Consider the following 56290-nt stretch of genomic DNA (forward strand, 5'->3'; position numbering starts at 1 on the left):
TGGCGGTAGATCGTGGCCGTACCGACGCCGGCCCTGGCCGCGATGTCGCGCACGGGTGCCTCCACACCCGACGTGGCGAAGATCGCGGCGGCCGCGTCCAGCAAGGTCTCCTGGTTGCGCCGGGCGTCGGCCCGCCTGGGCCGGGCCGACGCCTTCCCCGTGGTGTCTTCGCTGTCGTTCATCGCGCCCTTCCCTGTACGGCCGGACAGTCAAACGGAACGGTGTTCCGTATCGCCTTGCTAAGCGGGACAGTGTTCCGTATCGTCAAGTGGGACAGTGTTCCGTTTGTCCATGATGGCAGACCGGGGACCCGGCGACCAATCTCGCCGCCGTCCTCACGCTCACCCGTATCGAAGGAGGCAGGTCATGCAGTACCGCACCTTGGGCCGCACCGGAGTGCAGATCAGCTCGCTCGCGCTCGGCGCGATGAACTTCGGCAGAATCGGGCGCACCAGCCAGGACGAGGCCACCGCCATCGTCGACGCCGCTCTCGACGGCGGGATCAACCTCATCGACACCGCCGACATGTACGGCGACGGTGAGTCGGAGGAGATGGTCGGCAAGGCCATCGCCGGCCGCCGCGACGACATCGTGCTGGCCACGAAGGCGGGCATGCCCATGGGTGACGAGCGCAACCACCGGGGCGCCTCGCGCCGCTGGCTGGTCACCGAGCTGGACAACAGTCTGCGCAGACTCGGTGTCGACCACGTCGATCTCTACCAGATCCACCGGTGGGACCCGAGTACCGGCGACGAGGAGACGCTGTCGGCGCTGACCGACCTGCAACGTGCGGGAAAGATACGCTACTTCGGCTCCTCGACCTTCCCCGCCCATCGCATCGTGCAGGCTCAATGGGCGGCCCGTGAGCATCACTTGAGGCCCTACGTCACCGAACAGCCCAGCTACTCCATCCTGCAACGGGGGATCGAGGCGCATGTCCTGCCCGTGACCGAGGAGTACGGCCTCGGTGTGCTGGTCTGGAGCCCGCTGGCCTCGGGCTGGCTGTCCGGCGCGGTCAGGGAGGGCAGGGAGATCACCACCAGCCGCTCGGCGTTCCTGCCGCAGCGCTTCGACCTCTCCGTCCCCTCCAACCAGGCCCGGCTGGATGCCGTGGAGCGTCTGGCGGTCATCGCCGAGGAGGCCGGACTGACGCTGATCCAGCTCGCACTCGGCTTCGTCACCGCGCATCCCGCCGTGACCAGCGCGCTGATCGGCCCCCGGACACTGGAGCACCTGCGCGGCCAGCTCGCCGCCGCGGACACCGTGCTCTCCGCGGATGTACTCGACGCGATCGACGCCGTCGTGTCCCCGGGGACCGACCTCGCCGCGCACGAGAAGTTCGACACCCCGCCCGCCCTGCTCGACCCGGCACTGCGACGCCGCTGACGGCTTGGGCGACGGGCCTGACGGCCCCGCCCCGGGTCAGAGTTCCGGAGCGGGGCCGCCAGGAGTCCGTGGGCCGAACGCCGGCTGTCAGCCTGTGTAGGCCTCGAACTCGGACAACTGCCCGGCGGGCCAGCCGGTGTTGCCCGTGATGAGGACGCGCAGATAGCGGGTGGGGGTGCCGGACAGGGTGAGGGTCGCGGTGTTGCCGCTCGACGGGTCGAAGGCGTATCCGGCCGACGCCTTGAGGGTGGTGAACGTGGTGTTGTCGGTGCTGCCCTGGATGCTCAGGGTCTGGGTGCGCGTGGCCCACGCGGTTGCCGGAGGAAGTCTGAGGACGACGCGCTTGACCGCTTTGGCGGCGCCCAGGTCGACGGTCAGGGACTGCGGGAAGGCGTTGTTGGCGCTTTCCCAATAGCTGTTCGCGTTGCCGTCCACCGCGTTGGCCCCGGGGTAGACGTCCGTGTGGCTCGACTCGGTGACCGGCCGGTTCTTGGCGAGGTTCACGGTGGGGTCGGTGGGCGGGTCGGTCGGAGGATCGGTGGGCGGGTCGGTCGGCGGAGGGGTGCCGCCGCCGGGTACTCCGCCATTGGTCCACTTCGGGGTCGGCCAGTTCCCCGTGCAGGCCGGCGGGTCGGCGTACCAGCCGCTGTTGCCCGTACCCCGGGTGATCTGGAAGCCGGAGCCGACGCAGTTGTGGATCGGGTTGGACTGGCCGATGTTCGTGGCCGTGACGTTGCTGAAGGAGGCCGTCCCCGGGGCCTGGATCTGGAGTGCGTAGGTACCGGCTCCGTCGATCCGCACGTGGTCGAAGCGCAGACCGTTCGTGGCTCCCTCGATGTTCATGATCGCGGCGTAGGAGCTGTCGAGGATCTCGCTGTCGGTGATGTCGACGGTCGCGTTCAGGGGCTCGTTGAGTCCGCTGAACCAGACCGCGCCGACCCCGAACTGCCAGTTGTAGTCGTTGTTCCCGGCCCGTATCAGGGTGTTGCGGGCGGCCGTGATGGTGCCGGAGACGGCCGTGCCCTGGCCGGAGTTGACCCCGGGATAGCGGTTCGCGACATGCAGGCCGCCACCGTTGGTGACGGTGTCCGCCATGACGTTGTCGGAGAGGGTGATGTCCTTGCCGCCGTAGGTGACGATGTTGTTCGCGAGGATCGGCAGGACCACCGTGTCGAAGGTGAACTTGTTCTTGACGTTCGGGACGCTCTCCGCCCACATCGCGAGGCCGTCGTCACCGGTGTTCCGTACGAACGTGTTGGTGACGGTGGAGTTGGTGACGCCCATGTGGAAGTTCACGCCGTCCGCGGTCTGATCGAGGATGCGGCTGTTCTTGATGGTGAAGTTGTTCATCGGCCCGTCCATCCAGGCCCCGCATTTGGTGTGCTGCATCCACACGTTGTCGACCGTGGAGTCGGACAGCGCACCGCCGACGGCGTTGACCTGGTCGTTGTCCACGCGTTCGCGGATGTCGCCGATGATGGCGAAGTCCTTGAGCGTGACGTTCTTGCTGCCGCCCTGACCGGCGTACTTGCCGTAGACGCCGACGCCTTTCGACCGGTCCACCGGGTCGCGGCCGGTGAGGACGCTGTACCAGGGGCCCGCCCCGGCCAGTGTCACCTGGTCGACGACGATGTGATCGCGGACCTGGAAGGTGCCCTGCGGGATGTACACGGTCCTGCCCTGTGCCTTGCCCGCGTCGACGGCCGCCTGGATCTTCGCGGTGGAATCGGATGCGCCGGTCGGATCCGCGCCGAAGTCGCCGACGACGTCGAGGGCTCCGGACGGTTTGCCGATCGGCGCGCCCACCTGCTCGAAGTCGGCGAGGTCGATGGTGAACGAGGGTGACTCGCTCGTGGAGGAGACCTGGAGGCGCACCTTGCTGCCGGCCGGCAGCGTCGAGCCGAACATGGTGCGGGTCTCGTCGTAGAAGTGATGCGGGTTGGTGTCGCCGGGGTTGTTGTTGAACGGATAACCGCCGTAGTACCAGCCGTACTTGGAGGTCACCGGGACACTCTTGAGCCGGCTGCCGTTCACCTTGAGGTCGAGGCTCGCGTCACGGCCGCTGCCGGCGGCGTTGTCCGGCAGCGAGTAGCGGAACGACATGGCGTCGGCGGGTGCGGTCAGCGTGAACTCGACGTACTCGCCCGTCGCGTCCAGCGTCACGGCCTGGCGTCCGGACGCCTCGGAGGGGAGATGGCCGTAGAGCCGGTCCGGGCCGATGAGGGTGCCGTTCGTGGCGGCGTACTCGGCTTCCTGTTCCTTGAACGGAACGGCCGCGCCCCGGCCGGAGATCCCGACGGGGGAAGGGGCGGGTACCCCTGCGGCGGACGCGTGGGGGGCCAGGGCCACCGTGACGACGGTGCCGGCCGCGGCGAGTGCCAGCGACATGGACACCGCCGTGCCGCGGCGCAGGGGTCTGCGTTGGGGAGAGGGAGTCACAGGTGTGCGTCCTTAGGGCTCGTGGGGTGAGCGGACGCAAGAAGGCTAGGAGCGACGGCAAGAGAAGTCCATGAACGTGCGCAAGATTGATACAGAGGATCGCAATTAATCGACGATCACGCGATGCCGGGGGCTGCGTGTATCGCGGGGATATCGAAAACCGCATACGTCACCGCAACCGGCCTTCCCCTTCACTTGCACCATGAGCAACGACGCACCCTTGTCAGCACCGCCCCGCCGCACCCGCGGGATCGTGTTCGCCGGCCTGGCGGTCCTCGCCCTGGCGAGCGCCCTGTTCGTCATACGGGGGCCGCTCATGATGTCCGCCCCGAGATGCATGGCCGGGCGCTGGCACGGCTGCTACGACACGTTCAACGGTGTGGTGCTCATGACGCTGGTCGCGGTGCCGATGGCCGTGCTGGTGTCGTGGGCACTCGCCTACCGGCGGCATGCCGTCGGCCTCGGTTCGACGTGGGCGTGGCGCAAGTCGCTGGCCGAGGTGGGCATGGTCCACGGGACGGTGCCGTTCCTGTGGCTGACCATGATGCCGGGCCTCGCGCCGGGCGTCGCCCCCCGTCGGGTGAGCCTGGTGCCGCTGCGGGACATGGTCGCGATGGGGACGCTCGGGATCATCGGCAACCTGCTGGTCTTCGCGGCGCTGGGATTCTTCGCCCCCATGCGGTTCGCGGCGCTGGCGTCCGTGCCGCGGATCCTGGCGCTCGGGGCGGGCTGCTCGGTCCTGGTCGAGGTCGCCCAGTACGTCCTGTGGCTGGACCGGGTGTCCTCCGTGGACGACGTCCTGGTCAACGCCACCGGCGCCCTGCTCGCCGGGCTGGCCTCGCGCCGCTGGTGGCGCACCCCGGCGGAAGCGCCGTCGGACCGGCCTCGCCCCACGCCGGCGCCGGTGGGCTGAGCCGTGGCTCCGGTACGCACCCGTCGTCGCGATACGTCGGCGATACGGCGTACTGCTTAGGCTTCGGACATGCGTGTACTGATCGTGGAGGACGAGCCCTACCTGGCCGAGGCCGTCCGTGACGGTCTGCGGCTGGAGGCGATCGCCGCCGACATCGCCGCCGACGGCGACTCCGCCCTGGAACTGCTCGGCGTCAACTCCTACGATCTCGCGGTCCTCGACCGTGACATCCCCGGCCCCTCCGGCGACGAGGTCGCCCGGCGTATCGTCGCCTCCGGCAGCGGCATCCCGATCCTCATGCTCACCGCCGCCGACCGGATCGAGGACAAGGCTTCCGGGTTCGAACTCGGCGCCGACGACTACCTCACCAAACCGTTCGAGCTACGGGAACTTGTGATGCGGCTGAGGGCGCTCGACCGCAGGCGCGCGTACGCCCGGCCGCCGGTCCGCGAGATCGCGGGCCTGCGGCTGGACCCCTTCCGCCGGGAGGTCTTCCGCGACGGACGCCATGTCGCGCTCACCCGGAAGCAGTTCGCCGTGCTGGAAGTCCTCGTCGCCGCCGAGGGCGGTGTCATCAGCGCCGAAGAGCTGTTGCAGCGGGCCTGGGACGAGAACGCCAACCCTTTCACCAACGCCGTCCGCATCACCGTGTCCGCCCTGCGCAAACGGCTCGGCGAACCATGGATCATCGCCACCGTGCCCGGCGTCGGCTACCGGATCGACACCGCGACGGACACCCACACGGGCACGGGCACCGACACCGACACGGGGACGGCCATGGGGACGGACGCCATCCACCCCGGCGGTACTCATGGATAGACACCCAGGGCACAGCGCCCGGCTGAAACTCACCCTCAGCTACGCCGGATTCCTCTTCGTCGCCGGCACGCTCCTGCTGGTCGTCATGTGGGTGTTCGTGCTGCGCTGGCTTCCGACGAACGACCCCCGGCTCATCCAGAAGACATACGGCGCCGTGATCATCGTCGGGCCCAGCCGCTCCGACCTGCTGCGCGGCTTCGCCCCCGCCGCGGGCGTCGCGCTGGCCTTCCTCCTGGTGTTCGGCCTCCTCGGGGGATGGATCCTCGCCGGCCGGATGCTCTCACCCCTCACACGGATCACGGACGCGGTACGGACGGCCGGGAGCGGGTCGCTGTCGCACCGGATCCGTATGAAGGGCCGCCAGGACGAGTTCCGCGAACTCTCCGACGCCTTCGACTCGATGCTCGAACAACTCGAGTCCCAGGTCGCCGAGCAGCAGCGCTTCGCCGCGAACGCCTCCCACGAACTGCGCACCCCGCTGGCGATCTCACGGACACTCTTGGACGTCGCCCGCACGGACCCCACGCAGGACCGGGAGAAACTCATCGAACGCCTGCACGCCGTCAATACGCGGGCGATCGACCTCACCGAGGCCCTCCTGCTGCTCAGCCGCAGCGACCGCGGAAACCTTCCCCGCGAGAGCGTCGACCTCTCCCTCATCGCCGAGGAGGCCGCCGAAACGCTGCTCCCCTTCGCCGAAGAGCGCCGGATCACGCTCGACGTCACCGGCGGGGCGGCCCGGACCAGCGGCTCCGCGGAGCTTCTGCTGCGGATGGCGACGAACCTCGTCCAGAACGCCGTCGTCCACAACCTCCCCGATGGCGGCACCGTGACGGTCCACACCGGGACGGACGGCCGCGCGAGCGTGCTGCGGGTCGAGAACACAGGCCCTCGGCTCCCGCCGGAACTGGTGCCCACCCTCACCGAACCGTTCCGGCGCGGAACGGAACGCGTACGCACCGACGAGCACGCGGGCGTCGGCCTGGGCCTGGCCATCGTGGCCGGCATCGTCCGTGCCCACGACGGGACCCTCGAACTCGCCCCCCGCCCCGACGGTGGTCTCCTGGTCACGGTCCGGCTGCCCGGCACGCCGTAGGCGGCGTCCCCGGGCGGGGCCGCACCGCCGGGTGACGCCGTTCAGCCGGCGGTTCCGTAGGCGGCCATGAACATGTCCACGAGTCCGTCGACCGCGTCCGCGTCGATCGGGCGGGTGGACATCAGGCTGCGGTAGTACAGGGCACCGCACAACACCTCGGCGGCGAACTCCAGGTTCGCGTCCGCGGTCAGTTCGCCGGCGCGCTGGGCGCGTGTGATCCGGTCGAGGGTGCTCTGCTCGACGGTGGCCAGGAAGCGTTCGTGCAGTGTCGCCCGGAGCGCGGGATCCCCTTGTGCCTCGGCGATGACCGCGCGGTAGACGGGGCCGATCGGCGGGCTGGACAGGGCCGCGCCGGAACGGAGGAACTGCTCGCGCAGATCCTCGCGGACGTTCCCCGTGTCGCGGTAGTCCAGGTCGCTGGTCCACACACGGCTGAGCGCGTCGAGCAGCAGCGCCGCCTTGGAGGGCCAGCGCCGGTAGATCGTGTGCTTTCCGACTCCGGCCCGGCGGCCGACGGCCTCGATGCTCAGGCCCGTGTACCCGACCTCCGCGGCCAGATCGAGGGTCGCCTGCAACAACTCCTCGGTGCGCTCGGCACCTCGACGCCGAGGCGCGGCGGGCGGTTCGGTCATGAGTCCATGTTATCGGCACGTGCCGTGCCGTTGACAATGCCAGGTCCGCGCGGAATATTCGGGCGCTATCGGCACGGTGCGTGTCGATGGTGGACGGGTGGCGTGCCGTCACCCGCGTGCCCCGAGAGTGGGGGCAACGGATCCTCAAGGGGGAGTTCTGTCATGAGCAGCAAGGAAAGCGGTCGGCACGAGGGGTTCACGGCCGAAGAGCGGGCCGCGATGAAGGACCATGCCAAGGAACTGAAGAAGGAGGCCCGCCGCGGTTCGCGCGCGGACAAGGCGGCCGAGGCGGAACGGGACGTACTCGCGAAGATCGGCGAGATGGGGGAGTCCGACCGGATCATGGCCGAGCGCGTCCACGCCGTCGTCAGTGCCTGCGCCCCGGTCCTCGCGCCGAAGCTCTGGTACGGCATGCCCGCCTACGCGCTGGACGGCAAGGTCGTGTGTTTCTTCCAGAGCGCGGAGAAGTTCAAGGCGCGGTACGCGACGCTCGGGTTCAGTGACCAGGCGAACCTGGACGAGGGCACGATGTGGGCCACCGCGTTCGCCCTGACCGAGCTCACGGCCGAGGTCGAGGCGAAGATCGGCGCGCTCGTGAAGCAGGCGGTGAGCTGAGACACCGCGCGACGGTGACCTGGCGGCGCCCGGACGGCGCCCGGACGCGTGTGCCTCGCGGACCGGACGGTGCCCAGAAGCGTGTGCCTCGCGGACCGGACGGTGCCCAGACGCGTGTGCCTCGCCCGGACAGCACCGGGCGAGGCGCGCGAGGCCGGCCGGGCACCCGGGGCGCGAGTGGGTCAGGGCGGTTGAGCCCGGCCTCAGCGACCCTTGCGTACCCGGGCGGCCGCGCGGGCTTCCGCGGCCTTGCGGGCGTCCGCGGTCTTGCGTGACTCCTTGGCCTTTCCGGGACGCGTGCCGATGCCCCGGAAGGGCGCGTTGCCGGTGCTCGTCGTCGGCCCGGTGGGCGGGCGCTTGGCCCCGGTGATGGCGGTGAGCGACGCCTCGCCCGAACGTACCTGGGTGACGGTCGGCCGGATGCCGGCATCGGACATCAGACGGTTCACATCGCGCCGCTGGTTGGGGGTGACCAGGGTGACCACCTTCCCGGACTCCCCTGCGCGCGCGGTGCGCCCGCCACGGTGCAGGTAGTCCTTGGCGTCCGCGGGCGGGTCGACGTTGACGACGAGGTCGAGCGAGTCGATGTGGATGCCCCGGGCGGCGACGTTGGTGGCCACCAGCACGTTGATCTCCCCGTTCTTGAACTGGGCGAGCGTGTGCGTGCGCTGCGGCTGCGACTTCCCGCTGTGCAGGGCGGAGGCGCGGATGCCACTGGCCCGCAGATGACGGGTGAACTGGTCCACGGCCGCCTTCGTGTCCAGGAACATCAGAACCCGGCCGTCCCGAGCGGCGATCTCGGTCGCCGTCGCGTACCGGTCGGCGCCGTGGATGTTCAACTGGTGGTGTTCCATCGTGGTGACCGAGCCCGCCACCCGGTCGACCGAGGCGTGAATCGGGTCGTGGAGGTACTTCTGTACGAGCTCATCGACGTTGCGGTCGAGCGTGGCCGAGAACAGCAGCCGCTGACCGTCGGCGCGCACCTGTTCCATGAGGTCCGAGACCTGCGGCAGGAAGCCCAGGTCGCACATCTGGTCCGCCTCGTCCAGCACCGTGATCCGCACCTGGTTCAGGAGACAGTCCCGGCGTGACACCAGGTCGGTCAGCCGCCCCGGCGTCGCGATGAGCACCTCGACGCCGCTCCGCAGCTGAGCCTGCTGCCGGTTGATCGACAGCCCGCCCACCACCGTCCCCAGTCGTACGTCCAGGGTCTGCGCGTACGGTTCCAGCGCGTCGCTCACCTGCTGCGCGAGCTCCCGGGTCGGCACCAGGACCAGCGCCAGCGGCCGCTTCGCCTCCGCGCGGCGGCCCGCGGTCCGGGCGAGCAGGGCCAGCCCGAAGGCCAGCGTCTTGCCGGAGCCGGTCCGTGCCCGGCCGAGGACATCGTGTCCGGCCAGGGCGTTCGGCAGCGTCGCGGCCTGGATCGGGAAGGGCTCCGTCACTCCGAGCCCGGTCATCCGGGCCACCAGTGCCGCCGGCAGGCCGAGGGCGTCGAACGACGCGGCGGCAGGCAGGCCTGTGGAGCGGGACGGCGGTGCCGTGACGTCGTCCCGCGGCGCCGGCTGGTGCTCGCCAGCGTCGGAGAGTCCAGGGGCCGGCGGCTTCGCGTTCATGGGGAACCTTCCTCAGTCTGACGCCCGGAACGCCCCGGGGCCCGTGCCACTCGGCACGGGCCCCGGCGACTTCGAAGCGTGTTCCCCATTTTACCAGCGGGCCGCCGGGCGCCGGCCGGGCCGGTGACAGGTGACAGGTGAGGGGCGACGGGTGTCAGGTGACCGGGGTCCTGGTCACACGGTCGTGTGCGACCTCGTGGTGGTCCGGTCGTCCGCGGAATCTCTCCGTCCTTCGATGTGACCTTCTTCCCTCTTCCTTGCCATCGGTGCCCCGGTGTGGGAAGCATCTGCGCAACGAGTGTCCGAAGAACTGTTATTCGAGGTTCCGTGGGCGGTCTCCCAGGCAACGGCAGCATCGTTCGGAGTCGAGGACAGGAAAGCTTTCATGAGGAGACAGCACGCGGTGGAGCCGGCGGCACTGGTGACTGCCGCCCGGGCGGGCGACTCGGCGGCTCAGGACGCCCTGGTCAGCGCCTATCTCCCCTTGGTCTACAACATCGTCGGGCGCGCGCTGAACGGTTCCGTCGACGTCGACGACGTCGTGCAGAACACCATGCTCCGCGCCCTGGACGGCCTGGACGGCCTGCGTACGCCGGAGAGCTTCCGCTCCTGGCTCGTGGCGATCGCGATGAACCAGGTCCGGGCCCACTGGCGGGACCGGCAGCTCGCCCCGGACGGTGTGGAGGAGGCGGAGGAACTCGCCGACCCCGGCGCCGACTTCGTGGACCTGACCCTGATGCGGCTCCAGCTCTCCGGTCAGCGGCGGGAGACCGCGCTGGCGACCCGCTGGCTCGAACCCGACGACCGAGGCGTGCTCTCGCTGTGGTGGCTGGAATGCGCCGGTGAGGTGACCCGGACCGAGGTGGCCGAGGCACTGGAGGTGTCGCCGCAGCACGCGGCGGTCCAAGTGCAGCGTATGAAGGCGCAGTTGGAAACCGCTCGTGTGGTGGTACGGGCCCTCGGCGCCCGCCCGCCGTGCGAGGAGCTGCGGGGTGTCCTCGCCTCCTGGGACGGCCGGCCCTCGGCGCTGTGGCGCAAGCGCATCGCCCGGCACGCCCGCGACTGTGTCCGCTGCTCCGGTCTGTGGAGCGGACTGATGCCCGCGGAGGGGCTGCTGGCCGGTCTGGCGCTGATCGCGGTGTCGCCGGGGCTGACGGCCGCGCTGTTCGACGCTTCCGGCGGGATGGCCGCCACGGGCTCGGTGTCACGGGCCCCGGCCGCCGCGGGGCACGGGGAGGAGGGCTCGTCGGGGGCCGCCGGGCACCGGGCTTCCGGCGGGAGGGCGGCCTCGCGCGGTGAGGCTCGCCGGCGCCGACGCGTACGGCGCCGGGCGCTGGGCGGCGCACTCGTGGCGGTCTGCGTGGCGGGCGGCGGTTTCTGGTACGTGGAGACAGGACCCGGAGCGCGAACCGACGGGGCGGCTCCCTCGCGGACCGCGGGCGACCCCGTCATGGACCTCTCCGCGCCGGACGCCTCGGCCGCCTCCGCCTCGCCGTCGGCAAGCGCCACGGCGTCGGCCTCGCCGTCGGCGTCCGCGTCGAAGAAGGCGAAGGCGAAGGCGAAGGCGAAAGCCTCCAGCACACCCCGTCCCGCCGAGCCGAGCAAGTCGGCCGCCGCCTCCTCGGCCGCGCCGACCCGGAGAGCGTCCGGCGTGGCGCAGGCGCAGTCGGCACCGACGACCACCGTGGCCCAGGTGGTCGCGCTGGTGAACAAGGAGCGGGCGGCCGCCGGCTGCGGACCGCTCACCGAGGACCCGCAGCTGGAGGACGCGGCCCAGGCCCACTCCGAGGACATGGCCGCACGCGACTTCTTCGAACACACCAACCCCGACGGCGCCGACCCCGGCGAGCGCATCACCGCCGCGGGCTACCGCTGGTCCACGTACGGCGAGAACATAGCCGCGGGTCAGCAGACCCCTTCGGCGGTGATGGACTCGTGGATGAACAGCCCGGGGCATCGCGCGAACATTCTCAACTGTTCGTTCAAGAACATCGGGGTGGGCGTACACAAGGGGTCGGGCGGTCCCTGGTGGACACAGGACTTCGGGGCGAAGCTGTGATGGCCGGCGCTCCTTCCCGGGCGCGAGGTTCCCAGGTCATGGCCCTGCCGGACCCACCTCGGGACCGAACGCGCCTCAGCTGACGTGCCAGCCGGGTTCGAGGCGGTCGAGGAGCGCGCGGAAGGCCGCGTCCGCCGGCTCCCGGCCGCCCTCCGCCTGGGCGGCGACGACCAGGCCGAAGGTCGCGTCGACCAGCAGGGCGGCCTCCGTCCGGGCTCGGACCTGCGGCATGCCGAGGTCCCGGAAGACGGAGGTGAGCAGCTCCGTCCACTCGGTCAGCACGTCACTCAGGACGGGCCCGTACCGGTCGGGGTCGATCAGGCTGGCGGTCATGATCTCGAGGTAGAGGGGGACGGCGGGGCGCAGGTCGGGGGCGCCGAACCGCCGCCAGATCTCCTCCATGAAACGGCGGAGGCCCGCCGGGTCCCGCGGGGACTCCGCGGAGGCGAGCATCTCCCGGGCCCGCAGGAGCGGTCGCCTCTCGTCCAGGGCGAGCGCTTCGGCGACCATGCCCTCCTTGGTCCCGAAGTAGTACAGGAGCATGCGGTCGCTGGTGCCCAGGGTTCGGGCGAGCGGGCGCAGGGAGAGTCCTGCGAGGCCGTTGCGCACCAGGTACGCGCGGACCCGGTCGGTCAGCTCGCGTCGTTTGGCCTGGTCGGAGGGTCGTGGCATGAGGGCTCCCGGCGGCCGCGGTGTCTCTGCGTGGTCGTGTGACACCAGACACATTCCATATGTGCCGGTCAGTACTCTTGGAAAGGATTCTTGCCGTAGCGAGCGCTACATGCATATTTGTTATCGTGACGGGCGTTACGTGAACGCGTGACCTGACAATGTCCGGACCGGTCGTCGACGGGTCCGTGCCGCTCGGGCGGTGTGGTCGCCGGCAGTGCAGAAGGGACTGATTCCCATGGCCCCTGGGGCCATCGATCTCCTGGCGACACCTCGCCGGGGGCGCTTTGCCCGGCTCTACCGCCGGCCCGAGGGATCGAAGCGTCGGGACGCCACGACACGTGATCAGCAGAAGGAGGCATCCGCGGAAGCCGCACCCACCTCGTGGCTGGCCCGGAACCGGGCTCTTTGGTCGCGTGCGCTGCAACCCATCCGTCCGTTCGACGCGCCCCGCGCCCGGGTCACCCCCTGGGAGTCCTCCTGGCCGCTGTCGCGGGAACTGACCTCGGCCCGCCGGGCCCGCCGTCTGGTGACGGCACAGCTGGACGAGTGGAATCTGGAGGACGTGGCCGACACCGCGGAGCTCCTGGTCAGCGAGCTGGTCACCAACGCTCTGTGCCATACGCGCGGCCCACTGCGGCTCAACCTGTGCCTGCGCGGCGACCGCCTGCTGTGCGAGGTCGAGGACACGGAGCCCGAATGTCCCGTACGGCGCGAGGTCGACGCCGACGCGGAGGGCGGTCGCGGTACCGAACTGCTCGACCTGCTCGCCGAGAGCTGGGGCAGCACCTGCACTCCCACCGGCAAGACCATGTGGTTCGAAGTGCCCACACAGACCCCGTCGTAGCACCCGCCGAGCCCCCTCGGCGGTGATCGCGCCCGCCCCGTCGGCCAAGCGGCGGACAGCGACCGTCCAGCCCCGGTGTTTTTGCCCCCGGGGAAGTGCGCTGGAAGCCGCCGGCCTCACCGGCCGGATCGCTCAGGCGACGGTGATCACTTGCGTGGCCAGGAAGTCGAGGAGCGCGGCGTTGAACCGTCCGGGCTGTTCCGCGCCGGGAAGGTGGCCGGCGCCCTCGACGACGGTCAGGACCGCGTGCGGGACGAGCGCGTGGATGGCCTCGGCGTCGCTGACCGGTGTGTAGACGTCGTCGGCGCCGACGACGATCAGTACGGGGGACTGTACGGCGGCGAGTGTGTCCCGGTAGTCGGGGCGCTCGGCCCGGCCGCGCAGGGCTGCCGCGGCACCACGGGGATCGGTGGCGCGCATCATGCTCAGGACGTGCTCGGCGACGTCGGGCAGCGCGGTGACGTTGTAGTCGGCGAGCATCTTGCCGATGACCTCGTCCGCGTAGCCGTTCATCCCCTCCGCCAGGAGGCGGTCGGCCAGCCGGTTGCGGAAGGCCTTGCCCTCGTCCGTCTCGGCCGGGGCGGAGGTGTCCGACAGGACGAGCGCGCGGACGCGGTGGGTGTGGGCGCGTTGAATTTCCAGGGCGATCTGCCCGCCCATCGAGACACCGCCCACCACCGCCCGGTCGATGTCCAGGTGGTCCAGGAGCGCGGCGAGGTCGTCGGCGAAGTCGGAGAGATACACGGGGCCGGTCTCCACCCCGCTGGCGCCGTAGCCGCGCAGATCCGGGGTGATGACCCGGTGCCCGGCCGCGACGAGCGCTTCGGCCTGCGGGGCCCACAGGGTCCGGTCGAAGGGATGCCCGTGGATCAGCAGGACGGGCAGCCCGGCCGAGGAGCCGGTGTCGTCGTAGTGGATCGTCGTACCGCGCAAGGCTATGGAGGTCATGCCAGGCACCCTAGGGCCTGTCCGGCCACAAGATCATCGCGATGGTCGAAGCGGGTCACTGCCTGCCACCGTGCGTACCGGGTACGGACGTCGCTCTTGCCCGGTGCTTCCGGGCGCTTCCCGGGTACGGATGTTGCTCTTGCCCGGCAGGTCCGGGCGCCTCCCGGGTACGGATGCCGCTCTCACTCCACGCGGCTGCGCGCGTCCCGTGTCGAAGCCGTCCGGCCCGGACGACGATGGCCCGGCACGAGCGCGAGGTTGATCGCGTCGGCCGGGCCATCGACATGCACAGGAGGGGCTACTCCGCCTCGTGCCGGGTTCCGTAGGGGTCACCGGCGCCCGTGCCGCCGTACTGGGCGTGCTCCTCGGCGGGCCACTGGGGCGGTGCGGACGACCAGTGGCCGGCCTGCGGGGCGCTGTGGGCCATCGGCGCCGGAGCGTCCTGGATGCCCGACACCTGCACCGGCATGGCCTTTCCGCGTGCGACGACCTTGGAGCGCTTCTTGGCCGGCTTGTCCCAACCGCCGTCGCCGAGGATCAGGACCGGGTCGAACATGACGATGGCCGCGGCGAGGATGAGGAAGATGATCGGGCCCAGGAGCATCGGCAGCAGGAGCGAGGTGCTCTCCTGGCCGGTCACGGACGACTCGATGCCGTTGTGGAGATGGACGTTCACGGCGGCCATGCCCGTGTAGTGCATGCCGGTGACGGCCAGGCCCATGACGAGGCTGGCGCCGAGCGTGCGGATGAAGCCCTGTACGGAGACGGCGGCCCACAGCGCGGCGGTCGCCGCCACGAGGGCGATGATCACGGACAGGGTCACCGTGAACGCGTTGTAGCTGAGCTCTCCGTTGAGCTGCATCGCGAACATGCCGAGGTAGTGCATGGTCGCGACGCCGAGACCGGTGATGGAGCCGCCCACGGTGAGGGCCGCTCGCGTGGCACCGCGATGCCCGACGATGAAGACGCCCGCGGAGACCACCACGATCGCCACGGCGAGACTGAGCACGGTCAGCGGGACGTCGTAGGTGACGGGTGTCTCCGCCACGGAGAAGCCCGTCATGGCGATGAAGTGCATCGTCCAGATGCCGCAGCCCAGGGCGCTGGCCCCGAGGGCGAGCCAGCCGAGCCTCCATCCGGGCTCGTGGTGCACCGTGCGCACCACACAGCGCAGCCCCAACGCCGAGCCCACACAGGCCATGACGTAGGCGGCCACCGGTGTGACCAGCCCGTAGCTGAAGCCGTCGATCGTGCCGTTCATCCGCTCCCTAACTAACTCTGTACCGCTGACATGCGAAGGACATTGAGCCCTTTTTCTGGTAGCGATAGCAAATTCTCGAGCCGATGTTGATTGAAGCTTGCAGGATCGTTATCGATCTCCCGCGTTCACTCGCACGCGCGGGCCCCGAGGTGCCCGAACCTTTGTGGCGTCCCAGGTGCCCGGCCGGGAATTTCGACCGGCCCTTTCGGCCTTGTGCAGTGCGATGCCACGTCGTTGTGAGGGCGGGGCGGACGGACGGCGGGCGGCGCGTGAGACCGCGCCTGTGCGAGTCCGACGAGGACTAGGAAGAAGGGGTGCGTGCGATGAGCCGGAACGAGGAGAAGGCGCTGCTTGCCGGTGGCTGTTTCTGGGGCATGCAGGATCTGATCAGGACGTTCCCGGGTGTTCTGGACACGCGGGTGGGATACAGCGGCGGCGACGTGGCCGACGCGACGTATCGCAACCATGGAACGCATGCCGAGGCGATCGAGATCACCTTCGATCCCACGAAGACCGACTACCGGACGATCCTGGAGTACTTCTTCCAGATCCACGACCCGTCGACGAAGAACCGGCAGGGCAACGACATCGGTCTCAGCTACCGGTCCGCCATCTTCTACGTCGACGACGAGCAGAAGCGGGTCGCCGAGGACACCATCGCGGATGTCGACGCCTCCGGACTGTGGCCGGGGAAGGTCGTGACCGAGGTAGCGCCGGCCGGTCCGTTCTGGAAGGCGGAGCCGGAGCACCAGGACTACCTCCAGCGCTACCCGGACGGCTACACCTGCCACTTCGTCCGTCCGAACTGGCGGCTGCCGAGGCGCGCGGAAGCCTGAGCGGTGCCTGACAGCCCGCGCAGCCCCGAGCGGGGCCTGTGACGGCCCGCGCGGCCTGCGCGGGCCCCGGGCCGGTGCCACGAGGCCGCGCGGGCCTCGGGCGGTCCCGGCAGGCTGCGCCGGCCGCAGGTGGTCCGACGAGGCTGCGCGAGCCGCGGGTGGTCGCACGGGGGTGCCTGGGCTGTGGGCCGGTGTCCTGGCCCGGGCCGTTGCGGATGCGATCCTGCGATCCTGCCGGTCGCGGCGGCTGCCCTCGGGCCCTCGGGCCCGCGGGGTCGGCGGTGAGCCGGGGGCGGCCGGTGGTCAGGGGGTGGCGCGGCGTGTGGTCATGACCGTGGCCGCCACCGCCGTGGCGGCCAGGACCACCGAGGCGGCGCCCAGCGCGTGCTGGGCCGCCGTGCGGGCGTCGCCCGCCGCACCCAGGTAGATGCCGCCGACGACTGCGACCCCTGGCGTGCCGCCGAGTATCTGGGAGGTCCGACGGCGTGGCGCGGACGGGTCGATGCCCTGGACGCGGACCAGGAGGCGCGGCTGCGCGCCGCGTCTCCCGCCTCGGACACGCGGGACCCCGCAGGCGCGGCGGACTCCGCCCACCTCCTCACGGACGCGGACCGTCTGCTGCTGTCCGCGCTGCGTGAGGACGCACGCCTCAGCTACGCGGAACTGGCCGCCGTCACCGGCACCACCGCGAGCACCGTGGCCCGCCGGCTGACCGAACTGCGGGCGCGCGGCGCGCTGTTCTTCGACGTCGACATCGATCCGGCGCTGCTGGGCGTGACGGTGTCCGCGCTGCTCTGGATGCAGGTGGCCCCCGCGCACCTGGACACGGTGGCGACAGCGCTGGCCGGACATGACGAGCTCGCGTTGGTCGCGGCGACGACCGGTCCGACGAATCTCGTGGCCCACGCGTTGTGCCGCGACGCGGAGGCCCTGCATCACTACCTGACACGGCGGGTGGCCTGGGACGCCGTCACGCGGATCGAGACGGCGCCCGTGCTGCGTACGTACAAGGCGGCAGCGACGTTCCGCGCGGGCTGAACGCGAACCGCCCCAGCCGGTGCGGGCCGAGCGCGAACCGCCCCGGCGGTGCGGGCCGGCCCCGAACCGCCCCTGCCGTTCAGACGTATTCGTTGCGTTTGAGCTCGATCACCCAAGCGCGGCGTTCACAGATCTTCCCGTCGCGCATGCGGAACACCTCGGCCATCGACATGCGCATCGGCTCTCCCGTTTCCCGCATCACCGTTCCGGTGAGCTCGGCCATGATCACGTCGTCCTCCTCGACCATGCGGACGACCTCCAGCCGGGGAGGCGCGACGAAGCCGGGACCCTCGATCGCGGCGTCGTACGCCTCCTTGCCGGTCAGATGGAAACCGCCGAAAACCGTCCACTCGATGTCATCGGTGAGACAACTCAGAATCTGTGCGTGATCGTTCTTCCGGAAACCGTTCAAGTAGGTCTCGACGGTCCGCTTGTTCTCGGACATGACTCCTGCTTTCCATCGCGAGGAAGGGCGAAAGACGGCTGTACCGCTCCGGAGGCGCTGATCCGGACCGTGAACCGTCGAGGCACCTCCATAGCGCCCATGCGAGCGGGAGGCAAGCTGGGCTCACTCGAAGGTGTGGTGACGTACGGCAGATAGAGTTGCGGCCTTCGAAAGGCGTAGTGTCATATGCCTGTTGCCCAGGGCAGTCGGGCAACTTGCAGGCGGGGGCCAGGGGAGAGGACGGCATCACGAGATGACGAGCACCGACTGGAGCGATCGAGGATTGTGCCGTACGGCCGATCCTGACGACCTGTTCGTCGAGGGCGCGGCGCAGAACCGGGCCAAAATGCTGTGCATCGGCTGCCCCGTGCTCACCGAATGCCTCGCCTATGCGCTGGACCAGCGCATCGAGCACGGTGTCTGGGGCGGCATGACCGAGCGGGAGCGACGTGCCCTGTTGCGCCGCCGGCCCACGGTCACTTCCTGGCTGAATCTCCTGGAGACGGCCCGAGTGGAGCACGAACGCTCGCAGGACACCACGGCTGTCGCACAAACGGCGAGCTGATCACGGCCTTACCCTCGGGAGCATGTATCGGTTCCGAGGGCGCGCCCGGCGCCCTGCTCGTCGCGGGGGAACAGGGTCCGCCGGGCGCCGGGTCGTGCCCGTGGGCGTGACGGGCGCCGATGTCGTGCTCGTCGGCCAATTCTCAGCCAAGGAGAAGAGCTTCGTCGCGCTCATGGACGCCGCGGCGGCGGAACTGACGGCGCGCGGTGCCCGGGTCGTCGGGCGGATCACGCAACGGCGTGGTGTCTCGGACGGTGGGGTCCGGAAGATGAACCTGCCGTATTCCTCGCGCACGCTGCTGAGTTCCGGGAAAGTTCTTGAAGTCGCCGCGCTCTGTGAAGAAACCGATGCGGACGTGGTCGTCTTCGTCGCTTCTCTGACAGATCGACAGCAAAACGTGCTGGCGGGGATATTCGACCGCCCCGCGATGAGTCTCGCCGAGATCATCGACGCCGGCTGAGCGGGAATTGCGCATGCCGTTCGGTTCACCGCTCGTATGGCGGTCGGCTGCGGACGGTGAGCGAACTCGTAGCGGCGCGGCGAAGTCCCGAATTGCCCACCCGCCGGAATCCACTGGCTCCGGGCCGGAGACATCCGTAGCATCTGATCATGATCGAGGGTACGGGGACCACGGACGACGAGCACGACGCCGAGCCGGAGAGGCAACTCGCCTGGCGCGCCGCGTCTGTCGGGCTCGCGGTGGTCGAGGTGGACGACGCCGAGCTTCTGCACCGCTGGCGATCCGACCCGGTGAACGCCCATGAGTTCTGCACCTGGCCGCGCTCCCTCGCGGCGCTGCGTGAGCGCATCGAGCGTGACGGTGACGACGACGATCGCGACAACTTCCTCGTCCTGCTCCCGGACGGCACCCCCATCGGCCAGATCGCACTCGGCTGCCAGAACATGGCCGACGGCACCGCGGAGGTCGAGCTGATGCTGGACCCGCGGTATCGAGGCCACGGGCACGGCGTGGACGCCCTCGACGCCCTGGTGGACCTCGCGTTCGGTGAACTCCCGCTGTACCGGCTCACGGCGGAGACTCACACCGGGAACGCCCCCGCCCTGGCGGTCCTCGCCAAGTCAGGCTTCGTCCAGGAGGGCGTCAGCCGTGCCGCCTGCTTCCACCGTGGCCGACGCCACGACCTCGCGGTGTTCTCGCTTCTCCGCCCCGAATGGGAAGCGCTGAGCCGCCCTCGCGCCTGGGACGCCTGACCGGAACCGGAACCGGAACCGGAACGCGGGATCAAGCGGGCCTCTCTGCGAAACTGACACGGGACCCATTCCCGCTGTCCCTCCCACCCGTGTACCCTCGCCGCCTTCCGTGCCGCGTGCCCTCGCCGTCCCCTGTGCCGCGATCCTGGCCGTCTCCCACGCCGCGATCCTCACCCGCACACGCCGCGATCGTCACCTTTCGCTTGGCACGCACAAAATGAGGCGGGAAACGCCGCAACGAGACAGACCGCTGAAAAGGGCCAAATATTCAAAGGCCGTCACGCATGCATTTTTTCCGGCCACTCAGGTCGGTTAAATCAAGCCAGTTGTGCGACCTGACATTGTGCGGAGCGGTGTGAACTGTCACCGTCGTGCGCGGAATGACAGCCCGATCATGACTTTCGAGAACCTCAACTCCGGTGCCACGTAGGGACGTTGGTCCACAAGCGTGCCGACCCGGTAAAAATGCCAATTTCTCCTCCCTTTACCGGCTGCAGCCCCGAGGTGAGCGTCTGCCGGGCGGGCGACCCCTTCCATGAACGACACATCACGACAGTGTGCGGTTTCGGCTCGGACGATCTCCGACGGCAATCCGCATATCCAGCGAAGGAGACGTTTCGCAGTCATGAAGACGAGTCCCTTGCGTGCGCACGACGGCCGAACATCCATCCGGCACCGGGATGCCACGAGCGCGAGACCTGGCTGGCGAGTCAGGACCGGGGTGTTCGCCGCCACGACGGCGCTCCTGTCGGCCGGCACCCTGCTCGGCGCCGGTCCAGCCTCGGCGGCACCCGCGGCGGTCAAGCTGACTTCCTCGTCCTGCCCCGGCGTGATCCAGAAGGGCCAGACGAGCGGCTGCGTCACGGAGTTGCAGAACCTGCTCAACGCCCACGGGGCCGGGCTGCTGGTGGACGGCGTCTTCGGGGCCAACACCCTCTACGCGGTGCGCGAGTACCAGGCCTCCACCGCGATCGCCGTGGACGGACAGGTCGGCCCCCAGACCAAGTCCAAGCTGTATGCGACCGGCGGCTCGGCCCCGGCGCCGATCCATCTCACGTCCTCCTCGTGCCCGGCGAACATCGTCCAGGGCAACAAGGGGGGCTGCGTCTCCGAACTGCAGCGGCTGCTCCGCCACTTCGGCTACGCGATCGACGTGGACGGCGATTTCGGGCCGGCGACGGACAGCGCGGTCCGCAGCTTCCAGTCCGCGCACGGTCTTTCCGTCGACGGTCAGGTCGGCACGAACACCAAGCGCGAGCTCTACGACACCGACGAGTCGCCGTCCACCGCGCTGGACCTGCGATCGGGATCCTGTCCCTCGAACATCGTGGAGGGGCAGAGCGGCGGTTGTGTCGCGACGCTTCAGGCCCTGCTCAACGGCAAGGGGCAACACCTGGACGTGGACGGTGAGTTCGGGCCCCTGACCTTGGCTGCCGTGAAGTCGTACCAGTCCTCGGCGAGCCTCTCCGCCGACGGGGAAGTCGGTCCGAACACCAAGGCCGCTCTGTACGCGAACATCAGCACGGGCGGCGGCAGCGGCGCACCGGCCCCGGTCAACCTGAACTCCGGCTCGTGCCCGGGCAACATCGTGAAGGGCCAACGCAGCGGCTGTGTGACCGAGTTGCAGAGCCTGCTCAACCACCACGGAGCCGATCTCGCCGTCGACGGCGACTTCGGACCGTTGACCGACAGTGCGGTGCGGGACTTCCAGGCCGAGAAGGGGCTGTCGGTCGACGGACAGGTCGGTCCGAACACCAAGGCCGCTCTGTACGGTGCTGTCACCCCGCCCTCCTCGCCCCCGTCCGGCGGCGGATACAGCAAGATCCTCGGTGTGGCCGCCGCCGAGGTGGGGACGGTCGAGGGCAGCGCTCGGGCGAACAGCTACGGATCGGCCGTGGGTCTGTCGCTGTCCACCAGCAACTACGCCTGGTGCGCGACCTTCGTGAGCTGGGTGGCCAAGCAGACCGGGGCCAGTTCCTACCGCAACAGCTACGTCTCGGGCTGGGTCAAGCAGGCACGGGCCGGCAACTACCACCTCTCGGTGACCACGAACCCGCAGCCGGGCGACATCGTGGCCTTCGACTGGAACGGGGGCAACAACTACACGGGTGGGCAGGAGCACATAGGCATCGTGCGAACGGTGAGCGGCGGGGCCGGTTTCACCACCGTCGAAGGCAACACCGGCAACCCCAACGGCGGGTCGGACGGCGTCTACGTCAAGACGCGCAGCACGAACAGCGGATACGACGTCATGTTCATCCGCGTCCGCTGACCGGCTGACGGGACGAGCCATGAACCACCTTTCCTCACAGGACGGTTCATGGCCGGCCCCGGCGAGGGAGCGCCGTTCGGGAGGCTCCGTGCGAATCACCAAGCCGAGCCGAGCCAAGCCGAGCCAAGCCGAGCCGAGCCAAGCCGAGCCGAGCCGAGCCGACGGGCCGAGTCGGACCGCTGAGCCGCGCCGGTGAGCGGGGCGCCGTCCACGCCCGGCGGGCCGCGTCACAGGCAGGGGAGCGGGTCCCGTGTGCCGGTTGTCACGCCTGACCGGAACTGTCGCCCGGGTTCGGCTCCCCCGCTAGGCTCAGGTCCGTACCTGTGGTCAGCGGGAAGGGTGAAGCGCCCGTGACGTAGCCGTCACACCGGTCATGAGCGCCAGGTCCACCCCGTTCAGAGCACGGCACCGTGATTCGTCCGTGGCGGCGGCATCCGGACTTCCGCAGACCGGGAGCCGCCGACCCGGTCATGAGCCCGACTCGCCCCGTCACGCCGGAACACGGCGACCGGCGTCCCTCCTCGGGTGCCGGTAGGCACAGACACTCACGTCCGCGTACCGACACCCCTCACAGAGGTCCGATGCCCACCCTCAGATTTGGCAAGTACCTGACATTAGGGGCAACAGCCCTCCTGCTGCTGGCCACGGCTCCCGGGGCGATCGCCGCCACCTCGGATCCCGCGGACCCCCCGCGGGTGACCTCCGCCGACGTTCCGGCGGCCGCCGAGACATGGCAAGCGCCGCTCTCCACCCGCGGACGGTACATCGTGGACGCCGACGGCAACCGTTTCCGGCTGAAGTCGGCGAACTGGGACGGCGCGCAAGGCTCCTGGACGGGCAGCGGCAGCGTCGACGACCCGGCCAACCACCACGCGGGCCAGGACTCCTACGGCGTCCCCCTCGGCCTGGACCGTGCGTCGCTGCCCCAACTGCTCGACGACTTCCACCGGCTGGGCATCAACAGCATCCGGCTGCCCTTCTCCAACGAGATGATCCACTCGACGGTCCCGGTGCCGGACGTGGCCGTCACGGCCAACCCGGAGCTGCGCGGCAGAACGCCCCTCCAGGTCTACGACGCCGTGGTCGCCGCCCTCACCCGGAGCGGGTTCGCCGTCATCCTCAACAACCACACCAGCACCTCGCGTTGGTGCTGCGGAGTCGACGGCAACGAGCGTTGGAACAGCAGTCAGTCCACCCAGCAGTGGGCGGACGACTGGGTCTTCATGGCCCGCCGCTACGCCGGTGACCCGCGCGTGGTGGGCGCCGACCTCTACAACGAGGTACGCCGTGACGTACTGGACGACCCCAACTGGGGCCTGGGTGACGCCCACGACTGGTACGCGGCCGCCCAACTTGCCGGTGACCGCATCCTCTCCGAGGCCAACGCCAACCTCCTCGTCGTCATCGAGGGGATCAACTGGACCGGTCTGCCGGTCGACGGCCTGCCTCACGGCCGCCCCACCCTCACCCCCGTGCGCAACCTCTCGCACACCCTCGTCGCCTCGCACAAGCTGGTGTACTCGGCCCACTTCTACGGATACACCGGCCCCAACCACAGCGGGGCGACCGGAATCGGCGAAACCCACGACGCCCGCTACCAGGACCTCACCCGCGACCAGCTCTACCAAGTCCTGGGCGACCAGGCCTTCTTCATCTCCTCCGAAGCGAACCAGCACTTCACCGCCCCCGTATGGATCAGCGAGTTCGGCATCGGCGCGGGCGAGACGGGCGCGGCAGCCCGGACCTGGTTCGGGAACATCACCGACTACTTCGCCGACCACGACGTCGATTTCGCCTACTGGCCGCTGGTCAGCTGGGAAGGCCACGACGACTGGTCCCTGCTGCGCTACGACACCTCGGGCAACCGGTACGGCATCCTCGACCAGTCCGACTGGCGCGGCACCGCGTGGAACCGGCTCATGACCGCCCCGACCCGCACCGGGTCCGTCGCCGCGGTCCCCGGCTGGCAGATGCTCGCCACTGATCACGGCGACCACGTGCAGTCGTTGCGGGTGCGCGCGGGCGGCGACTGGAACGCGGGTGCGTCCAAGGCCACGTGTCCCGACGGCGAACGGCTGATCGGCCTCGGCCACAGCGGTGTTCGCGCGCTGTGCACCGACGTCTCCACCGGCGACCTCCGCTCCGCGGCCGGCACCCAGACGGTCGTCACCGACGAGCGCCACGTTCCCGCGGGCGGCGACTGGGCCTCCGGGTACACCAAGTTGCAGTGCCCCGGGGGGAACTTCCTCATCGGCTACAGCCGCCGCGGTGGCCGCACCTCCGCCGCCCTGTGCGTTCCGGCCGGCACCTCGCTGGCGGGCACCGGGCGAACCGTGTGGTTCGACCGCTCCGACAACCGGCCCGCCGGAGCGGCCGGAGGGGACTTCGCGAACGGGGACTACAAGGGCCAGTGCGCCGATGACGAGTACGCCGCCGGAATCGCCTACACGACCCGCTTCGGCGCCGCCCAGGGCCCGGCCGCACTGCTCTGCCGCAAACTGAACTGATCACGACCCGGCCACCGTCGAAGCGGTGCGCGGACCAGGGTGAACAGCTCCGGAGCCGCGCCGCGCCGGGCCGTGACGGACATACGGCGGTCTCAGACCCGCCGGGACCCAACGGACCGAGCCCGTACGCACGGGCCGGCCGGGTCCCGGCGGTGTCTCCCGGGGCGTTTTCCGCGAGCCCCGAGCGTCGCCGCCGCAGGGTGGATCGCACCCTCCGACGACCTCTCGCAGGCGAATGCGGGCGATCAGGATGTGGGTGGCGGGCTGGAGCGTGTGCCCGGCGGGGGAGCCTCAGCTTGAGACGAGCGAGGCAAGCGGCCGTCACACGACCTGACTTGGCAGCGCTTCTGTCACCGGCTACGTCAGAACCGCCGGGCGGACTCCTCCGCGTGGGCCATGCGCCGCAGGCTCAGCAACACCGGTTCGTAGAGCACCGTCAACGCGACAGCCGCCTCGATCTGTTCGGACGGAGTCGGCTGCTCCTCGACCATGTCCAGGTCGGTGACCGCCAGTTGCGCGGCCAGATGTCCGTACGGCAGCAACTGCTCGGTGTCGCACGGGTAGCCGAGCCGGACCAGCGCGGCGACCGAGTCGATGAGCCGCCGGTGGGCGGGGTTGAGCATGTCCACGCCGGGGTCGCAGGACCAGCCCAGCCGCTCCAGCAACGCCTCGACCGAGCGGCAGGCGGTTGCCACCGCCGGATCGTCCTCGGTGGGCTTCTCGGCGCAGGGCAGCGCCCGGGTCGCCGCGCCCAGTCGCAGATGGTGGTCCAGCGACTCGTCCTCCGCGGCGGAGATCACCTCGCGCGCGTCGGCCACCGAGACCCCGCCGATCTGGATCAGCGCCCGCACGAGGCGCAGCCGCCGCAGGTGATCCTCCCCGTACTCGGCCTGCGTGGCGGAGATCCGGCGGCCCGGCTGGAGCAGTCCTTCGCGCAGGTAGTACTTGATCGTGGCGGTCGATACACCGCTGCGCTCGCTCAGCTCCGCCAGCCGCATGCTCTTGCACCCTTCATCGGACAGTGACACTATCCAAGCATGGATCGTGTCACTATCCAACACGAGAACGGGGAATCTCATGGGTAATGCACCGACATCTGGGCGACGGGTCACGGCCGCCGCCGAGGGAGACGTGGTCGTCTTCCTCATCGGCATGCGCATCAACCGCTGGCGGGCCGTCCGTCACTGGCTGCCGGCCCTGGCGGCTATGCCGCGCATGCTGAAGGAGCTCACGCAGGACAGCGACAGCGGGCTGCTGGGCCACCGGAGTCTGAGTGGCGGTCCGCGCGTGTTCACCGTCGCGCAGTACTGGGAGTCGCGCGAGAAGCTGCTCGCCTATGCCTCCGACCAGGCGGGGGAGCATCGCCCCGCGTGGGCGGCGTTCAACCGCCGTCTGCGGAGCAGCAAGGGCAGCGTGGGGGTCTGGCACGAGACGTACATCGTCCCGGCGGGTTCGTACGAGTCGATCTACGTCGACATGCCGCCGACCGGTCTGGCCGCGGCATGGGGAGTCGAGCCTGTGGAACGGCGCGGGGAGCGAGCGGCGCAGCGGCTGGAGAGCCGGGCGTCTTGAGCGACCCCGTGCCGAGCCGGAGCCGGTGACAGGCGTCCGGCGTCATGCTTGAGCGCTGGACCGACATGCGTGAGTCAGGCCCGTCCGAGTCGGTTCCGCCCGGGTCGGTCTTTCCGGCGGACACCTCGCCCGGAGGGCGGTGGAGTGCGGTGGAGGGGGTGAGGGCCCGAGACCGGGCAGGGATTCGGGCCCTCACGTCGCGCATCCGTCGGGGGCGTTTGCGCGCTGTCCACTTCAACGAGCTTCGTCTCCGGGGGATACGTTTCCTTCGCGGCCGGGCCTGTTCCGGCGGTCCAGGGGCATGCCGCCCGACGGGACGGACGCGCGAACCCGCCGACCACGGCCACGCATTTACCGCGACCGTCCGGTTACCGCGACGCCCGGCTACGCCGGCCGTACGACCCAGTGTCGCGGTGTCCCGGTGTTCACCACGAAGTCCGGACCGCCTTCCGGCCGAAGGTGATCGAATTCACGAGAGGGCGCTGTGCTCCATGAAGATCCCAACTGCTCTTTTGGTGCTGCCTGTTGTCCAATCGGCGGGGCAACAGGAGAAGTCGGGGAACGCTTCACGGCAGCCGCTCGACCAGCCTGTCGACGAGCGGCGACGGGTGTGACAGCGCGGCCAGGTGTCCGCCGGGAATGGTCTCGGCCTCGATTCCGAGGCGGTCGCGGGCCACTCGGCGCTGGAAGTCCACCGGGAAGAACCGGTCCCCGGTCGCGGCCAGCACCCGCGTGGTGGTGTCGGGCCATCGCTCGATGTCGCAGGGCTGGTCGAAGGCGATGTCGGCCTCCGGCTGCTCCTGGCCCGCCATGGCGGCAGCGACCTCGGCGGGGACGTCGTGCAGGAAGTAGGTGTCCAGGTCGAATTCGGCGCCGTATCCGCCGGCTTCGGCGGCGGCGAGGCGGGCCGGTTCCGAACCCGTGTTGCCCCACCACTGTCCGGGCGTCTCGCCCGGCAGGGGCACCATCGCGTTGACGAGCACCAGCAGTCCGACCGGAACACGGGTGCAGACCATCGGCGCCGTGAAACCGCCCATCGACTGCGCGACCAGCACCGTATCGGTGCGATCGCCGATCACCTCGGCCACGGCGTCGGTGTACTCGGGCAGTCCCGAGGACTCGTCGGCGCCCGGCAGGCCGACCGCGACCGCCTCGTGCCCCCTCGACCGCAACTCGGACACCACACGATGCCAGAACCAGGCCGAACCCCCGGCTCCGGGAACCAAAACAAACACGCTCGCCCTCGCTTCCGTCCGTTTCACCCCTGACGACGTAGACCGCCGGGAGCGACGAAAGTCATCGGTGGCGGGCCTGGCGGCCTTCCTGATCGATGTTCCAGCTGTAGGGCAGGGCTTCGTCGCAGAACACGCAGACGAAGTCGTCCTCGCGCACGACATTGACCTGTTGGCACGACACACAACGCCGGAACACCACCTGGTGGGTGAACCCGCCGGGACGCTCGAACCCGGCCCGGTTCAGGGCATCCGCTACGGCCGGCCACGAGTCGACGTCCGGGCAGTATCCGGTCGACTGGTTGCTGACCTCGTCGACGACCCAGCGCCCGCACTCCTCACGGAAGCTCACCTCGCCTGCGCTGAGCACCGATTCTCCGCCCGCGCACACCACGTGCTCACTGCGGCGCGGTGCCAGGCGCAGCGCCCCTTCGATGTCGACCACGAAGGTGAAGGGCTCGGCCCGCTCCTCGACGCCGCGGGCGGACAGCCACCGGGTGAAGTCCGCGGCCGAACGGATGCGGGCACCCTCTTTGCCCGGCTGGACGAGGCCCCTGAGTTCAGTGGGCCCGACATAGCGGTAACCGGGGCGCGGCGCGTGCATGCAGGCCAAGGTAGACGAAATCCGCAGCGCCGGCTGTCCCGTACACCGTCGACTGTCCCGTACGGTGCCGGCTGTCCCGAACCGCGTCGGCCAGGACCGTTTTCCATGCGCCTGGCTGCGACCGCCGCGCGCTCCGCCGTCAGCCGGTCGCGGTCGCCGTCGCGTCGGATGTGAGGAGCGGGGACGGACCGAACAGCGCACTGAGCACGTCGAGTTGGCCGTCGATCGCATCGAGGGCGGTGAGGGCGGCGGGGACGGAACCGTCGGCGGGAGCAGTTGCCCCGGGTGCCCGCGACAGCTCCTGGGGGGCCGCTTCCGCGGCGGTGGGCGGGGCCGGGCGCCGTCCGATCGCCCGGCGTACGGTGAGCGCGTGCGCCGCGACCCCGGCGCGCCGCTGTGCCACGGCGGGGTCGGCGGTCAGCGTGTCCGGTGCCGACCCGGCGGCGTCGGTGAGGTCGTCGACGGGGTCGGCGCAGCGCCGCAGTGCTGTTACGGACCGGAGCGTGAAACGGTCCGGGTGCCACCGCGCGGGCACGGCCCGGGGGAGGGGCGCAGCGGCCAGGATCCGCATCGGAGCCGTCACGATCGCCAACTGTTCCACCCGGTAGGCGAATCGGGCCTGCGCCAGGCGGACGGCCCGGCCGTCGCGCCAGTCCGTCTCCAGCAATTCACCCAGACTCGACAGCGCCGCCGCGGTCCGGGCCCGTATCACCGCCTCGGTCCGGATGGGCAGCACGAGCCAGGAAGCCGCGATGCCGAGAACCGCGCCGACCGCGATCCCGGCCAGCCGGGTGTGCAGCAGGTCGCCGGGACTCTGCCCGAACCAGTCGTAGAGCAGCGAGAGTACGGCGGTGACGCAGCCCGCCCAGTACGCGTAACTGAGTTCACGCAGCCATGTGGCCACGGCGAGCACGACGAAGATGACGACGACCGCGGTGTTCGACCGCGGCCCGAACTCTCCGGAGACGGCGGTGGCCACCACCGTGCCGGCCGCGGCGCCGAGCGTGCGCCAGGCCCCTTTGACCAGGACGTCGCCGCGGCTGCGCGCACCGCTGCACACCAGGAACGCCGTGAGGACCACCCAGGCCCAGTGGTCCGGCCACAGGTTCCGGCCGATCGCGAACGCGGCGGTGAGCGCCGCCGCCATCTGCAGGGCCATCCGGGTGCTCGCGGTCAGGCGGCGGCGCGGGGCGCGGGGCGCCGTGGTCACCTTGGCGGACGGCGGCCGTGGTACGAGACCGGTGCGCTGTGCCGTCCACGTCACCACGGTTCCCCAGGCGACCGCCGCCAGCGCGGTCACCGCCGCCCAGGCGGTGTGCTCGTGCCCGTCGGCGGGAACCGCCCCGGCGGGCACCACCAGGACCGCTATCAGCGGAAGAACGACGAGCGTGCCCGCTCGCGTGGCGCGGGGACCGAACCGGCGCACCCAGATCGCCCCCGCGACCCCCACGACGAACGCCGTGTCACCCGCGAGGGGGTGCTGCTGGATCAGGGTGCTCAGTTCCGTGCCCGCCGCAGCCGCGCAGGGCAGCACGACGCAGGCCGACAGCCGGTCCGTCCGGTCGAAGAGGCGTTGCACGCGACCGAGCGCCGAGGCGATCACCACCGCCTGCACCACACTGTCCACGCGCAGTCCCGCCTCGTGCTCGACGAGCAGGGCCCAGCCGTACGTGCCCAGGACCGTCGCCATGGCCACGGCCGTCGTCCGCAGGTGTGTCCCTCGCGGATCGAAGTGCAGCGCACGACGCGTCGACCTCATAAAACTACGCAACACGTAGGATCACCGCCAAGAAAGCCGCTGGAATCAGCCATCTGGAGACCTACCCTCGGGCGGTATCGTAAGTGATACCTTAGCAATGTGATGGGAGAGCGAACAGAACGCGAGGACGCGGAACGCGTCGGGGCCGAGGGTGACGCGGAGCGGGCCGGGTCCGAGCGGCGGGACGGACGGGCCTCCGCCGAGATCCGGCAGGGCGTCATCCGGCTCGCCCGCAGGCTGAGCGCGGAGCGCCCCGCGGACGGGCTCAGCCTCAACAAGAGCAGTGTCCTCGGCCACCTGCGCCGCAACGGCCCGATGTCGGCCGGTGCGCTGGCCGCCGCCGACCATCAGCAGCCGCAGTCCCTGACGCGGGTCTTCGCGGACCTCGAACAGGAAGGTCTGATCAGCCGCACGCGCGACGCGCAGGACGGGCGACAGCGTGTGGTGGAGCTGACCGAAGCGGGCCGTGCCGCCCTCGCCCGCGACATGGCGCAGCGCGATGCCTGGCTCGAAGTCGCCCTCGTCGATCTCACCGAGACGGAGCGTCAGGTCCTCCTGCTCGCCGCCCGCCTGATGAACCGCCTCGCCGACTCCCCGGCCGCCGTGCCCGGCTCCATGACCCGACCCCACTGACGGAGGCTCCCGTGTCCTGGCCCGACCACGCCATCTGGTGGCATGTCCACCCCTTGAGTTTCCTCGGCGCGGAGGCGGACGCCCTGCCCGCCGACGTGCCCGTGCAGCACCGGCTGCCGGTCCTCGCCGACTGGCTGGACCATCTGGTCGGACTCGGCTGCAACGGCCTCGCCCTGGGGCCGGTCTTCGCCGCCGAGACCCACGGCTACGACACGACCGACCACTTCCGCATCGATCCCCGCCTGGGCACCGAGGCCGATCTGGTCGAACTGATCGACCGGGCCGCGTCGCGCGGGGTCCGCGTCCTGCTCGACGGCGTCTTCAACCACGTCGGAAGGTCTTTCGCGCCCTTCGCCGACGTGGCCCGGCACGGTGCCGCCTCCCCGTACGCGGACTGGTTCGTCCCCGAGGGCGACGACTTCCGGACCTTCGAGGGGCATCGTCATCTCGTCACGCTGAACCACGCGTCCCCCGCGGTCGCCGACCATGTCGTCGAAGTCCTCGGCCACTGGCTCGACCGGGGCGTCGCCGGCTGGCGGCTCGACGCGGCCTACGCGGTTCCGCGGCCCTTCTGGCGGACCGTCACGGACCGGGTCAGGTCCCGTCACCCCGGCGCGTGGTTCAGCGGCGAGGTGATCCACGGCGACTACGCGGCGTACGTCGTCGAGGGCGGACTCGACACCGTGACGCAGTACGAACTGTGGAAGGCGATCTGGAGTTCGCTCAACGACCGCAATCCGCACGAACTGGCCTGGGCGCTCAAGCGTCACAACGCCATGCTCGACACCTTCGCGCCGCAGACGTTCGTCGGCAACCACGACGTCACCCGCGTCGCCAGCCGGCTGGAGGAGCCCGGTCATCTGGCGCACGCGCTCGCCGTGCTCCTCACCGTCGGGGGGACACCGTCCGTCTACGCGGGAGACGAACGGGCCCGTCAGGGCGTCAAGGAAGACCGGGTGGGCGGGGACGACGCCATCCGTCCCGCGTTTCCCGCTTCCCCGTCGGAGCTCGGCGCCGACGGACTGGCCGTGCAGCGACTGCACCAGACCCTGGTGGGCGTGCGTCGCCGCCACCCCTGGCTGGTACGTGCCCAGACCCGGGTCCACACGCTCGACAACACCGTCCTCAGCTACAACCTGGCGGCGCCCGATGCCGGCTCCACTCTCGCGGTCGCCCTCAACTTCGGCCCCGCTCCGGCCACCGCCGGCATTCCGGCCGCCGTGTGGACGCCGGTCGCGGGCGACGCGTCCGTCGATTCCGCCACGGGTACCGTGTCGCTTCCCGCGACGGGCTGGTTCATCGCCACGACATCGGGAATCCGCAACTGATCCCGGTCAGGCCGACGCTGCTTTTCCGGCAGCGGCCATGGCGAGGAATCGACGGTAGTGCGCCCGTCACGACATCAGGGCGCACAGAAAACCGCCGTCGAGCCAAATCAGTCCTGTCGGAAAACGTTTCAGCCGTGTTGGTGACCCGGCGATTTCATAGCGTTGAAACGCTCGCGCAAGTCGATTTCGGACACCTGCATCACGCGGCGTCCGCACCGAATGCGCGAGCCCACGCATTGCGCCAGAGAGTGAGCCGGCGCCCACGTTGTCCGCATGCCTGGACATAGGCGACGAGCAGTTCCTCCGACGGCATGCGAAAACCGGCCAGAATGTCGGCGACCGTACTGCGCGGCAATGGTCCGGCGCCGAGGTCGCGGGCCTTCTTCTCCATTTCACGCAGCGACGGCTGGCCGGCGGCGAGCCGTGCCTGGTGCATCGCTTCGAGGAGATGGGCCGGGTGGTACACGAGTTCCAGTTTCCGTTCGCCGCGTGGCGCGGACGCGACCTCGCGGCCGTCGGGAGTGTGGCCGGATTGCCGCGCCGCCTGCTCCCAGCGCAGTCGGGCCTCGCGTCGCGTGGCCCCGCAGACCTGCGCATACGCTTCCACGACATGGCGGCGGGGCAGGAAGGTGCCGCGGTCGGCCCGGGACAGGGTGACGGCGGAACAGGCGGGATCCGCGATCCGCAGACTCTCCGTCCGCTCCGCCATCTGCCGGTAGGTGAGCCCGGATCGTTGGCGCAGTGAGCGCAGCCATTGAGCCAGTTCATAACACTGAGCGGATTGCGGGATGGGTGTTCTGCTCCGCCCCACCACTGCCCCCTGGATGTCGAGACTGCCGGACGCGTGACGCGTTCGATGGTATGTCGATCGACGACGCCCACTGATTCGGTCGATGCCGGGGCCCGGGCATTGCGTACCACTAGGAGGGCCCGTTTTTGTCTTTACTTGGGCTCACATAGATCGACGCTATGGATGGCCTCGATGAAGAGTCAAGGAGGCTTTAACTTACTTTACTCTGCATGGGGATCCTTTTCCTTTCGGTGGATCTTTGGTTCATTTTGTCCGGGAAGCGGAGTAATGGGATCCGTGTGTCCACATGGGGTTTTGCGCGAGCGTCGGCCAAGCGGCCCAGTGAGTGTCCCGAATCCTGCTGCATAACGGCCTTGCTGGCTCATTCACCGCTCTGCTGACATGGATTTGCCCGGCCGGAGGTGCCGACCGGTCCTGCCCCTGCCAAATCTGCGGAGGAATGCGATGACCACCGTGTCCCATGCTGCCCAGGCCGAAATCATCGAGTTGCTCAAGGAGGTCAAGCCGGGCATAGCCGACCAGGCGATCGAGCCCGGACACTCCGTGGTCGAGGACCTGGGCCTCGACTCGCTGGACCTGCTCCAGCTCGCCCGCCGCATCAACCGCCGCTTCGGCGTCGAGTTCGACCTCGACCAGTGGAACGCCGAAGCCGACGAGCACCACCGCAGCATCGCCTCGATCGTGGCCGTCGTGGCCGCCGGCGATCGTGCCTGATCCGGCCGAGGTCACCCGCGTCGCCCTCGTCACGGGTGGTTCACGGGGGATCGGCGCCGCCGTCTCGTACCGCCTCGCCGCCGACGGGCACACCGTGCACCTCGTCTGCCGCAGTGCCCTGGACGCCGGACGCCGCGTGGTGAAGGAGATCGAGGCCGCAGGCGGCCGCGCGGTCCTGCACCAGGTGGACATCGGCGACGAGGCCGACGTCGAGGGCCTGGTCGAGCGGGTGACCGCCCAGGAGGGCGCACTGCACGTACTGGTCAACAATGCGGCCGTGATCGACGACCAGCTCCTCGCGGTGACCCGCACCGACCGCTGGGAGAACGTTCTGCGGACCAATCTCACCGGTCCCTTCCTCACCAGCAGGGCGGTTCTGCCGACGATGCTGGACCAGGGCTGGGGGCGGATCATCAACATCTCCTCCAACTCCGCGCGTACCCCGGGACCGGGGCAGAGTGCCTACGCGGCGTCCAAGGGCGGCCTCGAAGCCCTCACCCGCGCCCTGGCCGTGGAGGTCGGACGCAAAGGCATCCGGGTCAACTGCGTGGCGCCCGGCAAGGTCCGCACCGAGATGACCGCGGCCGTCGCCGACCAGCTGGGCCCGGACAGCGACGGCACCCGCTGGGGGCTGCCCGAGGACATCAGCGGACTCATCGCCTTCCTCGCCCGTGACGAGGCGGACTACATCCAGGGCCAGACGTTCACGGTGGACGGCGGCCGCATGGTCATGCGCGGCCCGGGCCGGCGATCCCGGTGAACCGGCGGAGAACGGAGGAACAGCCGTGGGGGCCGTGAAGTACTGGGAGGACCTGGCGCACGCGCCGGTGCGCCGGTTCGGACCCGTGGTGTTCGGCGGCCCGCTGCTTGACCAACTCCTCGACCTGATGGGGGAGAAGCACCCGGTGCACGACAGCGACGACTTCGCCCGGGGCACGGACCGCCGGCGGCGCATCGTGCCCGGAGGTTTCATCCACTCCATCACCTCGGGCTGGGTGGTCCAACACGGCTCCCCGGCCGCCATCGTCGGGATGCGGAGGCTGAGCTGGGACTTCGTCAGGCCGCTGTATCCCGACACCCCGTTCTGGTTCACCACCGCCACCGACCGGGCGGAGGAGATCGACGACCGGATCGGCCTGGTCGAGACCACCCGCCGGGTGTTCGACGAGAACGACCGGACGTACGCCATCGGACGCATGAGCGTCGTACTGCTGCGGCACGCCGCGCGGCGGACCGCGACGGCGGAAAGGGTTCAGTGATGGACAGTCAGTATCAGCCCCTCAAGGGGCGGGTGGCCTTGGTGACCGGCGGCTCGCGCGGCATCGGCGCGGGCATCACCCGCAAACTCGCGGCCTGGGGAGCGACCCTGGCCGTCAACTTTGTCGACCGGGAGGGCCCGGCCAAGGAACTCGCCGAAGAACTCGGCGAGCAGGGTACGGAAGTGACACTGCACCGCGCCGATCTGAGCGAACCCGCCGAGATCGAGAACCTGATGGCGGAGATCGGCGAGATCCACCAGGACCTCCACATCCTCGTCCAGAACGCCGCCGCCACCAAGTTCGCCCGGCTCGCGGAAGCCTCCCTCGGCGACTGGCAGTTCGTGCAGGACACCAACTCGCGGGCCACCTGGCTGCTCGCCAAGCACGCGCTTCCGCTGATGCGTGAGCGCGAGGGAGCCCGATTCATCACGATCACCAACTCCACGACCACGCGCATCATCCCGCGCGCCGGACTGTTCGCCGCGGCCAAGGCGGGACTCGAGGCGCTGACCGACTACCTCTCCTACGAGCTGGCGCCCTACGGCATCGTCGCCAACTGCGTACGTCCCGGACTCGTCCAGACCGGCGTCTTCAAGGTCCGCCCCGACTTCGCCCACGGCGTCACCAAGGAACTGTCCGTCTCGCCGTGGCCGGGTGACCGCATGACCACGCCGGAGAACAGCGCGGACGTGGTCGCCCTGCTCTGCCTGGAAGAGGCGTCCTGGATCGCCGGACAGACCATCACGGTGGACGGTGGATACCGCCTGTGGGGCGGCATCAGCGGCGGAGGCCGACGTGCCGAGTGAACGCGCCGCCGCGGAGGCCGTCGGCGTGACGGGAGAATACGCCGGTCGGCAGGACCGTCCCGGCATCGTGGTCACCGGCATCGGCGTGATCTCCCCGGCGGGCATCGGCGCGGCCCGGCTGTGGGAGGCCATGGCGGCGGGCAAGACCTTCTTCGACACCGGCGGCCACGACGGGCCCGCCCCCGCACTGCCGTGGCCGTCGGCCTCCGTCGACACCACGGAGATCACCTGGCCCGCCGGCCGTGACTGGGCCAACGCCGGCAAGTACGCCAACCAGTCCGCCCGTTGGGCCCTCGCCGTCGCGGGTCAGGCCCTGGAGCAGGCCGGGATCACCGGTGACACGGAGGACGTACGCGGCGGCACCGTGATGGCCGTGGGCAGCAGCAGCGACGAACTGAGCGACGTCATCCCGCAACTCGCCTCCCGCTTCCGCAACGACCCCAGGCCCCTCGCGAAGTTCCTCCACGACGAGGTTCCCGACTACTCCTACATACGCGGCATCCCTTCGCAGCTGGGCCAGTTCGTCTCGATGGCCAGCGGATTCCGGGGCTCCAACGTCGCGGCCTACGGTGAGGCGGCGGCCGGCGGCACCGGCGCACTCGCCCTGGCCGTACGGCTGTTGGAGAGCGGCGAACTCGACCGGGTGCTCGTCGTGGGCGTCGGCGCGCCGCTGACGACCACCGCGATGGCCGCCTTCGACCAGGACGAGCCCCTCGGCACCCGCGCCACGGCCGGCGCCGGACCCTTCGACGCCGACAGGTCGGGGACCCTGCTCGGCCAGGGCGCCGCCGCCGTCCTCCTGGAGCGCGCCGACGCCGCGCGCGGCACGGCCCGCGCCCGGCTCGCCGGCTGCGAGGTGCTGGCCGCCGCCGACGTCACGGCCTCCGCCGAACTCGTCCTCGACACCGTACTCGCCGACGCGGACAGCACACCCACCGTCTGGTGGGCACACGGCGCGGGCTCCGCCCGTCTGGACCGCGTGGAGACCCGGGCGGTACTGCCCCGCGCGGGCAGCCTGCCCGTCACCGGCTCCAAGGGCACCATCGGCAACGCCTTCGAATGCTCGGCGCTCATCGACACCGCACTGGTCGTGGAGAGCCTCGGACGCGGCGCACTTCCCCCCGTGGGCCTGCTGCGCCGCCCCGACCCCGGACTCGGCGGGCTGGATCCGGTCATGGGGGAGACCCGCCCCCTGGGGCCGGCGCCGACAGCGCTGATCACGGCGTTCAACCAGGGACAGCACTCGACAGCGGCGGGAGCCCTCGTCATCGCATCGACGCACGGGACCTCGGCCGACGACGGGAAGGCACGGACATGAGCGACGACATCGTCATCACCGGCATGGGGGTGATCACCCCCATCGGCGGGGACGTCGAGACGTTCTGGTCGGCCAACCTCGAAGGCCGCTCCGGAGTGGTCCGGGAAGAGCGGATGGACACCACCGGACTGCCCTGCGGCTGGACGGCGGGGCTGATCCCGGAGGACGTCAAGGCGAAGGTCGCCGCGGACTACGGCGCCCCCGACAGGTCCTGGGGCGACTCCCTCATGCTCGCCTCGGTGGACCAGGCGCTCGGCGACGCCCGCCTCGGCGAACTGCCCGCACAGGCCGGTCCGGCCGCCCTCGTCTACGCGCGCGTGTGGCCGGGCCCCACCGGCTCGTTCCCGCAGGACTACGTCACCCATATGGAAGACCTCGCCGAACGCTACGACAGGATCGGCAACGAACCCGCGGCCGTCCTCGAATCCCTGCGCGCCAGGCATCTCCCGCCCGAGACACGGGACTTGTCGGCCTATCCGACCGAGATCACCGAGCGCCTCGGGACGGCCGTCATCCCCGTACGACTGGAAGCCACCTGCTCCGGCGGCCTGCGCGCCATCGCCGAAGCCGCCCGGCTGCTGCGCTCGGGACGCGCGCGGTACGCGGTGGTGTCGGCGGCCGTCTCCCGCAACACACCGTACGTACTGTCCCAGTACGGCCAGCTCATGGCGCTCTCGCGCTGGAAGGGCGACCCCGCCCTGGCCTCCATGCCCTTCGACAGGCGCCGTACGGGCATGGTCATCAACGAGTCGGCGGGCGCGCTCGTCCTGGAGACCGCCGAGCACGCCGCCCGGCGCGGGATGACCCAGCCGTACGCCGTCATCGGTGGCTGGGGGCTCGCGGTGGACACCCGCCACATGACCGCTCCCAGCGTGGACATGATCGAACGGGTCATGCGGACCGCCCTCGAACAGGCCGGCGCACACCCGGACGACGTGGACGCCATCAACGCCCACGGCACCTCCACCCGCCTCAACGACGTCACCGAAGCCCGCGCGCTGCACCGGCTCTTCGGCGAACGGACGGCCGACCTCGATGTGAGCGCCGTCAAGTCGCTGACCGGGCACGGCTCCGCGGCCTCCGGCGTGGTGGAGACCGCGGCGGCGGCCCTCACGATGTGCCGGGGGACCATCCCGCCCGTCACGACCTCCACCGAACCCGACCCCGCCTGTGCCGTGCGCACCTCCCTCACCCCGGTACGGCGACCGGTCGCGACCGTGCTGAAGAACTCCTTCGGCTTCGGCGGCCAGTACGCGTCGATGCTCTTCCGCCGGCCGGCCGCACCACGGCCGGCACCCCAGCCGGTGTGAGCACGATGGACCGGCTGCAGTACGAGACGGCCGACCCCACCCGACCGCACCGCGGCACCGTCGTGTGGCTGCACGGCATCGGCCAGGCGCCGGGCGACCTGATGGCCGTGACCCAGCGGTTCCGGCTTGCCGAGGCGGGAGTGCGCGGGGTGTTCCCGCGCGCGCCCGTCGCGGCTCCCAGCCTGCTGAGCGGGCTGGCGGTGCCGTGCTGGTTCCCGCAGAACCTCCTCACGCTCGACCGGATGGACGTCGAGGGCCTGCTGGCGGCGCACCGGCCGCTCTCGAAGCTGCTGGAGGCGGAGGCCGACCGGATCGGTGCCGGGCGGATCGTGCTCGCGGGCTTCTCCCAGGGCGCCACGGTCGCCCTGACCATGGCCCTCACCTACACCCGACGGCTGGCGGGCGTGGCACTCTACGCGCCCTTCATGCCTCCCGATCTGCCCGCGCTGCTTCCGACCGGCCGTCCGTCGCCCGCCAACAGCGGTCTGCCGGTCTGGATCGGCCACGGGGCACGGGACTGGGTCGTCCCCGAACGCAGCGGTGCCGGGCTGAGGGACCTGCTCACCGGCTGGGGACATCCGGTGACATGGCAGCGCTATCCCGGCGGACACGAACCGTTCGCCGGAGTACGGGCATCGCTTCCCGTCTACCTGAGTGACGTCCTGGACGTCCACGTGCCGCGGGTCCCCGGGACGGGACCGGCGGCACGCGCCCGCTGACCCGGGGCTACCGGCACGCTCTCCTCGCACCGCCCGGACTTCCGGAACCGGCCTCCCCCTCCCGGTTCCGGAAGTCCGGGCCACCCGCACGTCGACCGGAAAGGCGTCCGCACCGATGTCACAGGAGTCATCCCTGAGAACGGCTCAGAGTCCGGAGACCGTGCCGTTCGGTGTCGGCCTGCTCTTCCCCGGTCAGGGAGCCCAGCGCCCCGGCATGGGTGAGCCCTGGCGCGACACCCCGCACTGGAAGGTCGTCACGCGTCTCTCCGAGGTCTGCGGACGGGATCTCGGCCGACTGCTGCTCGACGCCGGAGCCGAGCAGCTGACGCGCACCGACACCGCCCAACTCGCCACCTTCACCTTGGAGATGGTGGTGCTCGACGCACTGCGCACGGCGGTGGGCGACCTGCGGCCCGCGGTGTGTGCCGGACACAGCCTCGGCGAGTACGCCGCCCTGACCGCCGCCGGGGTGCTCGACCCGGAGGACGCCACGCGACTGGTCGCCGAGCGCGGGGCCGCCATGGAAGAAGCCCACCGGCTCACACCCGGCACCATGGCGGTACTCATGGGCACCGACATCGTGCCCAGAACGCGGAGACTCGCCGCCAGGATGCGTGCCGCGCACCGGGCTCAGGTGTGGGTCGCCAACATCAACGGCGCCGAACAGGTCGTGATCTCCGGCACCGTCGAAGCGGTGGCGGCGCTGGCCGACGAGGCCGCGCGCGACGGTGCCCGCGCGGTCCGTATCCCGGTCGGCGGCGCGTTCCACACCCCCTTGATGGCTCCGGCCGTCCCCCGCCTGGCCGAAGCCGTCGACCGTGCTCCCCTTCACCCCGCGCTGCTCGGTGATCGCGAACGTCGACGCCCGCGCTCACCTCCACGATCAGGAACGGTGGCGGGCGATGATGCTCCGTCAGGTCGTCATGCCCGTGCGCTGGGCCGGCTCCATGCGCACGCTCGCGGCCACGGGCCGCGGCCGTCTCCGCCTCATCGAGGTCGGCCCCGGCACGACACTCGCCAACCTCGCCCGCAGGGCCCTGACCGACGAGGTCCCGGTCCGTTCCGTCGCCACTCCGGCACAGGTGGAGGCCCTCGCCGCCGAGTGGTGGCGGTGACCGACGCGACCTGACGCGCGCGGACCGACGCCTGCGACCGCATCGCCCGTGACGACAACATCCGGGACAGGAGGGGGAGTTCGGGTCGCTGTGCGGTGGCGCGAGGATCGCCAGACCTGTCCGTGAGGGGGAAGGTCATGGCAGACTGCTCGGCGTCCAGGGGGTCGATGAGGCGTGAGACGTGAGCCCACCGCGGTCTGCTCCGACCGTTCGCGATGCGGTGCCGGGCGTACGACCGCGCCGTCCGTGATGGATGAGCGGCCGAACCTCCGCGTCTTACGGGTGAGCCGGGCTTGCGTCACACTGCCGCTCCCGAGACGGTTCGGGTCCCTCTCCCGCCTACCGCCCCCGGATCTCCCGGACACCGTCGGCATCACACCGGCCTCGACCGTGCCGGTACGCCGAGGACCGGGAGCGAGCCGCCCTGTGCGGCGCGGAGTCTCGTCGTACCGCGACGAAGTACGCCTGCACCGCGCGCTGTCCGGCCGGACGACTGCCCAAGCCATGCCCACACGACGTACCAGGGAGTTCCTGGTGGACGTCCGCAAGGAGACAAAGACGATGAAGCACGCCGTGAACGCCGCCGAAGAGCTGGGAACCCAAGGGTGGAGCAAACCCTGGAGCGCCGGCAGCGACGGCGGCTGCGTCGAGATCAAGAAGCTCGGCGGCGGCATCGTGGCGGTCAGGCAGGCGACGGACCCGGACGGTCCTGCCCTCATCTGTGCCTCGTCGGTCATTGCCGAGTTCGTCGGCGGTGCCAAGGAGGGGCGAGCGGACTTCCTCGTCGTCTGACACACGTCTCTCTGACGGCAGTGCCCGGCCACAACCCGATCAATTCCTACGATCACGCCCGTAACGGCGGAGGACCGAAGTGACAGACGCAGGAACACGCGCGGAAGAGATCGACACCAGCAAACCGCAGTCGGCGCGCATGTACGACTACTTCCTGGACGGCAAGGACAACTATCCCGTCGACTGGGAGGCAGCCGAGCAGGTCATCTCCTTCTTCCCCGCGGTCAAGGAAATGGCCCGGACCAACCGGGACTTCATGCATCGTGCCGCCCGACTGCTGGCGCGGCGGGGCATCCGCCAGTTCCTGGACATCGGCACCGGAATCCCGACCGCGCCGAACCTTCACCAGATCGTCCAGGCCATCACCCCCGCCGCTCGCGTGGTGTACGCCGACAACGACCCGATCGTCCTGCGGCACGCGGAGGCGCTCCTGCACAGCGACCCGCAGGGACGTACCGCCTACATCCAGGCGGATGCGCAGGAGCCGCAGAAGATCCTGGCGGCGGCACGGCAGACCCTCGACTTCGATCAGCCGGTCGCCCTGTCCATGATGGCCCTCCTGCACCTGGTGGGGGACGAGGACGACCCGTACGGCATCGTGGCGGAACTCCTCGACTCCCTCGCTCCCGGCAGCTACTTGGCCCTGTCCCACGCGACAGGGGACTTCGATCCCCAGGCGTGGGAGCGGGTCGTGGAGGTCTACCGCAAGGGGGGAACTACGGCGCAGGTCCGATCACGCGCTGAATTCACCAGGTTCTTCACCGGACTTGAGCTCCTCGACCCCGGAATCGGACTCGCCGCCGAGTGGGATCCCGAGGGAGAGCACGCGCACACCGAGGGCGAACAGATCCCGTTGTACGTGGGCGTCGCCCGGAAGCCATAGGGGGCCGTATCCGACCACCGAGCCGGGCGGTGACCGGGTCCGCGGCAGACGTGGAGAAGCCGAACACGTCTGCCGCGGCCGAGCCCCTGACGACCCGAGCCGGTCCGGGGCGCCCCGGGTCCGCGACGCGGGGGCGCGGTCGGCAACGCGGTCGGCAACTCCCCTGCGGCGCCGCTCGGCTGACATCGAGTCGGCAGTGAGGCGCGGCCCTCCCTGCCCTGGCGTGGTCCGTTCCGCCGACGCCGGACAGCCTCTCCCGAAAGGCTCCGGATTCGGGCATGATGGGGCATCCGTACCGGTCAAGCGACTCTACGCCGTTGTCGGACTCAACCGTTCACCGTTCCCGTACGTCGAGTGAATGTCGCGCCGCACTACCGTCGCACGCTGCCCGGTCACGCCGCCCTGACGTGTGTACGGGGGGCACCGCGACAGCGGCAATGTCGTCAACCTGGGAGGAAGTCCAGTGGCGCCGGTGCTTGTTGGACGCGAAGGAATACTGGCCGGAGAACGGATACCGGTGATCGGCACCCGGGTCACGTTCGGACGCAACCCCGAGAACACCGTCGTCGTCTCCAGTCCGAGCGTCTCGCGCTTCCACGCGGAGATCGTCCTGGACGACACCCAGGGCTACGTTCTGCGTGACTGCGGCAGCAGCAACGGCACGCTGGTCAACGGCGAGGAGATCGACTCCCGTCTCCTCGAGCCCGGGGACGACATCACCATCGGCGACCAGGAGTTCCGCTTCGAGGTCGCGGACGCCATGGAGACGATCATGGCGCTCTCCTTGCCCAGGTCGCTGACCTGTGGTGACGAGGAGATCGAGCAGGGGCCGGTGCTGCGGGTCACCATCGCGGGCGGCGGCCCCGTCGGCCTGTCGCTCGCGTTGCTGCTGGAGCACTTCCTCGGCGCCCAGGTGAACATCACCATCCATGACGGCCGTTGGCGCAAGCAGGGCCGCAAGATCGTCTGGAAGGACGCGAGCCAGGGCAATGTGCGGCGCCAGCAGGTGGTGACCGTACAGAGCCGCCAGTACCTCAGCCTGCCCGATGAGGTGCAGGCCCGGCTCTTCGACCCGGACAGCTACACCGAGATGTGGCCGTCGGGTCCCGACTCCATCGGCGATCACCACCCGCGCAACATGCGCATCGCCTACATCGAGGACCGGCTCCTTGAGGTGGCGAACGAGAAGCGGAGTCGCATCCAGCTCGTGCCGGCCCGGTTCGACGTCGACGAGCAGCAGGAGACGCTGGCCACTCAGCACGTACTGGCGATCTGTGACGGCGGGCGGTCGCACACGCGCGAGCACTTCGCCGCCAAGTTCGGCAAAGCGGACGAATCCATCTACTCGCTTGACGGCCGTCATCTCCAGGACGTGATCCTCGGTCTGCGCGTGAAATCGGGTCTGGCCGACCCCATGGCCGTTCTTCTGACCGTCGGGCAGAACCGCTTCCTGCTCAACTCCCTGCGTGGCGAGGGCTTCCTCAACATGCGCCTGACGGACGCGGAGGCCGCGGAGGTCGTAGGCATCGACCCGGTCCGCCGCGTCTTCGAGGAGTGCATCGCCTCTCGGCCCTGTCTGATGGGACGTGACGAGCACGGAGACTTCCGTTGCTCCACGCACAGCACGCTGTTCCTGCCGGCCCTCATCAAGGGCTCCGCTCTGTGGAAGCGGGTGGGCGAAGGGCTGCGTCTGTTCGGTGTCGAGCCCGGTGAACTGCGTGCCGTCACCTCGTTCCGCCTCAGCATGGTGCAACGCCCCCGCTTCACCGCCGAGTTGCTGCCGCCCACGGCCAACTCCACAGGTACGTACGGCTTCCTGCTGGGCGACGCCGCCAACTCCATCCACTTCTGGCCGGGCCGGGGACTCAACAGCGGCCTGGCCTCGGCCGTCTCGCTCGCACGGTCCCTCAACGGCGCGTGGAACGGCAAGCCTTTCCGGGACGCGGACTTCCTGCGCCACGAGGCCGCCATGTCGATGCTCCAGTATCGCCACAAGAGCCGCGCCTGGAAGGCGATGGTGACCACGGACGACCAGGGCGCGACCTGGGCCATCAAGGACATCATCGCGCACGGCATCGACGGAATCGCCGAGGACCCGGATCGCGAGGCCGACACCGCGACGCTGCTGGAGCGGCTGCGGGGCATCCGTTCCCGACTGGCGAAGCGCATGACCGGCATGCCGGACGACGAGGCGATCCTGGAACGACTGGGGACCCTGGAGGACAGGACGCTCCGCATGCTGGTGCTCAGCGGCGCCTGGGACACCCTCACCATGGGCGGCGAGGAGGTCGACATCGACATCTTCTACGGCCCGGACTCCGCGGCCGCGGCGGCGGCCGTCGAGGCGCTCGAGCCGGTCGCCCCCTCCGATCCGGCCGTGACCCCCTCCGATCCGGCCGTGGCCACCGGCTGACGGCCGGGGTCCGGGCCGGCTGACGATCGCTGGTCGGGCCCGGCCGGCGACGGGGCCGGACCGGATGACCACGTGCCGTCCCGAGCGGCCGGCCACGGCGGTCCGGTCGGCCGGCCGCTCGCTGGCCGGCGGACTGTGAGGGTAAAGTGGGGCGTTCAGTCCCATGTCACCAGCGGCTCATGAAGGCAAGACCCATGCGGGAGCGAACGAGCATGCCCAGCGAGCGAGAGCCGGGCGTCCCGGTGGTCGGTCGATCCGCCCAGGCCGCGGCGACGAGACAGCAGATCGTCGAGACGGCCAAGGGACTCTTCGCCGGCCGCGGCTACCAAGTGACCTCGTTGCAGGCCATCGCGGACGAGATGGGCCTCACCAAGGCCGCGGTCTACTACCACTTCCGGACCAAGGCGCAGATCCTCCAGGCCTCGCTCGATCCGGCGGTGGAGGAAATGACCGTGCTCCTGGACGAGTTGGCGGGCGTGGCGTCACGGCAGGAGAGGCTGGACGCGTACGCGGTCGGTTGGGTCGATTTCCTGGTCCGCAACCGCGAACTCGGAACCATGCTCCTGCACGATCCCGAGATCCGGGCCGCCAGCGTCTACGCCGAGAACGACGGGCGCAGGCGACGCATTCTGCGGGTGCTGTTCGGCAGCTCGCCCACGCCCGCGGAGCGCATGGCCTACGTGATGTGCGTGTGGATGCTGGAGGGCCTCGGTGAACTGTCCGATCTCCCGGACGACGACCTGAGGGCCACTCTGCTCCTGACCGTCCGGGGCCTCCTCGCGGTGCCGGGGGCCGCGGGCGCGGGGCCCGGAGGGTCCGCGGAGTCCCGCGAGGTGTGAGGCAACGCCCACGAGGTGCCCCGTTTGGCTAGCCATCGGCTAGTGAGTGGCTGTTCACTGGTAAAGTGGTTGCCTGGGCGGACGGTGCTGCCACACTCTGTGGCAGCGGCCGGGACTGTCTCCGCCCGCACGGCCCGAGCGGCGGTCGGCGGCCCAGCAGCAGCCAGGCCATGATCCCGGGGGGCGGGCGCGCTCGTGCTGTGCCGTCCCCGGGCGCTGCGTGCAGAAACCACCCCCCGAGCTGTCCCCTGGAGCCCTGACCGCGATGACGACGACCGCCACGACCTCCGCCGCCACGTCCGAGCCCGAGGAGCCGCACCCGGTCTGGGGCGTGCTCACCGAGCGCGCGCTAACCGGCAGCCGCCCCGGCGCGCGCGCCGACGGGCACCGCGTCGCTCTGGCCATCGAGGGCGGCGGGATGCGCGGCATCATCGCCGGCGGGATGGCCCTGGCCCTCCACGAACTCGGACTGACCAACAGCTTCGACGCCGTGTACGGCGCCTCCGCCGGTGCCGCCTCCGCCGCGTGGCTGCTGAGCACGAGTCCGGAATCGCTGCGCTTCTGGGCTGTTCCCAAGTACGCCCGGACGCTCATCCGGCGCTCGAACCCGCTGCGCGGCAGGCCGCTCGTGGACCTGCACGCCTTCTACGAGGTGCTCTACCGCTACGGCGACCAGGACTGCGCACCGATGGACTTCGCCTCGATCCTCGCGAGCGACATCGAGTACCACCCACTGGCCACCGACGCCGAGACCGGGGAGTCAACCGACCTGCGGCCCTTCATAGGCGACGCCGCGGAACTGCGCCTCGCACTGCGGGCGAGTGCGTCCCTGCCACTGCTGGCGGGAGAACCGGTGACGCTGCGCGGACGCCGGTTCTACGACGCGGGCGTCTCCGAATCCGTGCCCTACCGAACCGCGCTGGCTCAGGGGGCGACCCACGTCATGGTGCTGCGATCGCGGCGTGCGATCGATGTGGCCCGGCCGTCCCGCTCCGCTCCATGGATCGCGAAGACGGTGTTGCGGCGTGAACCCGCGGCCTTGCGGCAGGTGTTCCTCGACCGCGAAACACGCCTGGCCGATGACGACGCCCGCCTGAGCGACCATGAGGCCGTCGTCTCGATCCGTCCCGCCCCGGACTCGCCGACCGTCGGCCGGCTGGCGAGCGAGGGTGACCTGCTGGAAACCGCGCTGGAAGCCGGCCGCACCGCGGTACACGACACCTACGGTCGCCTGTTCGGCACTGGCGAACGCCCGGCGGCCACCGACTGACGCGCGGAGCCCTCGCCGTACACAGCGGGCGGCCTTGCAGCCGGGGCAAGATCCCGACAAGATCTGCCCGGAGCCCGGAGCCCGGAGCCCGGAGCCCGGAGCCCGGAGCCGGCCGACCGTGGGCGTCCGTCAGCCGTCGCCCAACTCGACGAAACGACCGGTCCAGGCCCTGAACCGATCGTCGTGCCCCTTGCGCGCTTCCCAGAGCGCGTTCGGATCCTCCGGCGCACCGAGCCCGAACGTCCGGTCCAGCCAGGCGAGGAACTCGGTGTGGCCCTCGCTGTGTTCCTTGACGATGTCCGGATCGAGGAATCCTTCCGAGACCGGCTCACTGTCGATGGCGAGAAGCCGGAACAGCTCCCTGAGGTCCCGCGCGATCACATAGAGGTCGCCTTCGTCGCCGACGAAGACGACGGGCAGGGCGGCGAGGTCGGCGCGGTCGTCGCACCGCCACAGGGCGTAGTGGGAGCCGGTGCCGTTGGCCTGCGCGAAGGGGATGAACCGGCTGAGGAACTCGGCATCCTCCGACCAGGTGTGGAGTCCGGCGTCCCCGCCGTACTCGCACAGCTCGAAGCCTTCCGCGTAGTACACGGGACCGAGCCGGTCCTCGAACTCCTTGAGCAGGTTCAGTTCGGGGACGGGCGAGTACGACTCGCTCATGCGACCTCCTGGGCCGTCCCGGCATCACGGGTTCGTCTGCCCGGGGCCGGGCCCGCACAAGATATCTTTCGAGGCTTTCGATGCCGCGACCGGTGCCCGTCCCTCCCGGAGAGCGGGTGCGGACCGTAGCGCTGATCCCCGTTTCCGCAAGACCGCCAGTTCCCCGGGCGGCGGCCCGGTGAGGGCGGCTTCTTCGCATACTGAGGGGCATGGCCATCTATGACACGCTCGGCGCTACGTACGGCCGGACCCGGCAGCCGGATCCGCGGATTGCCACGCAGGTGCATGCAGCGCTCGGGGACGCCAGGACGGTGATCAACGTAGGAGCGGGCACCGGTTCCTACGAGCCGGAGCAGACGGTTCTCGCCGTCGAGCCCAGCCAGATCATGATCGCCCAGCGCCCAGGAAGGTCCGCGCCCGCCGTGTGCGCGGTCGCCGAGCGTCTTCCGCTGCGCGACGACGCCGCCGACGCCGTCATGGCGCTGCTGACCGTCCACCACTGGACCGACCTCGCGGCCGGGATCGCCGAACTCCGCCGGGTCGCGCGCCGCCGTATCGTCATCCTGACCTGGGACCAGGAGATCTTTCGCGAGAAGTTCTGGCTCGTACGCGAATACCTGCCGCAGGCTGCGGCGTTCGACGACACCAGAGCAGTCCCGATCGGCCGACTGGCCACGCTGCTGGGCGGGGCACGTCAGGAGCCCGTTCACGTCCCGCACGACTGCACGGACGGGTTCGGCGCCGCCTACTGGCGTCGCCCACACGCCTACCTCGACCCCCAAGTACGCGCCGGAATCTCCATGTTCGCCCAGACCGGACAGGACGTTCTCGCTCCGGGCCTGGCAGCGCTCACCGACGACCTCGCGACGGGTGATTGGCACAGGCGTCAAGCCGATCTGCTCGCGCTCGACACCATCGACGTCGGCTATCGACTCCTGGTGGCGGACGCCTGACCTTCGCGAGGACTCCTGGTCACGTGCCTGCCCCTCTCTTCGCCGACCTGGAAGCCGTCGGGCCAGCGGGTGTCGTCCGGCGTGTATTCATGCACGAAGAAGCCGTCCGGGGAACGTCTGAACCCGGGCAGCGATCGCGCCCGTTCCACCCGCTCTTCCGCCAGTTGCCTGGTCGAGTACAGCCCGAGGATCTTGAAGTCGTCCTCGCTGTCGTCCCAGAACAAGGGTTCTCCGTCCTCCAGGAAGTCGGCGGCGACGGAGTCGGGTTCGAGAGAGATGTGGTGCCTGTGCACCAAGAGATGGACGGTCTGGTTCACTTCACGCCTTCGTGTGCCGGGTCGGACGAGGAACGAGGCGGTTCAGTCCTGATGTGTCCCGTCCGGGAATTCGGTGACGAACCCGTGGGTCCACAGATCCTCGTCGAGCGTCAGAGGGGAGATTTCGAAGCAGTCGGGCTCGCCGCGGAACCCCGGCAGCCCCTTCGAAGCCTCTCGCTGCGCCTCCGCCGCCGCTTCGGTGGTGTGGACGCCGACGAGGCGCCACTCCTCTTCATCCAGGTGCATGGTTCCGTCGGGATCCTGATGGATGATCCGCCCGTCCTCCTCCGTGGCGAGGTGGCGAGCGTGCCACAACACGTGGACTTCGCCGCTGGTGCCCTGCTCGAGCGTCATGGTGGTCGACAACTCCCTTAAGGGATCAGGCGTTTGAGGTCTGACACCCCTGCCGGCCGCTCCTGGACCTCTGATGCGCGCTTGCGTTCGGTCGATAGTGCCCCGCCTTGCCGCTCGGGTGCGAGCGAGATACGGCGCTGGGGAGCCTGACCGGACCCTGCCACGTCTCTTTTTGCGTGGCCCATGGTCTCAGCCGCGCTCTCATCGGCCGGGTGCAGACCGGGGAACGATCAACACCCCTTATTCTGCCGCTGGTTGGCGATTGGTTGGAACACTCGTGGACGCAGGGAAGAGGCGGGGGAACGCACATGACATATCGGCGCGCGGTGATACCGGCACTGGTCGGAAGTCTGCTGGTCACGTTGTTGCTGTGGTGGGCGGGGGAGAGTGCGCAAGCACTTCAACTGCGCGGCGCCACCAGCGTGTTCGACGCCCAGTCCGTGAGTGAACTCCGACTGTGGCTGGCACCCTGGTCGTACGACCCTCCGTCGGCGCTTCTGGCCGACGGGTCCACGGAGGCTGCCACGGGCGGAGGCGCGGCGTTCGGCGGAAGCTCCCACTACGCCGACCTGTACACCACCGCGATGCAGATCAGATTCGTGGCCGTCTTCGCGTTCTTCCTGACCGGCGCGCTGATCCTGATCCGCAGGATCCCGCCGACGCAGGGCCGTACCCCGGCCACGGTGCTCGGACTGTGGGCCTGGACCCCGATGGCCGGGATGCTGGCCGTGACCGTCTCCGCGCCGTGGCTGATCGCGTCGTACGGGCACGGGAGCTTCCGGATGCTGCCGCGACTGGCGTCCGTGATCGTGTCGAGCGGACCGGTCACCGTGCTCGCGGGCCTGGTGACCGCGCTGGTCACCGTGCTCGTGGCGCGGGTCACCGCCAAGGGGGACGAGCCGTCGCCCAGGCAGAGCGTGCCCCCGCGCTCCGCACGCCTGGCCGCGAGCGCGGGAACCGCGGTGATCGCCGTGTCTCTGGTGGTCCTGTCGTACCAGTCCGTGGCTGCCTGGATCCAGACCTCGTTCGACGGCGCAGGCCTGCTGTCCGAGCCCGGCGAACTGCTGCGCGCGTGGCTGCTGCTCGGCAGCTGGACGAGTCCGGCGAGCACGCCCGTCGGCGACTGGCTGCTGTACCGGGCGGCCGACGCGCTTGTGCTCGTCGTGGTCTGGTGGGCGCTGCGGCTGCTGCCCGGACTGCTCACCCGGACCACGGCACCGGCGATGGCCCTGGGCGGGGTCTGCGCGACCGTCCTGGCGCTGTGGGCGGGCCGGGTGGTGCGCATAGCGTTCGACAGCGCGTTCGTCGTGCGTGGTCCGGTGTCCCTGATCACCCAACTCGACGCGGGTGTCCCGGCCGCCCTCACCTTCGGTATCGCCGCGGGGCTGACGGCCCTGGTGACACTGCGGCTGGCGGGAAGCCGTGACGTGGGCGAGGCACCGGCGTCGACGGCCGATTCCGGCGAGCCCGTGGCCGACACCACCCGCACCGAGGAGTAGAGGAGCGGAAGCCCCGCCTCCCTCGTCGCCAGGCTGCCGGTGAGCACGCGCTCTCGCACACCAGCAGCCCCTTTGCCTCACCCCGGGCGATGTCAGACCCCCGTGGCACACTCCGGTGCATGTCTCTCGCCGATCTCACACTTGACCACTGGCGCTCGTTCGACCTGCGGACAGCGCGGGAAGTCGCCCAAGAAGCAGCCAACCTGGTGGGTGGTCGTGTGACCGCGGTCGAGACTGCCGAACACCTCGGAGCCCCGTTCCATCATGTCCGGATCGAGCGGAACGCTCAGGACTTCGCTCTGATACCGGGCGGCACGGTCGAGGTCGGATTCGACCTCGACTCGTGGCAGCCGACGGCCGAGCAGACCGCCGACTACGCGCGGAGCCTTGAAGCCGGCTTCGGGTTCGGCAGCGATCTGCGGGCCTACCTCGCGCAGACTCTCAGCCTCCGGAGAAGCGTCACACTGGCCACCGTGCTCATGGCCGTGGAGGACGAGAAGCTGACCGGGCTTCCGGCCGACACACCGGCGGAACTCGCTGCTCGTGGCCTGCGTATGCCCACGTCCGACGAGTGGGAACACGCCTGTGGCGCCGGCGCCGGCACGCTGTTCCGATGGGGCGACGAGTGCCCGCTGGACCGCATTCCGTACGGGGACCGCACAGGGCCGCACCATGAGCCGAACGCCTTCGGCCTGCGCATCGCCTATGACACGTACTGCACGGAACTGACGAGCGACGTCACCGCTGTCCACGGCGGTGACGGCGGTGAGTCGGTGTGCGGCGGCTACGGCACCCTGCTGGCATGGCTGCCCCTGGCCACCGCCAACCGCAACCCCACCATGGTCGAATTCGTCTACGGCCCCGAGGGCGAGGACCTTTGCGAGGACTTCTCCGTCCGCCCTGTGCTGACCCTCTGAGGGGCCCCGCAGGTCCCGGACCTGGACGTGTACGACGGAGCGGACAGACTCGTTCCGGTGTGGTGCGGCTGTTTGACCCCCTGTCGGAAGCGCTCCGTGTGAAGATCCTCCCAAGCATCGGACCCGAGCCGGACGGTGTGGCGGGACGAGACCGGGGAGAGCAACAGCGGATGAGCGCACGCTTCGAGGAGATCGACTGGCGGCCGACGCCCATGGGCGAGATCAGCCTGCGCCGCCGGAGGGATCCGCTGTCGGGCGACGACGTGTACGAGGTGAAGCTCGGCGACGAGTACCTGATGTCCAGCCTCTTCACCACGGGGGAGGTCGAGCTGACCCGGATCGGTCTGGCGGAACTGCCCGAGGCCCCGCTCGACGTCGTGGTGGGCGGACTCGGCCTCGGGTACACGGCCAGGACGGCTCTGGACGATCCGCGCGTACGCTCGCTCATCGTCGTCGACACCCTGGCGGAAGTGATCGACTGGCACCGGCGCGGGCTCGTACCCCTGGGCGCGGGCCTGGCGTCCGACCCCCGGTGCCGGCTGGTGCGTGGAGACTTCTTCGCCATGACCACCGGCGAGCCGCGAGGCCTTGACCCCGACACCCCCGGCCGTCGTTTCCACGCGATCCTCCTGGACGTCGACCACTCGCCGCGCCATGTGCTGCACCCCGACCATGCCGTGCTCTACACCCGGACCGGTCTGACCGCGCTGGCCGAACTGCTCCAGCCCGGCGGCGTGTTCGCACTGTGGTCGAACGACCCGCCGGACCAGGAGTTCGGCTCGGTGCTCGCGGAGGTCTTCACGGACACCGCGGCACACGTCGTGGACTTCGACAATCCGCTTCAAGGCGGGACCGCCGCCAACACCGTCTACGTCGCCCGAAGGCGCGACGGCTGACACCACCCGGACCGGACGACCGCCACCGCGAGCCCGGGTCTCAGAGCGAGCCGGTCGCGGGGAGGACCGGGAGCAGCACCCGGTCCCGGTCCGGCAGCGCCCGCGGCACGCGTTCCAGGACGCCGCCCGCGAAGACGTCGTACAACGGCAGAGTCTCCAGGTGCACGTAGCCGATGTGGCAGTCGCACACGGTCAGGGGGCAGGGGCGCGGGGCGAGCGCCGCACGGAAGGAGCCGTCGTACAACCGACCCAGTTCGGTCCGGACGAAGTGGCAGCGGCTCACCTTCCCGTCGCCGTCCACCGAGATGACCGACTCGCCGGTGCGGCAGGGCAGGCCGGCCGACCGGTGCGGGTGGCGGCTGAAGGGGAAGAGCGGGTCGAGCGCGGTCCACTCGGCCGCCTGTGTGTCCGTATAGGTGTGTCCTTCGGCGGCGTTCACCCACAGGTACACGTGCTCCGGGAGTTCCGCGCGCAGTCTGCGCGCGGGTTCCGCGTGCTCGGGCAGCCCGACGACGCCGACACTGAAACGGACGCCCAGCTCACCGAGCCGCCGGGTCTTGGCGACGAACCGCTCGTGCGGCGTCTGCCCCGGGTGGTAGGTGCACCACAACGCCACCGTCTCCCGGTCCGCCGCCTCCAGCCAGTCGGTGCGGCAACTGAGGTTCGTCTGGATGGCCACACGCCTGATGTGAGGCTGGTGCGACAGTTCCACGAGGGCGCGGCGGTACCAGGAGCGGACCAGCCCCTCGCCCCACGGGGTGAACAGCACCGACAGCCGGTCCTCGCGCTGCTCGCCCGCCCACGCGGTGAACCGTTCCAGCGCCGCGCGGTCGGCCCGCAGTTGTGCGGGGGTGTCGCGGCGCTTCGCGAACGGACAGTACGGACAGTCGTAGTCGCAGGAGGCGAGCGGGCCGCGGTACAGGATCGTCAGGTCCACCGGAGCCTCACTTCGTCTCGTAGGCGGCCATGGCGTCCCGAACGGCCGGGGAGAAGAACTCGGGGCCTATCGCGTCCGAGTGGGCGAGTCCTTCCGCCGAGAGACGCAGCCGGTCCTCGTCCCGGTCCGCGAGCCATTCCCGTGCGGCGAGTGTGCCGATCTCGGACCGGAAATCGTCGTACGGATCCGATCCGAAGCGCAGCCGGTACTCCGCCACGGGCAGGCCCTCGGCCTGGAGGAGGGACTGGAGCAGATGCCGGCGCCGTGCCTCGTCCTCGTCGACACGGCGGCCGTGCAGCGCGTGCGAGAAGTCCTCGGTGGCGGTGTAGTCGTCGATGATGCCGCGGATCTCCCGCATCGACACCGCGTAGTCGAAGGAGTAATGCAGCGTGGAGGTGTACGAACGGGCACCGCAGCCGAGGCCGATCATGCCGTCGGTCTGGCAGGCGTAGTCGTCCGGTCCCTGCGGTGGGGCGTCCGCGCGCCGGAACATGCGCATCGACACCTGTTCGTAGCCGTGTGCCAGCAGGTGGTCGCGGCCCTCCCGGTACCGGCGCAGCCGCTGTTCGTCCCACTCCAGGCCGGCCGTCCGCGCGTCGGTGTGCCGGCCGAGGCCGGTGAGGGGACGGATGTAGAGGGGGTACAGGTAGATCTCCTCGGGCCGCCAGGCCAGGGCCGCGTCCAGCGAGTGGCGCCAGCTGGCCGCGGTCTGCCCGTCGATGCCGTAGATCAGGTCGATGTTGAGGACCGGGACGGCCGCCTCGCGGATCCGTCCGAGCGCCGCCTCCACCTCGGAGCGCCGCTGCGGCCGTACGGCGGCACGGGACTCCTCCTCGACGAAGCTCTGCACCCCGAGGCTGAGACGCGTGGTGCCCCGCTCCACCAGCACGGCCAGCCGGTCGGCCGTGGCCGTGGACGGCGAGGCCTCCACGGACAGCGGGATCGCGCGGAGATCGGCGCCCATCTCCTGCTCCGCGATGTCACACAGCCGCTCCAGCTCGGCGGCCTCCAGGAACGTCGGCGTGCCGCCCCCGAACGCGGCGTTGGCGAAACGGGGCGTCTCCTCGTCGCCGAGTGCCTCGCGCATCGCGGCGGCCTGGCGCCGCACCGCGTCCAGATAGCGTCCCGTCAGGTCACCGGGAGCGCCGATCCGGGTGAACAGGTTGCAGAAGCCGCAGCGGATCTCGCAGAACGGGATGTGCAGATACAGCGACAGCGACCGCCGGGACTCGCCCGTCCACAGGTCCTTCAGCGCGGGGCGCGGGGCGAGGGGCCGGTAGGCGGTCTTGTGGGGATAGGCGTAGGTGTAGCTCTGGTACGGGCGCGGCAGGCCGGTCGGGGCGGCCACTGGGGCGAGTGTCATACGGTCGGCTCCAGGAAGAAGTGGCTGTAGGGCACGGTCCACACGCAGTCGTGACCGAGACGGTGGCCGGTGTAGCCGTCGTCTCCGTAGGCGGTGCCGTGATCGGAGCAGACGATGGCGAAGCAGCGGCGGCGTGAGCTCATCGCGCCGAAGAGCCGTCCGACATGAGCGTCGATGTACTCGAGGGCCGCTGCGTGGGTGACCCGGCTGTCCCCGGTCTCACGGGTGGCACCGGGCAGGTGGAACCAGTTCGGCTGGTGCAGCGCCGACGCGTTCAGGAACAGGAACAGCCGCTGCTCTGCGGGAAGTTCGGCCACGACCTTCTCCGCCCGCGCGACCTGGGCCTCGAACGAGGTGGGCGAGGCCACTCCGAACTCCGGCTCCCAGTGGCTCTCCTGGAAGAGTCCGGGCAGTACGCCGCCCAGTGCGCCCTGCTTGTTGAAAAAGCCGACGCCCCCGATGCACACCGTGCGATAGCCGTGCGCGGCGAGGCCGGACACCAGGTCCGGGGTGTCGAAGACGAACGTGCGGTCCGCCGTCGTCTCGCTGCCCGTGAATCGCGCCGCGAACAGCCGCGGGTGCGGTCCCGGTGCCGCCGGGGTGGGCAGGAAGCCCGCGAACATGGCCTGGTGGGAGGCGTAGGTGAAGTTCCCGGGCGCGTGCCGCCGCTCCCAGGTGCCGCCGGGCAGATGCGCGGTCAGGTTCGGCAGACGGCCGGCCGCCGCGAGTTCGACGGCCACGTCGTGGCGCAGGGTGTCGAGGGTGAGCAGGAGCAGGTCGTCCCGGCCCACCACTTCGTTCATGTCCGGCGTCCCGGCCGGATCCGGGGCGGAAGGCGGCGTGGCCGGTGTGCGGTCGGGATCAGGCTGATGCATGTGCTGTCCTGGCAGGTGTGTCGAGTGGGGGCGTCGGTCGTACGGGGAAGTGTTCGGGGGAGAGGGAGCGGATTGCCGCGACCTGCGCGGCGTACGTGTCGAGGCCTTCCGCGCCGCTGCCCGGCAGGCCGGTCAGCCGGGGGAGCAGGTCGCCGAAGGCATTGACCTCCCCGACGGCGAACCGGCGCCAGCCGACGGCGGGCAGCAGATCGACGCCCACGCACAGGGTGCCGGGGAAGCAGGCGGCGGCCCGTTCGCTGATGGAGAGGGCCTCCGCCCACCGGTCACCGGCCAGCGCGCGGACGGCCGCGAGATCGCCGCGCGCCCCGCCCAGATGCAGATTGGTCAGAGGTGAGCGGCTCGTACGCACCACGGCGTGGGTCGCGCGCCCGGCCACCACCACGACACGCAGGTCGGCCGACCTGCTGCCGAGCGAGGCCTTCGGCAGCCAGCGCTCGATGTGCAGTCCGTCCGGAGCGAGCGTGTCCACGATCGCGGCGATCTGCGCCTCGTCCGTGTAGCGGTGGATCCGCAGGGAGTTGTGCAGGTCGCCGGCCGCTGTGCGTTCGACCGAGGTGGTGGCCCGGATCCGGCCGGAAGCGGTCGTCTCGACGGCCAGCACACCGGACGCGGACGAACCGTGCGCGAGCTTGACGAAGACCCGTCGCAGCCCGCCCTCCGCCATGAGGTCACGGACGTCGCTCCACCCCTCCACGGCACGCGGGGTTCCGGACGTGGGGGACTGCGGTACCGGCACACCCGCCGCGTCGAGACGGGCGTGGCACAGCCTCTTGTCGAAGAGCGCGGCCAGATCCGCCGGGTCGTCGAGCCGCCGGCCCCCGCGCAGCGAACCCACACCGTCCAGGAAACCCGCGTACCAGCGCGCTGAACCCTCCACCCTGGTCGGCTCGTCGATGCCCCGCAACAGCCGGTCCACCCCGGCGTTCTCGCCGGGGGAGTCCAGCCGCACGACCTCGTCGTCCGCGAAGTCGTGCCCGCCGTCCCGCAGAACGTCCCGCCACTCGACCACGCGGGGCGTGCCGCAGCCCGCCTCCTCGGCCGCTGTTCTGAACAGATCCACCCGACGGTTCTCCCCGTTGGCGACGACCGCCCACTTCACCGGCACACCGTTCGGCCGCAACCCGCCCATCCCGCCTCCTCGTTCCTTCTTCCGATGCCGGCCGCAGCTACTCGCCGACCGCGACGAAACGCCAGACCGTACCGTCCTCCTCCTCGTCGGAGTCCGCGTCGTCCCGGTCGGCGTCGACCGCGACACCGGCGGGCTCCAGCGTCTCCAGCAGGCGCGTCCGCACGCCTGCGCTGAGGTAGTTGTGGTGCAGGTCGAGCGCCTTGAGATGGGTCAGCGGCTGGCCCGACAGCAGGGCCGTGGCACCGTCGTCGGTGAGCACGCCCATGGAGATGTCGAGGTGCGTGAGGCGCGCCACGACGGGGGCCGAGGCGAGCGCCGTGCAGATGGCGTCCTGGATCTCGCTGTTGCGCAGAGCGAGACGGGTCAGGCGGGGCAGGCGGCTGCCCGCGAAGAACGGCTCCAGGTCGGCGACATCGGCGTCGCCGCCGTACTCGGAGGTGCCGAGCCACAGGTCGAGTCCCACCAGGGCGGGCAGATCGCTGGCGGCGATGCCGCGCACCGCTTCGACGGGCAGGCCGCCCGTCTCGACGGTCAGTGTGCGCAACTGCTCGTGGCGGACCGCGGGGAAGACCAGGCCGTTGCCCCCGCGGACGCCGAATTCGACCAGGGAGGGGAAGGCTTTCAGAAGGGGCGACACGTCACCCTGGACGATCCAGGAGATCTCGCACTCCTCCATCACGATGTCCGCGAGGAACAGCCCGCGCAGCGCGGGCAGCCGGTCGCGCGCGGCCACCAGCGCCGTGATCACAGCGTCAGGAGCGTTGTCGTACACATCGCTCCACGCGCCGACGATCAGCGCCCGCACCTTTTCCGTGTCCAC

Annotated in this window: 55 protein-coding genes and 1 pseudogene (2 of these 56 cut by a window edge); 35 read left to right on the forward strand and 21 right to left on the reverse strand. The window is 70.2% G+C overall.

Going from position 1 to position 56290, the window contains the following annotated elements:
* Window positions 1–182: the 5' portion of a TetR/AcrR family transcriptional regulator gene (locus OG410_RS38630; RefSeq protein WP_329303419.1), read on the reverse strand. 418 nt of this gene lie to the left of the window's left edge; only the first 182 of its 600 coding nucleotides appear in the window; it begins with the start codon at window positions 180–182; its stop codon lies beyond the left edge, outside the window.
* Window positions 183–366: 184 nt separating this feature from the next.
* Between OG410_RS38630 and OG410_RS38635 the strand changes: the two genes are divergently transcribed.
* Complete coding sequence (locus tag OG410_RS38635; RefSeq protein WP_329303420.1) at window positions 367–1386, forward strand: aldo/keto reductase; 1020 nt, start codon at window positions 367–369, stop codon at window positions 1384–1386.
* Window positions 1387–1473: 87 nt separating this feature from the next.
* Here the strand turns inward: OG410_RS38635 and OG410_RS38640 are convergent, their stop codons facing one another.
* Entirely contained in the window at window positions 1474–3774 is a 2301-nt protein-coding gene (locus OG410_RS38640; RefSeq protein WP_329304442.1) for a galactose-binding domain-containing protein, read from the reverse strand.
* 253 nt (window positions 3775–4027) lie between these two features.
* Here OG410_RS38640 and OG410_RS38645 point away from each other — a divergent pair, with 253 nt between their 5' ends.
* From OG410_RS38645 to OG410_RS38655, 3 genes are all read left to right on the forward strand, one after another.
* Complete coding sequence (locus tag OG410_RS38645; protein WP_329303421.1) at window positions 4028–4738, forward strand: VanZ family protein; 711 nt, start codon at window positions 4028–4030, stop codon at window positions 4736–4738.
* A 69-nt stretch (window positions 4739–4807) separates the two neighbouring features.
* Entirely contained in the window at window positions 4808–5557 is a 750-nt protein-coding gene (locus tag OG410_RS38650) for a response regulator transcription factor (RefSeq protein WP_329303422.1), read from the forward strand.
* On the forward strand, window positions 5550–6653 hold the full coding sequence (locus OG410_RS38655) for a sensor histidine kinase (protein ID WP_329303423.1): 1104 nt from the start codon (window positions 5550–5552) through the stop codon (window positions 6651–6653). Before OG410_RS38650 ends, OG410_RS38655 begins: the two co-directional genes overlap by 8 nt.
* A gap of 41 nt (window positions 6654–6694) precedes the next feature.
* On the opposite strand, the gene OG410_RS38660 is transcribed toward OG410_RS38655, so the two are convergent.
* Window positions 6695–7285, reverse strand: a complete 591-nt coding sequence (locus OG410_RS38660; protein WP_329303424.1) for a TetR/AcrR family transcriptional regulator — start codon at window positions 7283–7285, stop codon at window positions 6695–6697.
* Window positions 7286–7447: 162 nt separating this feature from the next.
* Between OG410_RS38660 and OG410_RS38665 the strand changes: the two genes are divergently transcribed.
* Window positions 7448–7900: an iron chaperone gene (locus OG410_RS38665; protein ID WP_329303425.1), complete on the forward strand. Its 453-nt coding sequence runs from the start codon at window positions 7448–7450 to the stop codon at window positions 7898–7900.
* 203 nt (window positions 7901–8103) lie between these two features.
* Here OG410_RS38665 and OG410_RS38670 read toward each other — a convergent pair whose 3' ends face one another.
* A complete protein-coding gene (locus OG410_RS38670; protein WP_329303426.1) occupies window positions 8104–9513 on the reverse strand; it encodes a DEAD/DEAH box helicase in 1410 nt (469 codons plus the stop codon).
* A 385-nt stretch (window positions 9514–9898) separates the two neighbouring features.
* Between OG410_RS38670 and OG410_RS38675 the strand changes: the two genes are divergently transcribed.
* On the forward strand, window positions 9899–11572 hold the full coding sequence (locus OG410_RS38675) for a sigma-70 family RNA polymerase sigma factor (RefSeq protein WP_329303427.1): 1674 nt from the start codon (window positions 9899–9901) through the stop codon (window positions 11570–11572).
* 75 nt (window positions 11573–11647) lie between these two features.
* Here the strand turns inward: OG410_RS38675 and OG410_RS38680 are convergent, their stop codons facing one another.
* Window positions 11648–12244 (reverse strand): TetR/AcrR family transcriptional regulator, encoded by a 597-nt coding sequence (locus OG410_RS38680; RefSeq protein ID WP_329303428.1) that lies wholly within the window; start codon window positions 12242–12244, stop codon window positions 11648–11650.
* 235 nt (window positions 12245–12479) lie between these two features.
* On the opposite strand from OG410_RS38680, the gene OG410_RS38685 reads away from it, so the two are divergent.
* Window positions 12480–13088: an ATP-binding protein gene (locus tag OG410_RS38685; protein ID WP_329303429.1), complete on the forward strand. Its 609-nt coding sequence runs from the start codon at window positions 12480–12482 to the stop codon at window positions 13086–13088.
* Window positions 13089–13220: 132 nt separating this feature from the next.
* On the opposite strand, the gene OG410_RS38690 is transcribed toward OG410_RS38685, so the two are convergent.
* Both OG410_RS38690 and OG410_RS38695 read right to left on the reverse strand, forming a co-directional pair.
* Window positions 13221–14036 carry an alpha/beta fold hydrolase gene (locus OG410_RS38690; RefSeq protein ID WP_328673569.1) on the reverse strand — a complete coding sequence of 272 codons (816 nt, stop codon included), beginning with the start codon at window positions 14034–14036 and terminating at the stop codon, window positions 13221–13223.
* Between the two features lie 298 nt (window positions 14037–14334).
* Complete coding sequence (locus OG410_RS38695) at window positions 14335–15297, reverse strand: MHYT domain-containing protein (protein ID WP_329303430.1); 963 nt, start codon at window positions 15295–15297, stop codon at window positions 14335–14337.
* 323 nt (window positions 15298–15620) lie between these two features.
* Between OG410_RS38695 and msrA the strand changes: the two genes are divergently transcribed.
* Both msrA and OG410_RS38705 read left to right on the forward strand, forming a co-directional pair.
* Window positions 15621–16133, forward strand: coding sequence for a peptide-methionine (S)-S-oxide reductase MsrA (msrA, locus tag OG410_RS38700; protein WP_329303431.1), 513 nt, complete (start codon window positions 15621–15623; stop codon window positions 16131–16133).
* Between the two features lie 384 nt (window positions 16134–16517).
* Window positions 16518–17171 (forward strand): Lrp/AsnC family transcriptional regulator, encoded by a 654-nt coding sequence (locus tag OG410_RS38705; protein WP_329303432.1) that lies wholly within the window; start codon window positions 16518–16520, stop codon window positions 17169–17171.
* 79 nt (window positions 17172–17250) lie between these two features.
* Here OG410_RS38705 and OG410_RS38710 read toward each other — a convergent pair whose 3' ends face one another.
* Window positions 17251–17616 carry a nuclear transport factor 2 family protein gene (locus tag OG410_RS38710; RefSeq protein ID WP_329303433.1) on the reverse strand — a complete coding sequence of 122 codons (366 nt, stop codon included), beginning with the start codon at window positions 17614–17616 and terminating at the stop codon, window positions 17251–17253.
* A 253-nt stretch (window positions 17617–17869) separates the two neighbouring features.
* On the opposite strand from OG410_RS38710, the gene OG410_RS38715 reads away from it, so the two are divergent.
* The 5 genes from OG410_RS38715 to OG410_RS38735 all read left to right on the forward strand — a co-directional run bounded on the left by OG410_RS38715 (window position 17870) and on the right by OG410_RS38735 (window position 24172).
* Window positions 17870–18181, forward strand: coding sequence for a WhiB family transcriptional regulator (locus OG410_RS38715; RefSeq protein ID WP_326783670.1), 312 nt, complete (start codon window positions 17870–17872; stop codon window positions 18179–18181).
* 100 nt (window positions 18182–18281) lie between these two features.
* The gene (locus tag OG410_RS38720) at window positions 18282–18641 is read left to right on the forward strand and encodes a hypothetical protein (protein ID WP_329303434.1); all 360 of its coding nucleotides are present in this window, start codon (window positions 18282–18284) and stop codon (window positions 18639–18641) included.
* A gap of 149 nt (window positions 18642–18790) precedes the next feature.
* Window positions 18791–19393: a GNAT family N-acetyltransferase gene (locus OG410_RS38725; RefSeq protein WP_329303435.1), complete on the forward strand. Its 603-nt coding sequence runs from the start codon at window positions 18791–18793 to the stop codon at window positions 19391–19393.
* Window positions 19394–20114: 721 nt separating this feature from the next.
* Window positions 20115–21665: a peptidoglycan-binding protein gene (locus OG410_RS38730; protein ID WP_329303436.1), complete on the forward strand. Its 1551-nt coding sequence runs from the start codon at window positions 20115–20117 to the stop codon at window positions 21663–21665.
* Between the two features lie 581 nt (window positions 21666–22246).
* The gene (locus tag OG410_RS38735) at window positions 22247–24172 is read left to right on the forward strand and encodes a glycoside hydrolase family 5 protein (RefSeq protein ID WP_329303437.1); all 1926 of its coding nucleotides are present in this window, start codon (window positions 22247–22249) and stop codon (window positions 24170–24172) included.
* Between the two features lie 362 nt (window positions 24173–24534).
* Here OG410_RS38735 and OG410_RS38740 read toward each other — a convergent pair whose 3' ends face one another.
* Window positions 24535–25170: a MerR family transcriptional regulator gene (locus OG410_RS38740; protein WP_329303438.1), complete on the reverse strand. Its 636-nt coding sequence runs from the start codon at window positions 25168–25170 to the stop codon at window positions 24535–24537.
* A 79-nt stretch (window positions 25171–25249) separates the two neighbouring features.
* Here OG410_RS38740 and OG410_RS38745 point away from each other — a divergent pair, with 79 nt between their 5' ends.
* Window positions 25250–25744 (forward strand): DUF4188 domain-containing protein, encoded by a 495-nt coding sequence (locus tag OG410_RS38745; RefSeq protein WP_329303439.1) that lies wholly within the window; start codon window positions 25250–25252, stop codon window positions 25742–25744.
* A 566-nt stretch (window positions 25745–26310) separates the two neighbouring features.
* Here OG410_RS38745 and OG410_RS38750 read toward each other — a convergent pair.
* The 3 genes from OG410_RS38750 to OG410_RS38760 form a co-directional block, all read right to left on the reverse strand.
* Complete coding sequence (locus OG410_RS38750; protein WP_329303440.1) at window positions 26311–27006, reverse strand: alpha/beta fold hydrolase; 696 nt, start codon at window positions 27004–27006, stop codon at window positions 26311–26313.
* Between the two features lie 34 nt (window positions 27007–27040).
* Entirely contained in the window at window positions 27041–27580 is a 540-nt protein-coding gene (locus OG410_RS38755) for a hypothetical protein (protein WP_329303441.1), read from the reverse strand.
* 139 nt (window positions 27581–27719) lie between these two features.
* The gene (locus tag OG410_RS38760) at window positions 27720–29339 is read right to left on the reverse strand and encodes an FUSC family protein (RefSeq protein ID WP_329303442.1); all 1620 of its coding nucleotides are present in this window, start codon (window positions 29337–29339) and stop codon (window positions 27720–27722) included.
* Between the two features lie 102 nt (window positions 29340–29441).
* Here OG410_RS38760 and OG410_RS38765 point away from each other — a divergent pair, with 102 nt between their 5' ends.
* Together OG410_RS38765 and OG410_RS38770 are read left to right on the forward strand one after the other, a co-directional pair.
* Complete coding sequence (locus OG410_RS38765; protein WP_329303443.1) at window positions 29442–29972, forward strand: MarR family winged helix-turn-helix transcriptional regulator; 531 nt, start codon at window positions 29442–29444, stop codon at window positions 29970–29972.
* An 11-nt stretch (window positions 29973–29983) separates the two neighbouring features.
* Window positions 29984–31300, forward strand: coding sequence for an alpha-amylase family glycosyl hydrolase (locus OG410_RS38770; protein WP_329303444.1), 1317 nt, complete (start codon window positions 29984–29986; stop codon window positions 31298–31300).
* Between the two features lie 199 nt (window positions 31301–31499).
* Here OG410_RS38770 and OG410_RS38775 read toward each other — a convergent pair whose 3' ends face one another.
* On the reverse strand, window positions 31500–32114 hold the full coding sequence (locus tag OG410_RS38775; RefSeq protein ID WP_329303445.1) for a helix-turn-helix domain-containing protein: 615 nt from the start codon (window positions 32112–32114) through the stop codon (window positions 31500–31502).
* Window positions 32115–32555: 441 nt separating this feature from the next.
* Between OG410_RS38775 and OG410_RS38780 the strand changes: the two genes are divergently transcribed.
* The 14 genes and pseudogenes from OG410_RS38780 (at window position 32556) to OG410_RS38845 (ending at window position 45549) form a co-directional block, all read left to right on the forward strand.
* Window positions 32556–32825, forward strand: coding sequence for a phosphopantetheine-binding protein (locus OG410_RS38780; protein ID WP_329303446.1), 270 nt, complete (start codon window positions 32556–32558; stop codon window positions 32823–32825).
* Window positions 32818–33585, forward strand: a complete 768-nt coding sequence (locus OG410_RS38785) for an SDR family NAD(P)-dependent oxidoreductase (RefSeq protein ID WP_329303447.1) — start codon at window positions 32818–32820, stop codon at window positions 33583–33585. Before OG410_RS38780 ends, OG410_RS38785 begins: the two co-directional genes overlap by 8 nt.
* A 25-nt stretch (window positions 33586–33610) precedes the next feature.
* Complete coding sequence (locus OG410_RS38790) at window positions 33611–34084, forward strand: MaoC family dehydratase (protein WP_326783654.1); 474 nt, start codon at window positions 33611–33613, stop codon at window positions 34082–34084.
* A complete protein-coding gene (locus tag OG410_RS38795; protein ID WP_329303448.1) occupies window positions 34084–34890 on the forward strand; it encodes an SDR family NAD(P)-dependent oxidoreductase in 807 nt (268 codons plus the stop codon). Before OG410_RS38790 ends, OG410_RS38795 begins: the two co-directional genes overlap by 1 nt.
* A gap of 25 nt (window positions 34891–34915) precedes the next feature.
* Window positions 34916–36208, forward strand: a complete 1293-nt coding sequence (locus tag OG410_RS38800) for a beta-ketoacyl synthase N-terminal-like domain-containing protein (RefSeq protein WP_329303449.1) — start codon at window positions 34916–34918, stop codon at window positions 36206–36208.
* Complete coding sequence (locus tag OG410_RS38805) at window positions 36205–37518, forward strand: beta-ketoacyl-[acyl-carrier-protein] synthase family protein (RefSeq protein ID WP_329303450.1); 1314 nt, start codon at window positions 36205–36207, stop codon at window positions 37516–37518. Before OG410_RS38800 ends, OG410_RS38805 begins: the two co-directional genes overlap by 4 nt.
* A gap of 5 nt (window positions 37519–37523) precedes the next feature.
* On the forward strand, window positions 37524–38237 hold the full coding sequence (locus OG410_RS38810; RefSeq protein ID WP_329304444.1) for an alpha/beta hydrolase: 714 nt from the start codon (window positions 37524–37526) through the stop codon (window positions 38235–38237).
* 214 nt (window positions 38238–38451) lie between these two features.
* Window positions 38452–39000 (forward strand): annotated as a pseudogene (locus tag OG410_RS42730) (ACP S-malonyltransferase); the annotation flags it as partial.
* Between the two features lie 55 nt (window positions 39001–39055).
* Complete coding sequence (locus tag OG410_RS38820; protein ID WP_329303452.1) at window positions 39056–39352, forward strand: hypothetical protein; 297 nt, start codon at window positions 39056–39058, stop codon at window positions 39350–39352.
* Between the two features lie 561 nt (window positions 39353–39913).
* Window positions 39914–40144, forward strand: a complete 231-nt coding sequence (locus OG410_RS38825; protein ID WP_326790655.1) for a DUF397 domain-containing protein — start codon at window positions 39914–39916, stop codon at window positions 40142–40144.
* Between the two features lie 79 nt (window positions 40145–40223).
* Window positions 40224–41027 (forward strand): SAM-dependent methyltransferase, encoded by an 804-nt coding sequence (locus OG410_RS38830; protein WP_329303453.1) that lies wholly within the window; start codon window positions 40224–40226, stop codon window positions 41025–41027.
* A 472-nt stretch (window positions 41028–41499) separates the two neighbouring features.
* Window positions 41500–43440, forward strand: a complete 1941-nt coding sequence (locus OG410_RS38835; RefSeq protein WP_329303454.1) for an FHA domain-containing protein — start codon at window positions 41500–41502, stop codon at window positions 43438–43440.
* A 212-nt stretch (window positions 43441–43652) separates the two neighbouring features.
* A complete protein-coding gene (locus tag OG410_RS38840) occupies window positions 43653–44279 on the forward strand; it encodes a TetR/AcrR family transcriptional regulator (RefSeq protein WP_329303455.1) in 627 nt (208 codons plus the stop codon).
* Window positions 44280–44544: 265 nt separating this feature from the next.
* Entirely contained in the window at window positions 44545–45549 is a 1005-nt protein-coding gene (locus OG410_RS38845; protein ID WP_329303456.1) for a patatin-like phospholipase family protein, read from the forward strand.
* Between the two features lie 129 nt (window positions 45550–45678).
* On the opposite strand, the gene OG410_RS38850 is transcribed toward OG410_RS38845, so the two are convergent.
* Entirely contained in the window at window positions 45679–46209 is a 531-nt protein-coding gene (locus tag OG410_RS38850) for a hypothetical protein (protein WP_329303457.1), read from the reverse strand.
* Window positions 46210–46418: 209 nt separating this feature from the next.
* Here OG410_RS38850 and OG410_RS38855 point away from each other — a divergent pair, with 209 nt between their 5' ends.
* Window positions 46419–47162 (forward strand): class I SAM-dependent methyltransferase, encoded by a 744-nt coding sequence (locus OG410_RS38855; RefSeq protein ID WP_329303458.1) that lies wholly within the window; start codon window positions 46419–46421, stop codon window positions 47160–47162.
* Here the strand turns inward: OG410_RS38855 and OG410_RS38860 are convergent.
* Both OG410_RS38860 and OG410_RS38865 read right to left on the reverse strand, forming a co-directional pair.
* The gene (locus OG410_RS38860; protein ID WP_329303459.1) at window positions 47135–47458 is read right to left on the reverse strand and encodes a hypothetical protein; all 324 of its coding nucleotides are present in this window, start codon (window positions 47456–47458) and stop codon (window positions 47135–47137) included. The genes OG410_RS38855 and OG410_RS38860 overlap by 28 nt on opposite strands.
* A gap of 63 nt (window positions 47459–47521) precedes the next feature.
* Window positions 47522–47833: a hypothetical protein gene (locus tag OG410_RS38865; protein ID WP_329303460.1), complete on the reverse strand. Its 312-nt coding sequence runs from the start codon at window positions 47831–47833 to the stop codon at window positions 47522–47524.
* A 308-nt stretch (window positions 47834–48141) separates the two neighbouring features.
* Here OG410_RS38865 and OG410_RS38870 point away from each other — a divergent pair, with 308 nt between their 5' ends.
* The 3 genes from OG410_RS38870 (at window position 48142) to OG410_RS38880 (ending at window position 51145) form a co-directional block, all read left to right on the forward strand.
* Window positions 48142–49332 carry a hypothetical protein gene (locus OG410_RS38870; protein WP_329303461.1) on the forward strand — a complete coding sequence of 397 codons (1191 nt, stop codon included), beginning with the start codon at window positions 48142–48144 and terminating at the stop codon, window positions 49330–49332.
* A gap of 119 nt (window positions 49333–49451) precedes the next feature.
* Window positions 49452–50249 carry a hypothetical protein gene (locus OG410_RS38875; RefSeq protein ID WP_329303462.1) on the forward strand — a complete coding sequence of 266 codons (798 nt, stop codon included), beginning with the start codon at window positions 49452–49454 and terminating at the stop codon, window positions 50247–50249.
* A gap of 170 nt (window positions 50250–50419) precedes the next feature.
* The gene (locus tag OG410_RS38880; protein WP_328673629.1) at window positions 50420–51145 is read left to right on the forward strand and encodes a spermidine synthase; all 726 of its coding nucleotides are present in this window, start codon (window positions 50420–50422) and stop codon (window positions 51143–51145) included.
* Window positions 51146–51185: 40 nt separating this feature from the next.
* Here the strand turns inward: OG410_RS38880 and OG410_RS38885 are convergent, their stop codons facing one another.
* The 5 genes in view from OG410_RS38885 to OG410_RS38905 are tightly spaced (at most 58 nt apart) and all read right to left on the reverse strand, a layout consistent with a single transcriptional unit that may run on beyond the window.
* Window positions 51186–52082 (reverse strand): STM4011 family radical SAM protein, encoded by an 897-nt coding sequence (locus OG410_RS38885; RefSeq protein WP_329303463.1) that lies wholly within the window; start codon window positions 52080–52082, stop codon window positions 51186–51188.
* Between the two features lie 7 nt (window positions 52083–52089).
* Window positions 52090–53445, reverse strand: a complete 1356-nt coding sequence (locus tag OG410_RS38890) for an STM4012 family radical SAM protein (RefSeq protein WP_329303464.1) — start codon at window positions 53443–53445, stop codon at window positions 52090–52092.
* Complete coding sequence (locus tag OG410_RS38895) at window positions 53442–54248, reverse strand: STM4013/SEN3800 family hydrolase (protein ID WP_329303465.1); 807 nt, start codon at window positions 54246–54248, stop codon at window positions 53442–53444. Before OG410_RS38895 ends, OG410_RS38890 begins: the two co-directional genes overlap by 4 nt.
* 58 nt (window positions 54249–54306) lie before the next feature.
* Entirely contained in the window at window positions 54307–55470 is a 1164-nt protein-coding gene (locus tag OG410_RS38900) for an STM4014 family protein (RefSeq protein ID WP_329303467.1), read from the reverse strand.
* Between the two features lie 37 nt (window positions 55471–55507).
* Window positions 55508–56290: the 3' portion of an STM4015 family protein gene (locus OG410_RS38905; protein ID WP_329303468.1), read on the reverse strand. The gene runs 186 nt beyond the window's last position; only the last 783 of its 969 coding nucleotides appear in the window; its start codon lies off the right edge, out of view; it ends in the stop codon at window positions 55508–55510.

The sequence above is a fragment of the Streptomyces sp. NBC_00659 genome, assembly GCF_036226925.1.
Classification (GTDB): Bacteria; Actinomycetota; Actinomycetes; order Streptomycetales; family Streptomycetaceae; genus Streptomyces.

Bases quoted from the DNA above. Each gene is read 5' to 3' on its own strand.
- msrA (WP_329303431.1), top strand. From the start codon at position 15,621: ATGAGCCGGAACGAGGAGAAGGCGCTGCTTGCCGGTGGCTGTTTCTGG.
- OG410_RS38715 (WP_326783670.1), top strand. From the start codon at position 17,870: ATGACGAGCACCGACTGGAGCGATCGAGGATTGTGCCGTACGGCCGAT.
- OG410_RS38900 (WP_329303467.1), bottom strand. From the start codon at position 55,470: ATGGGCGGGTTGCGGCCGAACGGTGTGCCGGTGAAGTGGGCGGTCGTC.
- OG410_RS38760 (WP_329303442.1), bottom strand. From the start codon at position 29,339: ATGAGGTCGACGCGTCGTGCGCTGCACTTCGATCCGCGAGGGACACAC.
- OG410_RS38845 (WP_329303456.1), top strand. From the start codon at position 44,545: ATGACGACGACCGCCACGACCTCCGCCGCCACGTCCGAGCCCGAGGAG.
- OG410_RS38855 (WP_329303458.1), top strand. From the start codon at position 46,419: ATGGCCATCTATGACACGCTCGGCGCTACGTACGGCCGGACCCGGCAG.
- OG410_RS38640 (WP_329304442.1), bottom strand. From the start codon at position 3,774: ATGTCGCTGGCACTCGCCGCGGCCGGCACCGTCGTCACGGTGGCCCTG.
- OG410_RS38825 (WP_326790655.1), top strand. From the start codon at position 39,914: ATGAAGCACGCCGTGAACGCCGCCGAAGAGCTGGGAACCCAAGGGTGG.
- OG410_RS38680 (WP_329303428.1), bottom strand. From the start codon at position 12,244: ATGCCACGACCCTCCGACCAGGCCAAACGACGCGAGCTGACCGACCGG.
- OG410_RS38740 (WP_329303438.1), bottom strand. From the start codon at position 25,170: ATGCGGCTGGCGGAGCTGAGCGAGCGCAGCGGTGTATCGACCGCCACG.
- OG410_RS38635 (WP_329303420.1), top strand. From the start codon at position 367: ATGCAGTACCGCACCTTGGGCCGCACCGGAGTGCAGATCAGCTCGCTC.
- OG410_RS38660 (WP_329303424.1), bottom strand. From the start codon at position 7,285: ATGACCGAACCGCCCGCCGCGCCTCGGCGTCGAGGTGCCGAGCGCACC.
- OG410_RS38710 (WP_329303433.1), bottom strand. From the start codon at position 17,616: ATGTCCGAGAACAAGCGGACCGTCGAGACCTACTTGAACGGTTTCCGG.
- OG410_RS38690 (WP_328673569.1), bottom strand. From the start codon at position 14,036: ATGACCTCCATAGCCTTGCGCGGTACGACGATCCACTACGACGACACC.
- OG410_RS38695 (WP_329303430.1), bottom strand. From the start codon at position 15,297: ATGAACGGCACGATCGACGGCTTCAGCTACGGGCTGGTCACACCGGTG.
- OG410_RS38725 (WP_329303435.1), top strand. From the start codon at position 18,791: ATGATCGAGGGTACGGGGACCACGGACGACGAGCACGACGCCGAGCCG.
- OG410_RS38650 (WP_329303422.1), top strand. From the start codon at position 4,808: ATGCGTGTACTGATCGTGGAGGACGAGCCCTACCTGGCCGAGGCCGTC.
- OG410_RS38870 (WP_329303461.1), top strand. From the start codon at position 48,142: ATGACATATCGGCGCGCGGTGATACCGGCACTGGTCGGAAGTCTGCTG.
- OG410_RS38755 (WP_329303441.1), bottom strand. From the start codon at position 27,580: ATGCACGCGCCGCGCCCCGGTTACCGCTATGTCGGGCCCACTGAACTC.
- OG410_RS38890 (WP_329303464.1), bottom strand. From the start codon at position 53,445: ATGACACTCGCCCCAGTGGCCGCCCCGACCGGCCTGCCGCGCCCGTAC.
- OG410_RS38805 (WP_329303450.1), top strand. From the start codon at position 36,205: ATGAGCGACGACATCGTCATCACCGGCATGGGGGTGATCACCCCCATC.
- OG410_RS38865 (WP_329303460.1), bottom strand. From the start codon at position 47,833: ATGACGCTCGAGCAGGGCACCAGCGGCGAAGTCCACGTGTTGTGGCAC.
- OG410_RS38735 (WP_329303437.1), top strand. From the start codon at position 22,247: ATGCCCACCCTCAGATTTGGCAAGTACCTGACATTAGGGGCAACAGCC.
- OG410_RS38850 (WP_329303457.1), bottom strand. From the start codon at position 46,209: ATGAGCGAGTCGTACTCGCCCGTCCCCGAACTGAACCTGCTCAAGGAG.
- OG410_RS38675 (WP_329303427.1), top strand. From the start codon at position 9,899: ATGAGGAGACAGCACGCGGTGGAGCCGGCGGCACTGGTGACTGCCGCC.
- OG410_RS38810 (WP_329304444.1), top strand. From the start codon at position 37,524: ATGGACCGGCTGCAGTACGAGACGGCCGACCCCACCCGACCGCACCGC.
- OG410_RS38840 (WP_329303455.1), top strand. From the start codon at position 43,653: ATGCCCAGCGAGCGAGAGCCGGGCGTCCCGGTGGTCGGTCGATCCGCC.
- OG410_RS38880 (WP_328673629.1), top strand. From the start codon at position 50,420: ATGAGCGCACGCTTCGAGGAGATCGACTGGCGGCCGACGCCCATGGGC.
- OG410_RS38765 (WP_329303443.1), top strand. From the start codon at position 29,442: ATGGGAGAGCGAACAGAACGCGAGGACGCGGAACGCGTCGGGGCCGAG.
- OG410_RS38685 (WP_329303429.1), top strand. From the start codon at position 12,480: ATGGCCCCTGGGGCCATCGATCTCCTGGCGACACCTCGCCGGGGGCGC.
- OG410_RS38745 (WP_329303439.1), top strand. From the start codon at position 25,250: ATGGGTAATGCACCGACATCTGGGCGACGGGTCACGGCCGCCGCCGAG.
- OG410_RS38665 (WP_329303425.1), top strand. From the start codon at position 7,448: ATGAGCAGCAAGGAAAGCGGTCGGCACGAGGGGTTCACGGCCGAAGAG.
- OG410_RS38780 (WP_329303446.1), top strand. From the start codon at position 32,556: ATGACCACCGTGTCCCATGCTGCCCAGGCCGAAATCATCGAGTTGCTC.
- OG410_RS38655 (WP_329303423.1), top strand. From the start codon at position 5,550: ATGGATAGACACCCAGGGCACAGCGCCCGGCTGAAACTCACCCTCAGC.
- OG410_RS38895 (WP_329303465.1), bottom strand. From the start codon at position 54,248: ATGAACGAAGTGGTGGGCCGGGACGACCTGCTCCTGCTCACCCTCGAC.
- OG410_RS38670 (WP_329303426.1), bottom strand. From the start codon at position 9,513: ATGAACGCGAAGCCGCCGGCCCCTGGACTCTCCGACGCTGGCGAGCAC.
- OG410_RS38875 (WP_329303462.1), top strand. From the start codon at position 49,452: ATGTCTCTCGCCGATCTCACACTTGACCACTGGCGCTCGTTCGACCTG.
- OG410_RS38645 (WP_329303421.1), top strand. From the start codon at position 4,028: ATGAGCAACGACGCACCCTTGTCAGCACCGCCCCGCCGCACCCGCGGG.
- OG410_RS38795 (WP_329303448.1), top strand. From the start codon at position 34,084: ATGGACAGTCAGTATCAGCCCCTCAAGGGGCGGGTGGCCTTGGTGACC.